This window comes from Paraburkholderia terricola, assembly GCF_900142195.1.
In the GTDB taxonomy this organism is placed as follows: Bacteria; Pseudomonadota; Gammaproteobacteria; order Burkholderiales; family Burkholderiaceae; genus Paraburkholderia; species Paraburkholderia terricola.
This window is the reverse complement of sequence record NZ_FRAB01000041.1, coordinates 1-57,553: the sequence shown is the minus strand read 5'-3', so window position 1 is coordinate 57,553 and position 57,553 is coordinate 1. Positions and strand designations below refer to the sequence as shown.

50 protein-coding genes and 1 riboswitch are annotated in these 57,553 nt (G+C 65.0%); of the genes, 27 read left to right on the top strand and 23 right to left on the bottom strand.

Annotated features, from left to right (window positions below; genetic code table 11):
• The first annotated feature begins 43 nt into the window (after positions 1-43).
• The 3 genes from BUE39_RS26650 to BUE39_RS26640 all read left to right on the top strand — a co-directional run bounded on the left by BUE39_RS26650 (position 44) and on the right by BUE39_RS26640 (position 4,819).
• On the top strand, positions 44-1,246 hold the full coding sequence (locus tag BUE39_RS26650; RefSeq protein ID WP_073431712.1) for an efflux RND transporter periplasmic adaptor subunit: 1,203 nt from the start codon (positions 44-46) through the stop codon (positions 1,244-1,246).
• Positions 1,247-1,261: 15 nt separating this feature from the next.
• Positions 1,262-4,471, top strand: coding sequence for an efflux RND transporter permease subunit (locus BUE39_RS26645; RefSeq protein ID WP_073431702.1), 3,210 nt, complete (start codon positions 1,262-1,264; stop codon positions 4,469-4,471).
• A gap of 87 nt (positions 4,472-4,558) precedes the next feature.
• Complete coding sequence (locus tag BUE39_RS26640) at positions 4,559-4,819, top strand: hypothetical protein (RefSeq protein ID WP_073431701.1); 261 nt, start codon at positions 4,559-4,561, stop codon at positions 4,817-4,819.
• A 49-nt stretch (positions 4,820-4,868) separates the two neighbouring features.
• Here the strand turns inward: BUE39_RS26640 and BUE39_RS26635 are convergent, their stop codons facing one another.
• The 6 genes from BUE39_RS26635 to BUE39_RS26610 all read right to left on the bottom strand — a co-directional run bounded on the left by BUE39_RS26635 (position 4,869) and on the right by BUE39_RS26610 (position 11,748).
• Positions 4,869-6,020 (bottom strand): Gfo/Idh/MocA family protein, encoded by a 1,152-nt coding sequence (locus BUE39_RS26635; RefSeq protein WP_073431700.1) that lies wholly within the window; start codon positions 6,018-6,020, stop codon positions 4,869-4,871.
• Between the two features lie 41 nt (positions 6,021-6,061).
• Complete coding sequence (locus BUE39_RS26630) at positions 6,062-7,114, bottom strand: sugar phosphate isomerase/epimerase family protein (protein ID WP_073431699.1); 1,053 nt, start codon at positions 7,112-7,114, stop codon at positions 6,062-6,064.
• Positions 7,115-7,148: 34 nt separating this feature from the next.
• Complete coding sequence (locus BUE39_RS26625; RefSeq protein ID WP_073431698.1) at positions 7,149-8,126, bottom strand: substrate-binding domain-containing protein; 978 nt, start codon at positions 8,124-8,126, stop codon at positions 7,149-7,151.
• Between the two features lie 78 nt (positions 8,127-8,204).
• Positions 8,205-9,218, bottom strand: a complete 1,014-nt coding sequence (locus BUE39_RS26620; protein WP_073431697.1) for an ABC transporter permease — start codon at positions 9,216-9,218, stop codon at positions 8,205-8,207.
• Positions 9,199-10,686, bottom strand: coding sequence for a sugar ABC transporter ATP-binding protein (locus tag BUE39_RS26615; RefSeq protein ID WP_073431696.1), 1,488 nt, complete (start codon positions 10,684-10,686; stop codon positions 9,199-9,201). The genes BUE39_RS26620 and BUE39_RS26615 overlap by 20 nt, the downstream gene beginning before the upstream one ends.
• A 3-nt stretch (positions 10,687-10,689) precedes the next feature.
• Positions 10,690-11,748, bottom strand: coding sequence for a LacI family DNA-binding transcriptional regulator (locus tag BUE39_RS26610; RefSeq protein WP_073431695.1), 1,059 nt, complete (start codon positions 11,746-11,748; stop codon positions 10,690-10,692).
• 288 nt (positions 11,749-12,036) lie between these two features.
• On the opposite strand from BUE39_RS26610, the gene BUE39_RS26605 reads away from it, so the two are divergent.
• The 5 genes from BUE39_RS26605 to BUE39_RS26585 all read left to right on the top strand — a co-directional run bounded on the left by BUE39_RS26605 (position 12,037) and on the right by BUE39_RS26585 (position 16,643).
• Entirely contained in the window at positions 12,037-12,690 is a 654-nt protein-coding gene (locus BUE39_RS26605) for a protein-L-isoaspartate O-methyltransferase family protein (protein ID WP_073431694.1), read from the top strand.
• Positions 12,691-12,771: 81 nt separating this feature from the next.
• Positions 12,772-13,095, top strand: a complete 324-nt coding sequence (locus BUE39_RS26600; RefSeq protein WP_073431693.1) for a rhodanese-like domain-containing protein — start codon at positions 12,772-12,774, stop codon at positions 13,093-13,095.
• A gap of 13 nt (positions 13,096-13,108) precedes the next feature.
• Positions 13,109-14,626: a TolC family outer membrane protein gene (locus BUE39_RS26595; RefSeq protein ID WP_073431692.1), complete on the top strand. Its 1,518-nt coding sequence runs from the start codon at positions 13,109-13,111 to the stop codon at positions 14,624-14,626.
• 215 nt (positions 14,627-14,841) lie between these two features.
• Complete coding sequence (locus BUE39_RS26590) at positions 14,842-15,309, top strand: DUF2844 domain-containing protein (protein ID WP_073431691.1); 468 nt, start codon at positions 14,842-14,844, stop codon at positions 15,307-15,309.
• A 26-nt stretch (positions 15,310-15,335) separates the two neighbouring features.
• Positions 15,336-16,643 carry a DUF3443 domain-containing protein gene (locus BUE39_RS26585; RefSeq protein ID WP_176035832.1) on the top strand — a complete coding sequence of 436 codons (1,308 nt, stop codon included), beginning with the start codon at positions 15,336-15,338 and terminating at the stop codon, positions 16,641-16,643.
• 43 nt (positions 16,644-16,686) lie between these two features.
• On the opposite strand, the gene aptA is transcribed toward BUE39_RS26585, so the two are convergent.
• Positions 16,687-18,018 carry an omega-aminotransferase AptA gene (gene aptA, locus BUE39_RS26580; RefSeq protein ID WP_073431690.1) on the bottom strand — a complete coding sequence of 444 codons (1,332 nt, stop codon included), beginning with the start codon at positions 18,016-18,018 and terminating at the stop codon, positions 16,687-16,689.
• Between the two features lie 431 nt (positions 18,019-18,449).
• Here aptA and urtA point away from each other — a divergent pair, with 431 nt between their 5' ends.
• From urtA to ureG, 13 genes are all read left to right on the top strand, one after another.
• Positions 18,450-19,748 (top strand): urea ABC transporter substrate-binding protein, encoded by a 1,299-nt coding sequence (gene urtA, locus BUE39_RS26570; RefSeq protein WP_073431688.1) that lies wholly within the window; start codon positions 18,450-18,452, stop codon positions 19,746-19,748.
• Positions 19,749-19,888: 140 nt separating this feature from the next.
• Entirely contained in the window at positions 19,889-21,535 is a 1,647-nt protein-coding gene (gene urtB, locus BUE39_RS26565) for an urea ABC transporter permease subunit UrtB (protein WP_073431687.1), read from the top strand.
• Positions 21,535-22,719 carry an urea ABC transporter permease subunit UrtC gene (gene urtC / locus BUE39_RS26560; RefSeq protein WP_073431686.1) on the top strand — a complete coding sequence of 395 codons (1,185 nt, stop codon included), beginning with the start codon at positions 21,535-21,537 and terminating at the stop codon, positions 22,717-22,719. The genes urtB and urtC overlap by 1 nt, the downstream gene beginning before the upstream one ends.
• On the top strand, positions 22,716-23,579 hold the full coding sequence (gene urtD, locus BUE39_RS26555) for an urea ABC transporter ATP-binding protein UrtD (protein ID WP_073431685.1): 864 nt from the start codon (positions 22,716-22,718) through the stop codon (positions 23,577-23,579). The genes urtC and urtD overlap by 4 nt, the downstream gene beginning before the upstream one ends.
• Before the next feature lie 1,089 nt (positions 23,580-24,668).
• Positions 24,669-25,361, top strand: a complete 693-nt coding sequence (gene urtE / locus BUE39_RS26550) for an urea ABC transporter ATP-binding subunit UrtE (protein WP_073431684.1) — start codon at positions 24,669-24,671, stop codon at positions 25,359-25,361.
• A gap of 105 nt (positions 25,362-25,466) precedes the next feature.
• Positions 25,467-26,384 carry an urease accessory protein UreD gene (locus BUE39_RS26545; RefSeq protein ID WP_073431683.1) on the top strand — a complete coding sequence of 306 codons (918 nt, stop codon included), beginning with the start codon at positions 25,467-25,469 and terminating at the stop codon, positions 26,382-26,384.
• A 228-nt stretch (positions 26,385-26,612) separates the two neighbouring features.
• Positions 26,613-27,416 (top strand): transporter substrate-binding domain-containing protein, encoded by an 804-nt coding sequence (locus BUE39_RS26540; RefSeq protein WP_073431682.1) that lies wholly within the window; start codon positions 26,613-26,615, stop codon positions 27,414-27,416.
• Positions 27,417-27,593: 177 nt separating this feature from the next.
• Positions 27,594-27,896, top strand: a complete 303-nt coding sequence (gene ureA, locus BUE39_RS26535; RefSeq protein WP_011487082.1) for an urease subunit gamma — start codon at positions 27,594-27,596, stop codon at positions 27,894-27,896.
• A gap of 12 nt (positions 27,897-27,908) precedes the next feature.
• Positions 27,909-28,214 (top strand): urease subunit beta, encoded by a 306-nt coding sequence (locus tag BUE39_RS26530; RefSeq protein WP_073431681.1) that lies wholly within the window; start codon positions 27,909-27,911, stop codon positions 28,212-28,214.
• A gap of 55 nt (positions 28,215-28,269) precedes the next feature.
• A complete protein-coding gene (ureC, locus tag BUE39_RS26525) occupies positions 28,270-29,976 on the top strand; it encodes an urease subunit alpha (RefSeq protein ID WP_073431680.1) in 1,707 nt (568 codons plus the stop codon).
• 2 nt (positions 29,977-29,978) lie between these two features.
• On the top strand, positions 29,979-30,611 hold the full coding sequence (gene ureE / locus BUE39_RS26520; RefSeq protein ID WP_073431679.1) for an urease accessory protein UreE: 633 nt from the start codon (positions 29,979-29,981) through the stop codon (positions 30,609-30,611).
• Complete coding sequence (locus BUE39_RS26515) at positions 30,598-31,278, top strand: urease accessory protein UreF (RefSeq protein ID WP_073431678.1); 681 nt, start codon at positions 30,598-30,600, stop codon at positions 31,276-31,278. Before ureE ends, BUE39_RS26515 begins: the two co-directional genes overlap by 14 nt.
• An 11-nt stretch (positions 31,279-31,289) precedes the next feature.
• Entirely contained in the window at positions 31,290-31,943 is a 654-nt protein-coding gene (gene ureG, locus BUE39_RS26510) for an urease accessory protein UreG (RefSeq protein ID WP_073431677.1), read from the top strand.
• A gap of 4 nt (positions 31,944-31,947) precedes the next feature.
• Here ureG and BUE39_RS26505 read toward each other — a convergent pair whose 3' ends face one another.
• The 5 genes from BUE39_RS26505 to BUE39_RS26485 form a co-directional block, all read right to left on the bottom strand.
• The gene (locus tag BUE39_RS26505) at positions 31,948-32,736 is read right to left on the bottom strand and encodes a Fic family protein (protein WP_235004973.1); all 789 of its coding nucleotides are present in this window, start codon (positions 32,734-32,736) and stop codon (positions 31,948-31,950) included.
• A gap of 87 nt (positions 32,737-32,823) precedes the next feature.
• On the bottom strand, positions 32,824-34,134 hold the full coding sequence (gene waaA / locus BUE39_RS26500) for a lipid IV(A) 3-deoxy-D-manno-octulosonic acid transferase (protein WP_073431675.1): 1,311 nt from the start codon (positions 34,132-34,134) through the stop codon (positions 32,824-32,826).
• A 67-nt stretch (positions 34,135-34,201) separates the two neighbouring features.
• Positions 34,202-35,086 (bottom strand): Kdo hydroxylase family protein, encoded by an 885-nt coding sequence (locus tag BUE39_RS26495; protein ID WP_073431674.1) that lies wholly within the window; start codon positions 35,084-35,086, stop codon positions 34,202-34,204.
• A 48-nt stretch (positions 35,087-35,134) separates the two neighbouring features.
• The gene (waaC, locus tag BUE39_RS26490; RefSeq protein ID WP_235004975.1) at positions 35,135-36,076 is read right to left on the bottom strand and encodes a lipopolysaccharide heptosyltransferase I; all 942 of its coding nucleotides are present in this window, start codon (positions 36,074-36,076) and stop codon (positions 35,135-35,137) included.
• Positions 36,077-36,445: 369 nt separating this feature from the next.
• Positions 36,446-37,840, bottom strand: coding sequence for a phosphomannomutase/phosphoglucomutase (locus BUE39_RS26485; protein WP_073431672.1), 1,395 nt, complete (start codon positions 37,838-37,840; stop codon positions 36,446-36,448).
• A 292-nt stretch (positions 37,841-38,132) separates the two neighbouring features.
• On the opposite strand from BUE39_RS26485, the gene BUE39_RS26480 reads away from it, so the two are divergent.
• The 4 genes from BUE39_RS26480 to galE all read left to right on the top strand — a co-directional run bounded on the left by BUE39_RS26480 (position 38,133) and on the right by galE (position 42,472).
• The gene (locus BUE39_RS26480) at positions 38,133-39,395 is read left to right on the top strand and encodes an oligosaccharide flippase family protein (protein WP_073431671.1); all 1,263 of its coding nucleotides are present in this window, start codon (positions 38,133-38,135) and stop codon (positions 39,393-39,395) included.
• The gene (locus BUE39_RS26475; protein WP_073431670.1) at positions 39,392-40,219 is read left to right on the top strand and encodes a glycosyltransferase; all 828 of its coding nucleotides are present in this window, start codon (positions 39,392-39,394) and stop codon (positions 40,217-40,219) included. Before BUE39_RS26480 ends, BUE39_RS26475 begins: the two co-directional genes overlap by 4 nt.
• Positions 40,220-40,288: 69 nt before the next feature.
• Positions 40,289-41,437, top strand: a complete 1,149-nt coding sequence (locus BUE39_RS26470) for a glycosyltransferase family 4 protein (protein WP_073431669.1) — start codon at positions 40,289-40,291, stop codon at positions 41,435-41,437.
• A gap of 12 nt (positions 41,438-41,449) precedes the next feature.
• Positions 41,450-42,472: a UDP-glucose 4-epimerase GalE gene (gene galE / locus BUE39_RS26465; RefSeq protein WP_073431668.1), complete on the top strand. Its 1,023-nt coding sequence runs from the start codon at positions 41,450-41,452 to the stop codon at positions 42,470-42,472.
• 34 nt (positions 42,473-42,506) lie between these two features.
• Here the strand turns inward: galE and atzF are convergent, their stop codons facing one another.
• The 8 genes from atzF to BUE39_RS26425 form a co-directional block, all read right to left on the bottom strand.
• A complete protein-coding gene (gene atzF / locus BUE39_RS26460; protein ID WP_073431667.1) occupies positions 42,507-44,318 on the bottom strand; it encodes an allophanate hydrolase in 1,812 nt (603 codons plus the stop codon).
• A gap of 25 nt (positions 44,319-44,343) precedes the next feature.
• Complete coding sequence (uca, locus tag BUE39_RS26455; RefSeq protein WP_073431666.1) at positions 44,344-47,961, bottom strand: urea carboxylase; 3,618 nt, start codon at positions 47,959-47,961, stop codon at positions 44,344-44,346.
• Positions 47,962-48,146: 185 nt separating this feature from the next.
• The gene (locus BUE39_RS26450) at positions 48,147-48,788 is read right to left on the bottom strand and encodes an urea amidolyase associated protein UAAP2 (RefSeq protein WP_073431665.1); all 642 of its coding nucleotides are present in this window, start codon (positions 48,786-48,788) and stop codon (positions 48,147-48,149) included.
• A gap of 14 nt (positions 48,789-48,802) precedes the next feature.
• Positions 48,803-49,507, bottom strand: a complete 705-nt coding sequence (locus BUE39_RS26445; protein WP_412534872.1) for an urea amidolyase associated protein UAAP1 — start codon at positions 49,505-49,507, stop codon at positions 48,803-48,805.
• 18 nt (positions 49,508-49,525) lie between these two features.
• Entirely contained in the window at positions 49,526-50,341 is an 816-nt protein-coding gene (locus BUE39_RS26440; protein WP_073431663.1) for an ABC transporter ATP-binding protein, read from the bottom strand.
• On the bottom strand, positions 50,338-51,153 hold the full coding sequence (locus BUE39_RS26435) for an ABC transporter permease (RefSeq protein ID WP_073431662.1): 816 nt from the start codon (positions 51,151-51,153) through the stop codon (positions 50,338-50,340). The genes BUE39_RS26440 and BUE39_RS26435 overlap by 4 nt, the downstream gene beginning before the upstream one ends.
• A gap of 36 nt (positions 51,154-51,189) precedes the next feature.
• Positions 51,190-52,260 carry a putative urea ABC transporter substrate-binding protein gene (locus BUE39_RS26430; protein ID WP_073431710.1) on the bottom strand — a complete coding sequence of 357 codons (1,071 nt, stop codon included), beginning with the start codon at positions 52,258-52,260 and terminating at the stop codon, positions 51,190-51,192.
• A gap of 57 nt (positions 52,261-52,317) precedes the next feature.
• A riboswitch (guanidine-I (ykkC/yxkD leader) is annotated at positions 52,318-52,417 on the bottom strand.
• Between the two features lie 172 nt (positions 52,418-52,589).
• A complete protein-coding gene (locus tag BUE39_RS26425) occupies positions 52,590-54,140 on the bottom strand; it encodes a methyl-accepting chemotaxis protein (protein WP_073431661.1) in 1,551 nt (516 codons plus the stop codon).
• A 272-nt stretch (positions 54,141-54,412) separates the two neighbouring features.
• Between BUE39_RS26425 and BUE39_RS26420 the strand changes: the two genes are divergently transcribed.
• Positions 54,413-55,513, top strand: a complete 1,101-nt coding sequence (locus BUE39_RS26420) for an MraY family glycosyltransferase (RefSeq protein WP_073431660.1) — start codon at positions 54,413-54,415, stop codon at positions 55,511-55,513.
• A 40-nt stretch (positions 55,514-55,553) separates the two neighbouring features.
• Here the strand turns inward: BUE39_RS26420 and BUE39_RS35680 are convergent, their stop codons facing one another.
• From BUE39_RS35680 to BUE39_RS26410, 3 genes are all read right to left on the bottom strand, one after another.
• Positions 55,554-55,868: a hypothetical protein gene (locus BUE39_RS35680; RefSeq protein ID WP_235004972.1), complete on the bottom strand. Its 315-nt coding sequence runs from the start codon at positions 55,866-55,868 to the stop codon at positions 55,554-55,556.
• 84 nt (positions 55,869-55,952) lie between these two features.
• Positions 55,953-56,264, bottom strand: coding sequence for a nuclease-related domain-containing protein (locus tag BUE39_RS35675; RefSeq protein WP_235004971.1), 312 nt, complete (start codon positions 56,262-56,264; stop codon positions 55,953-55,955).
• A 62-nt stretch (positions 56,265-56,326) separates the two neighbouring features.
• Entirely contained in the window at positions 56,327-56,950 is a 624-nt protein-coding gene (locus BUE39_RS26410) for a hypothetical protein (protein WP_073431659.1), read from the bottom strand.
• Between the two features lie 364 nt (positions 56,951-57,314).
• Here BUE39_RS26410 and BUE39_RS26405 point away from each other — a divergent pair.
• Positions 57,315-57,553, top strand: a 239-nt coding sequence (locus BUE39_RS26405) for a transposase (RefSeq protein WP_143169524.1), incomplete at its 3' end; no start/stop codon positions are given.

The following is a 57,553-nucleotide window of genomic DNA, read 5'->3' as shown; positions in this document are numbered from 1 at the left end:
GGCCGCCGCGCACCGCCAGTCCGTGAAGTCCGTCCCATCGCGCATGCTTAGAACCAGAAAACGCATTCTCATCGCCGCCGCCGTGGCCGTCGTGATCCTCGTGATCGCGATCGTCCAGGCCATCAGGAAGCGCGGCGCGCCCGCCGCCACCGCCACGGTCTCATCCGTCGTCGAATTCGCCCCCGACGATCTCACCACGGTGAGCCGCCGCACGCTCTCCGAAACGCTGCCGCTGACCGGCTCGCTGCGCGCCGTCACTCAGGCAGCGGTCAAATCCAAGGTGGCCGGCTCCGCGCTGGAAGTGTTGGTGCGCGAGGGCGACGCGGTCAAGACCGGCCAGATTCTCGCGAAGATCGACGCCCGCGATTACGTGGCCCGAGCCGAGCAAAGCCGCGGCCAGATGGCGGCGATGGCCGGCCAGCTCGACATCGCCAGGCAGACGCTCGACAACAATCGCGTGCTGGTCGAAAAAGGCTTCATCTCGAAGAACGCGTTCGACACCGCGCAAAGCCAGTACGAGATCGCCCGCGCGAATCTGGATGCGGCGCGGGCGGCGCTGGCGTCGTCGAATCTCTCGCTGGCCGATACCGTGGTGCGCTCGCCGCTCGACGGGCAGATCGCCACGCGCTCGGTCGAGCCCGGCGAGAAAGTCGCCGTCGACACCAAGCTGTTCGACGTGGTCGATCTGCGCACGCTCGAACTCGAGGCGCCGGTGCCGGTCGGCGAGATCGGCCGCGTGCGGATCGGCCAGCCGGTGCGGATCGCTTTCGACGGCATCGAGACGCCCGTGCAAGGCGCGATCACGCGCATCAATCCCGCCGCGCAGGCCGGCTCGCGCTCGATCATGGTGTACGTGCAGGTCGCCAATCCGTCGGGCACGCTGCGGGTCGGCATGTTCGGCACCGGCACGATCGCGGTCGGCAGCCGGCCGAATGCGCTGGTGGTGCCCGTCACCGCCGTGCGCACCGACGGCGCGCGCCGCAGCGTCTATGCGCTCATCGACGGCAAGCTGGTCGAGCAGCCGGTGCGGACCGGCGTGAGCGGCGTGAGCAACGATGGCGAAGGCGCCGCGTGGACCGAAATCGTCGGCGGGCCGTTGGCGGTCGGCCAGCAGATCGTGAAGAACAATCTCGGCTCGTTGCGCATCGGCAGCACCGTGCGCGTGGTGCAGCCCGCTAAACCTGCTCTGCCGGCGCAAACCGCGCCGCCAGCGGCCGGCGCTTCGGGCGCCAGCAGCCCGCGCTGACCGGAGCCCTCGCCCATGTGGTTCACGCGCATCAGCATCGGCAACCCGGTGCTCGCCACGATGATGATGATGGCGTTTGTCGTCATCGGTCTGTTTTCGTATCAGCGGCTGAAGGTCGACCAGTTTCCCGACATCACGTTTCCGGTCGTGGTGGTGCAGACCGCGTATCCGGGCGCGTCGCCGGAATCGGTCGAGTCGGACGTCACGCGCAAGATCGAGGAAGCGGTCAACACGATCAGCGGCATCGAGCAGATCACCTCGCGCTCGTATGACGCGCAGTCGGTGGTGATCGTGCAGTTCGATCTCGCGGTGGACGCGGTGCAGGCCGCGCAGGACGTGCGCGACAAGATCGCGCTGATCCGCCCCGATCTGCGCGACGGCGTGAAGGAGCCGCGCGTATTGCGCTACGACCCGGCGGATATGCCGATCGTCACGGTGGCCGTATCGAACGCGCCGGGCGCGTCGCTCTCCACGCGCGAGCTCACCACCGTCGCCGATCAGATCGTGAGGAAGCGGCTCGAAACCGTGCGCGGCGTCGGCTCGGTGTCGCTGGTGGGCGGCGTCAAGCGGCAAGTGCGGATCGACGTGAATCCGCAGAAGCTGCAGGCGCTCTCGATCGGCGTCGATCAGGTGATCCGCGCGGTGCAGAACGAGAATCAGGAGATTCCCGCCGGGCCGCTCACGTCGAGCCAGGTCGAGCAGACGGTGCAGGTCAAGGGCCGCTTCGAGAAGCCGGACGACTTCAAGCGGATCATCGTCGCGCGGCGCGGCGCGCAGTCGGCGATTCCAACGGCGTCGTCCGCCACGCAGCCGGTCACGCTCGATCAGGTCGCCGACGTGGTCGACGGTCAGCAGGAACCGGACAGCATGGGTCTGCTCAACGGGCAGCGCGCGTTGTTCCTGTCGGTCGTCAAGGCGCAGGGCGAGAACACGGTGGAGGTCGCGCAGGGCGTGGGCGCGGAAGTCGCGCGCCTGCAGCCGCAATTGCCGCCGGGCGTGAAGCTCAGCATCACCGACGACTCGTCGATCAACATCGAGGAAAGCGTGAACGAAGTGAAGCGCACCTTGCTCGAAGGCGCGTTGCTCACGGTGCTGATCGTGTTCCTGTTCCTCGGCTCGTGGCGCAGCACGGTGATTACCGGCCTCACGCTGCCGATCGCGCTGATCGGCACCTTCGCGGTGATGTACGCATGCGGCTTCACGATCAACGTGATCACGCTGATGGCGCTATCGCTGTGCGTGGGCCTGTTGATCGACGACGCGATCGTGGTGCGCGAAAACATCGTGCGCCACGTGCAGCTCGGCGCGGACCATCGCACGGCCGCGCTCGACGGCACCAAGGAAATCGCGCTCGCCGTGCTGGCCACCACCTTTTCGATCGTCGCGGTGTTTTTGCCGGTGGGCTTCATGGGCGGCATCATCGGCCGCTTCTTCCATCAGTTCGGCATCACGGTGGCCGCCGCCGTGCTGATCTCGATGTTCGTGTCGTTCACGCTCGATCCGATGCTCTCGTCGATCTGGCCGGACCCCGATCTGCACGACGCGGACACGGGCCGCAAAGGCTACCGCTATGGCCGCTTCATCGAGCGTTGCCTGCACCTGTTCGACTCGCGGATCGATCAACTCACGACCTTCTATCAACGCCTGCTCGGCTGGTCGCTCAGACATCGCGCGCTCACGCTGATCGTGGCCGCGGCGACGTTTTTCGGCAGCCTGTTTCTGGTGCCGTTCGTCGGCACCGAGTTCGTGCCGAATGCGGACTTCTCCGAAACGCAGATCGGCTTGAACACGCCGGTGGGCACCTCGCTCGAAGCCACCTCGGAGAAAGTCAAACAGGTGCAGGCGATTCTCGCCGCCTATCCCGAAGTGCGCTTCACCTACGCGACGGTCAACTCCGGCAACACGCAGGGCAAGAACACCGCGCTCATCACCGTGCGGCTCAAGGAGCGGCGCGAGCGCACGCGCGGCATGGTCGAATTGAACCAGGTGTTTCGCGCGCGGCTCGCCTCGGTGGCGGGCGTATCGGTCACCGAGATCGGCGTGCCGGACGGCGCGGGCAGCACGAAGGCGATCCAGTTGAGTTTGCAGGGCGAGAACATCGATGAACTGCGCCGGCTTTCCGAAGCGGCCCAGGCGCGAATGGCGAAGATCGCCGGGCTGGTCGACCTCGATTCGAGCCTGAAGGCGGACAAGCCGATCGTCGCGATCAACGTGAAGCGCGAACTGGCGTCCGACCTCGGCGTGGGCGTGGCCGACATCGGCACCGCATTGCGGCCGCTGCTCTCCGGCGACGCGATCAGCACCTGGCGCGCGCCCGACGACCAGGACTACGACGTGAGCGTGCGCCTGCCGCGCGCGCACCGCCAGGATGTGGACGATCTCGCGAAGCTGATGATCGCCACCAACCGCACCGACGCCAACGGCGCGCCGGTGCTGGTGCCGCTGCGGCAGATCGCGGACATCGTCACGACGACCGGCCCGGATGTGTTGAACCGGCGCGACCTGCAACGCGAGGTGATGCTGTCGGCGAACGTGAACGGCCGCTCGCCCGGCGACGTCGCTTCGGACATTGCGAGGACGCTCGACGCGATGCATCTGCCGGCGGGCTATCACTACCGTTTCGAAGGCTCGACCAAGAGCATGAACGAGTCGTTCGTGTATGCGGTGGAGGCGTTGGCGCTCGCGGTGATCTTCATCTATATGATTCTCGCGTCGCAGTTCGCGAGCTTCGCGCAGCCGCTCGCGATCATGGCGTCGCTGCCGCTCACGCTGATCGGGGTGTTGATCGCGCTGCTGCTGTTCGGCAGCACGCTGAACATGTTCTCGATCATCGGCTTCGTGATGTTGATGGGGCTCGTCACCAAGAACGCGATCCTGCTGGTGGACTTCGCCAATCAGGCGCGGCGCGGCACGCTGCTCGACGCATCGGGCAAGGGCCGCAAGATGGAGCGGCGCGAGGCGCTGCTCGAAGCGGCGCGCGTGCGTCTGCGGCCGATTCTGATGACCACGCTGGCGATGATCTTCGGCATGCTGCCGCTCGCCGCCGCGCTCGGCGAAGGCGGCGAGCAACGCGGGCCGCTCGGGCAGACCGTGATCGGCGGGGTGATTACGTCGTCGATCTTGACGCTGGTGGTGGTGCCGGTGGTCTATACGGTGCTGGAGGATTGGGCGGATTGGTTGCGGCGTAAATTCCGCCGCAAGCTGCAAGCCGCGGTGAAGCGATGAAGCGGTGAAGCGATGACGTGGGGCCCCCGCCCCGCCCGCGCGAAATTGTTAAAGTAGTGGTCTTTCCCCGATCAACGGTCCCCCATCATGCGCACCACTCGAGCCATCCACGCTGTCGAACGGTTGAAAACGCGCAGCGGCAATCCGCGGTTCGCCGCGATCAGCCTGTCGGGCGGCCTGTTCTATCTGGTCGACAAATCGGGCGGCGCTGACAAGAAAGTCTCCGATCCGCTCACGCTCGACGACTTCGTCAAATTCGTCGACGCTTACGGTCCACCCAAACCGCGCAAGGCCAGCAAGCTCGATATCGCGTTCGAAGAGCAGATCAAGAAAAGCAAGGGCGGTTGAACGGCGAGGCGATAGTTTCAACACTTCGCGACCGGCCGCTCCGTCTCTTTCAAGTTGCGCCGATTTCGCGCCACTGCCCATCCGCCGCACTGCTTGCCAGCACCGCGTCGATGAAACGCAAGCCGGCCACGCCATCTTCCACCGTCGTCAGCAGCAGGCTTTCAGCAGGCAGCGGGCGGCCTTCGTCCAACGCTTCGATCTGTAACGCCGCGTCCTTGTACAACTGCGCGAACGCTTCCAGATAACCTTCGGGATGCCCCGGCGGCACGCGTGTCGCGTGCGCCGCGATCGCGCTGGTCACGCGCGCTCGCGTCAGGCGCTCAGCGGAACCGCCGAGGGGCGTGAACCACAATGCGTTGGGGTGCTCCTGATCGAAGACGAGGCTCGCCTTCGTTCCATACACGCGCAGGCGCAACGCATTTTCCGCGCCGCTCGCCACCTGGCTCGCCCACAGCATGCCGCGTGCGCCGTTCGAATAGCGCAGCATCGCCTGCACGTGATCGTCGATGCGGCGTCCGGGCACGAAGGTATGCAATTCGGCGGATAACGCGGAGGGCGTCATGCCGGTGACGAACGCGGCGAGATGATACGCATGCGTGCCGATATCGCCGAGACAGCCGGCCGGCCCCGCCAACGCGGGGTCCGTGCGCCAGCCGGCCTGCTTGTTCGCCCCGCTCGTTTCTATCGGCTCGGCCAACCAGTCCTGCGCGTATTCCACTTGCACGACGCGCAGTTCGCCCAGTTCGCCGCGTTCGATCAGTTCGCGCGCGTGACGCACGAGCGGATAACCGGAATACGTATGCGTCAATGCGAACAGCTTGTTCTTCTCGCGAGCGAGCCTCGCCAACGCCTCGCCTTCGGCCAGCGAAATCGCCAGCGGCTTGTCGCACACCACGTGGATGCCCGCTTCGAGAAAAGCCGTTGCAACCGGCGCATGCAGGTGATTCGGCGTGACGATCGCGACGGCGTCGATCCCGTCGTCGCGCGCGGCTTCGGCGCGCGCCATCTCGTTCCAGTCCGCATAGCTGCGCGCGATCCCGGCCTCGGCGGCGCTTGCTTGCGCGCGCCGCGGATCGGACGACAACGCGCCGGCGACCAGTTCGAACCGGTCATCGAGCCGCGCCGCGATCCGATGCACCGCGCCGATAAACGCGCCCTGCCCGCCGCCGACCATGCCCAACCTGAGCCTTCTATATGGCATCGCTCCCGCTCCTGGTGATCGCTTGCAGTCCGGTTGAATCGCTAGCGGATGCCGAGCACGCGCTTCAATTGCGCCGCATCCACGCCGCTGCCCGCGAAGTCGTCGAAGGCATGCTCGGCCACGCGGATGATGTGCCGCCGGATGAACTCCGCGCCTTCACGCGCGCCGTCGTGGGGATGCTTCAGCGCGCACTCCCACTCGAGCACCGCCCAGCCCGGAAAATCGTATTGCGCCATCTTCGAGAAGATCGCGCCGAAATCGATCTGGCCGTCGCCGAGCGATCTGAAGCGGCCCGCGCGCTCGACCCAGCCGCTGTATCCGCCATACACGCCCTGCTTGCCGTTCGGGCGAAACTCCGCGTCCTTCACATGAAACGCCTTGATGCGCTCGTGATAGATGTCGATGAACGCCAGGTAATCCAGTTGCTGCAGAACGAAATGGCTCGGGTCGTAGAGAATGTTGGCGCGCGGGTGTTGCTTCACGGCGTCGAGAAAGCGCTCGAACGTGATGCCGTCGTGCAGGTCCTCGCCCGGATGCAGTTCATAGCAGACGTCGACGCCGGCTGCGTCGAACGCATCGAGAATCGGCGACCAGCGGCGCGCGAGTTCGTCGAACGCGGCTTCGATCAAGCCTGCCGGACGCTGCGGCCAGGGATACAGATACGGCCACGCCAGCGCGCCCGAAAACGACACGTGCGTGTTCAAGCCCAGGCGCCGCGACGCCTGCGCCGCGAGCTTCATCTGCTCGACGGCCCACTGCGTGCGCGCGGCGGGATTGCCGCGCACATGTTCCGCGGCGAAGCCGTCGAATAACGCGTCGTAAGCGGGATGCACCGCGACCAGTTGCCCTTGCAGATGCGTCGACAATTCGGTGATCGTCACGCCCGCGTTTTCAGCGGTCTCGCGCAGTTCGTCGCAATACGTCTGACTCGCCGCCGCCTGTTCGAGATCGATCAGGCGCGCGTCGCACGGCACCTGAATGCCCTTGAAGCCGAGACTGGCGGCCCATCCCGCCAGATGCGCGAGACTGTCGAAGGGCACTTCGTCGCCCATGAACTGAGCCAGAAAGATCGCCGGGCCCTGGATGGTTTTCATTGTCTGGTTCCTCACACTTCGACGCGCTCGCCGCTCAGAACGGCGAGTCGGGGAAGTAGAACTGTTGCGCGTTTTCCTTCGTGATCAGCACCGATGGAATGATGGTGGTGGCCGGCAGCTTCTCGCCCTTGAGCCGCGCTTCGGCGGTGAGCTTGATCGCGTCGTAGATGAACTTCGGCGAATACGACACATCGGCCTTGATCAGCGGCGCGCCGTCCATCACGTTCTTCACCATGCCCTTCGAGCCCGCGCCGCCGAACACGATCTTGATGTCGCTGCGCCTCGCCTGATCGATCGCCTTGATCACGCCGACGGCCATGTCGTCGTCGGCGGCCCACACCGCGTCGATGTGCTTGAAGCGCGTGAGGTAATCCTGCATCACCTTGAACGCGTCGTCGCGATTCCAGTTCGCGTACTTGGCATCGAGGATCTTGATGTTCGGATAGGCCTTCAGCACGCCGGTGAACGCGGCCCAGCGCTCGTTGTCGAGCGTCGTCGGAATGCCGCGCAGCGCGACGATGTCGCCCTTGCCGTCGAGCGCTTTCGCCAGATATTCCGCGGGGATTCTGCCGAACGCGGTGTTGTCGCCGGCGACGTAGGCGTCCTGCGCGCTCTTGTCGGTCAAGCCACGGTCCACCACCGTCACGTAGATGCCCTTCTTCTTCACCTGCGCGACCGGCTGCGTGAGCGAGGCCGATTCGAACGGGAAAATCACCAGCGCGTTGATCTTGTTCACCGTCACGAGGTCCTGCAACTGGTTCGCCTGTTCCGGCGAGCCGGCCGCGGTTTTCACGATCACTTTCAGATCGGGATGCATTTTCTCCAGATCGGCTTTCGCCTTGTTCGCCCACCAGACGATGCCGCCCGTGAAGCCATGATCGGCCGTCGGAATCGCGACGCCCAGCGTGACTTTTTCCGCGGCGCGCGCCGTGCCGATACCGGCCACGCCCGCCGTACCCAGTACTCCCAACGCCAGCATGCCGGCGCCGACCGCTCGAATGATCCGCTTCATGGTTGTGTCTCCTATATTGAGGCGTTCGTGCGCCCCGGTTCTGGAATATGCCTGTATGTCACGCTGAAGCCACCACGACTACCGCCGTCCGCGCTGCACGAACGCGACGAAGATAATCACCACGCCCTGCACCGCCGCGTTCAGATACACGCTGATGATGCTGGTCAGATTCAGAATGTTCGCGATCACCGACAGCAGGACCGCGCCGATCACCGTGCCGACCACACGTCCCTCGCCGCCCTTCAACGCCGTGCCGCCGACCACCACCGAGGCGATCGCCTCGAGTTCCCATAGCAGGCCCGTGGTCGGCGTGGCCGAACCGAGCCGCGGCACGTAGAGCACCGTGGCGACGCCGACGCAAATGCCGAGCAGCACGTAGGTAACGATCTTCACCGTATCGACGCGAATCGCCGCATAGCGCGCGACCTGTTCGTTCGAACCGATCGCCTGCACGTGCCGGCCGAACGCGGTCCGATTGAGAATCAGCGCGCCGCCCGCCGCCACCACGAGGAACACCCAGATCGGCACCGGCACGCCGAACAGGCTCGCGTAATACACCGGCCCGTACAGATCGGAGAGCGAGTTGTCGAGCGTCAACGCGCCGCCGTCGGCGAGCCAGGTGAGCACCGCGCGAAAAATACCCAGCGTTCCCAGCGTGACGATGAACGGCTCGATCCGTCCTTTCGTGATCAGCAGCCCATGCGCGCAGCCGAACAACCCGCCGAGCAGCAGCGCGAATACGATGCCGAGCGTGACGATCGCGAGCGGCGCGAAGGTATGGCCGCCGAGGCCCGCGGCGAGCGCGTTCATCAGCCAGATCATGCTGCCCGCGATCAGCGCGGCCATCGAGCCGACCGACAGATCGATGCCGCCCGAAATGATCACGAAGGTCATGCCGACCGCGATGATGCCGATGAACGACGTGCGCGTGAGCACGTTCATCATGTTGTCGAGCGTCGCGAAATCGCGGTTGAGCAGCGTGCCGACGATGCACAGCGCGATCAACCCGGCCAGCGGCCCGAGTGCGTACAGTCGATGCGCGAAGCGCAGCGCGCGCCCGGATTGCACGGCTTCAGTGGGTGCCGGTCGCATGGGCGATCAACTCCTCTTCGGTCAGATGTTCGAGCGTGAGCGTGGCTTGCAGACGCCCCGCGCGCATCACGGCGACGCGGTGGCACAAGCCGATCAGCTCGATCAGTTCGGATGAAATGACGATCACCGCGCGGCCTTGCGCGGCGAGACGATGAATCAGGAAATAGATGTCGCGTTTCGCGCCGACATCGACGCCGCGCGTCGGCTCGTCGAGCACGATCACGTTCGGGTCCGGCTGCAGGAACTTGGCGAGTGCGAGCTTCTGCTGATTGCCGCCGGAGAGCATGCGCGCGCGGCTCGACAGGTCGCCGGTGCGAATGCCGAATTCGCTCACGGCTTTCGTCAACGCCGCGCGGCCCGCCTTCAGATCGAGCAGCGGATGCGCGTAACGTTCGAGCGTCATCAACGTGACGTTGTCCTGCAAGCTCAGGTTCACGTGCAGGCCCTTGCCCTTGCGGTCCTCGCTGAGATACGTGAGGCCGTGGCGCATCGCGTCGCGCGGGCTTGACAGATCGGCGCGGCGGCCGGCGATTTCGATGCGGCCCGCCGTGCGCTTGCGCAAACCGATGATCGCTTCGAACGCCTCGGTGCGGCCCGCGCCGACGAGGCCCGCAAAGCCCAGCACTTCGCCGGCGCGCACGTCGAAGCTCAGGTCGTCCACCCACTCCGGCACCGTGAGTCCTTGCACTCGCAGCGCGATCGGCGCATCGGCTGAGACGGTGAGCTTGTCGGGGAACATGTCGGACACGTCGCGCCCCACCATCAGGTTCGCCATCTGCTGCCGCGCGAGCCCCGCCGTGGCGCCGCGCGCGACGAAGCGGCCGTCGCGCATCACGATCACTTCGTCGGTGATGCGCTCCACTTCGTCGAGCTTGTGCGAGATGTAGATGATGGTCACGCCGTCGGCCTTGAGCTTCGCCATCAGCGTGAAGAGCCGTTCGGTTTCGGAAGGCGTGAGCGTGGCGGTCGGCTCGTCCATGATGAGCAAACGCGCGCGCCGCGAGAGCGCCTTGGCGATCTCCACCATCTGCTTTTCCGCGACGATCAATTCGCGCACTTTGGTGTCGGGCGCTTTCTCCAGACCCACTTGCGCGAGATAACGCGTCGCCTCGGCACGCATCGCGGCGTCGTCGACGAACCAGCCGCGTTTCTTCTCGTGACCGAGGTACATGTTCTGCGCGATGGTCAGGTGCTCGGCGAGATTGAACTCCTGGTGAATCAGCACGATGCCTTGCGCTTGCGCCTCGCGCGAGCCGATGAACCGCTGCGCGTGGCCGTCGATCAGCAAGCTGCCCGAGGTCGCCGTTTCATAGCCGGCGAGAATTTTCATCAGCGTCGATTTGCCTGCGCCGTTCTCGCCGAGCAGACCGTAGATGCGCCCCGGCGTCAGCTCGAAACTCACGCCGTGCAGTACACGCACCGGGCCGAAGTCTTTACGGATGTCGTCGAAACGAACGGCGAGGCTCATGATTCACGCGCTCCCGCGAATCACGAGCCGATGCGGCAGCAGCACGCCCGGCACGTTCGCCAATGGATTCGCGAGCCGTTGCAGCAGCAGGCGCGCGGCGGTTTCGCCGAGTTCGCGCATGGGTTGCGCGATCGTGGTGAGCGGCGGATCGATTTGCGCGGCGAGCGAAATGTCGTCGAAGCCGACCACCGCGATGTCGTCGGGCACGCGCTTGCCGACGCTGCGCAAGCCGTGGATCACGCCGATCGCCAGCGTATCGGAGACCGCGAAGATAGCGCTCGGCGCTTGCGGCTGCTGGGCCAGGGTGGCCGCCGCCGACGCGCCCGCTTGGTAGTCGAGGCTGTTCAGGTTCATGCGCCAGCGTTCGTCCGGCGCGATGCCGGCTTCGGTCAACGCGTCGAGATAGCCTTGCTGACGCTGCCGTGCGTAGAGATAGTCCACGTCGGAATTGATGAGCCCGATGCGCCGATGGCCGCGCGCGAGCAGATGCCGCACGGCGTCGCCGGCCGCGCGGTAGTTGTCGATGCCCACGTAGGGCACGCCCACCGACGGATCGAACTCGCAGCACGCGACCCACGGCAGCGCGCTGGACGCCTCGCCGAGCGCCTGCTGGATCGTCGCCGGGTCGAGGCAGATCGCGCCGTCCGCGCGGCGGCGTTGCAACAGATCGAAGTAGCTGCGCTCGCGGCCCGGATCGGCGCCGGTGTCGCAGAGCAGCATGAAGTAGCCGTGCTGACGCGCGACGCTGTCGATGCCGCGCACGATCTCGGCGTAAAACGGATTGCCGAAGTCGGGCACCATCGTCAGCAGCAGGCGGCTTTCGGCGGTGCGCAGATTGCGCGCGAGTTCGTTGACGCGGTAGCCGCTGGCGTCGATCGCCGCCAGCACCTTATCGCGGGTCGCGGGCCGCACGTTCTCGTGGCCGTTCAGCACGCGCGAGACCGTCGCCACCGATACGCCCGCCTGCTCGGCGACGCCGGCAATCGAGACGCCTTCGGCCGCGCGCGGCGGACGCACGCTGGACGCGGAGGTGGAATCCGTCCTGGACGACGATCTGGACAAGTTGAATGCCCTCGAAAATGTAATCGATTACATTTTTGGACGATTCAAGCCGGAATCGCAAGCACCGATCGCTAGGGATTAACACGGAGGCGAGCGGACCGGGCCACGGTCCGCCTCGCGCTGCGGCCGAGCAGCGCACTGCCCGCGGGCGCCGGCCGGGCGTCGCCATTTTGGTACAATCCGGCGGTTACCCTGCCGTGGCTTACGTGCCCGCCGTACCTTGGCACCGCGAGACCCCGGTCGGAGGCAAAACCGCCAAACCCGCCAAATCAAACCGCCGAATCCATCATGAACATCGAGCAAGCGCGTTTCAACATGATCGAACAGCAGATCCGCCCCTGGGAAGTGCTCGACCAGGACGTGCTGAATCTGCTTTCGATCGTCAAGCGTGAAAATTTCGTCCCCACCGTCTACCGCGATCTGGCCTTCGTCGACTTCGAAGTGCCGCTGCCGGCCGGCCAGCACATGCTGGCGCCGCGCATCGAGGCGCGCGTGCTGCAGGAACTGGCGGTGAAGAAACACGAAAGCGTGCTCGAAATCGGCGCCGGCTCCGGCTACATGGCGGCGCTCCTCGCGCATCGCGCGCAGCACGTGCTGACGGTCGACATCGAACCGGAACTGGCCGAACTGGCCAGGAACAACCTGATCGCCAACGGCGTGCTGAACGCGGAAGTCGCCACCGGCGACGCCTCGCGCGGCTGGGCCGACGCCGCGCCGTACGACGTGATCTGCGTGTCGGGCGGCCTGCCGGTGCTGCCGCAGGACATCCTCGAGCAACTCAAGGTCGGCGGCCGGCTCGCGGCGTTCGTCGGCACCGCGCCGGTCATGAAGGCGCAGATCATCACGCGTATCGACGAGAAGCAGTACCGCATCGCCGACGTGTTCGAAACCTATGTCGAGCCGCTCGTCAACGCCGTGCAGCCGCCGCGTTTCAAGTTCTGATCGGTTCCGATCGGTTCGCCCGCTTGCGTGTTTTTCCGGACGGCCGGCTCGCCGCCGTCACCTGAACTGGATGTCCCGCTGATGCAAAACCTGACCGCTCCCGCGCTCGCCGAATGGCTCGCCGATCCGTCGCGTCCCGCGCCCGTGCTGCTCGACGTGCGCGAGCCGTGGGAAATCCAGACGGCGTCGATCGCCGGCGCCGTGTCGATTCCGATGCGCGAGATTCCCGCGCGCAGCGAGGAACTCGACGACGACGCGCAAATCGTCTGCGTCTGCCATCACGGCGCGCGCAGCGCCCAGGTCGCGATGTTCCTCGAATCGCGCGGCCATGCCAACGTCTTCAATCTGCAAGGCGGGATCGACGCGTGGTCGCGTCAGGTCGATCCGGCCGTCCCCACTTACTGATCGAGCCTTGACGATGCGCCGGCGGGTGGCGGTCCTCCTGGCCGCCGTGGCGCTCGCGTGCGCGCTGCCCGCGCTTCCCGCGCGAGCCGTGGGTCTTGCCCAGCTCTACGACGAAGCGCTCACCAACGACGCGCAACTGCAAAGCGCGCGCGCCGCGCTCGCCGCCAACAGCGAGGAACTGCCGCTCGCCCGCGCCAAACTGCTGCCGCAACTGTCCGCGTCGCTCAACGCGAGCCGTCAGAACACCGATTTCGGCGGCGGCTTTCCCGCTTCCTACGGCAACAGCCACGGCTATGTGCTGTCGCTCACGCAGCCGCTGATTCATGTGGATAGCTGGTACGGCTACGCGCAAGGCAAGCTCGCGGTGGATGCGGCGCAGGCGTCGTTCGCGCAGGCGCGCCAGGACCTGATCGTGCGTCTCGGCGAGGCTTACTTCAACGCGCTCGCCGCGCAGGACAGCGTCGCGATCGCGCGTTCGCAGAAGGCGTCGATCGCGCAGCAGCTCGAACAGGCCAAACGTTCATTCGAGGTGGGCAACACCACCATCACCGACACCAACGAAGCGCAAGCCAAATACGACCAGGCGATCTCGCAGGAGATCGCCGCGCAGAACGATCTCGCGGTGAAGCTGGCCGCGCTGCAGCAGATCGTCGGGCATCCGGTCGAGCATGTCGACGGGCTCGCCGCCGGTACGCCGCTGCCGCCGCCCGTGCCCGCGGACATCAACCAGTGGGTCGATGCCGCGACCGACGCCAACTATCAGGTCGTGTCGAAGCAGATCGCGCTGGACAGCGCGCAGCGCGAAACTTCCAAGGCCAGGTCCGGCCATCTGCCGACCGTCGATCTGGTGGCAAGCCGCTTGCGCAGCAGCCTCGGCTCGGCGGGCGCGGGCAACTTCGGCGGTTTCGGCAGCGGCGCGAATGCGCCCGCGGCCGGCACGCCGCCGCTCGCCACCGGCTTCGGCGGCCTGGGCTCGTACACGAGCAGCGCGATCGGCGTGCAGGTCACGATCCCGCTCTTTGCCGGCGGCGCGACGCAAAGCCGCGTGCGTCAGACGCTCGCGCTCGAGGACCAGGCGTCCGCCGATCTCGACACCGCGCGGCGCAACGCGGCGCTCTCGGCGCGGCAAGCGTTTCTCGGCGTGGTGAGCGGACTCGCGCAGGTGCGCGCGCTGCAAACCGCCGAGCAATCGGCGCGCACGTCGCTCGAATCGAACCTGCTCGGCTATCAGGTCGGCGTGCGGATCAATATCGACGTGCTCAACGCGCAGGATCAGCTATTTTCCGCACGCCGCGATCTGGCGAAAGCGCGCTACGACACGCTGATCAACAGCCTCAAGCTGAAGGCCGCGACGGCGAGTCTCACCGATCAGGACGTGCTGCGGTTGAGCGCGCTGCTCTCGCCGGTCGACGACGGTTCGCTGACCGCGTTGCCCCAGGCGCCGACGGTACCGCATCCGGGCGCGGCGGCCAAAGGCGCGGCGGGCAAGTCGGGACGACACACCATGCCGAACGTGACGGCGCCGCGGTAGGTCTCTTTCTTCTTCACCGCTTCCTCTCTTTCCGCGTTGCGCAGTGCACGGTTATTTGTGGCTTCACTAGCCGCAGCCCGAGCTTGCACGCTTCGCAACGTCGCGAACACTGCGTAGCCATTGCGCCGCTTCGCGCATCCCCCCACGAAATTTCACCCGAATTCCCGGCCAGCGCACAGGCACCATGCTCCGACCTTTTTTGCCGGAGCCGTGTGATGAGCGTTTTGAAGTTCGCAATACTGGCCGCAACGCTGTTGCCGCTCTCCTCGTATGCGACGTTGGGCGGCGCGCCGAGCGCCGGCGCTTCCTCCCAGTCGGCGCCGCGCGCCATGCAGTCGGTCGCCGGCGCATCGGCGGCCGGGGCCGCGCGCGCGGCGTCCTACACTCTGCATCAATCGATCGACGCCAACGGCGTGACGATCCGCGAATACGTGTTGCCTGGCAACGTCGTGTTCGCCGTCACGTGGGACGGGCCGATCCGCCCGGACATGACGGCGCTGCTCGGCAGCTACTTCCCCAACTACGTGAGCGCGGGTCACAGCCGTGCGCGCGGCACGGGGCCGCTCATCGACGGCAACGACGATTTTCGCGTCGAGTCGGCCGGCCGCCTCGGGCGCTTCTTCGGCATGGCTTACCTGCCTCGCCTGATGCCCGCGGGCATGCGTCCTGGCGATCTGCAATAGCCCTCCGTCGAATCAGGAAAAACAAAATGAACACATTGAACAAGACGCTGTGGGTCGCCACGGTCGCCGCCACCGTCATATTGGCGGCCTGCGGCGGTGGTGGCGGCGACGGCCAGGGCAACAATTCCGTCAGTTGGAATGCAACCCCCGACTGGGTCGGCAACAGCCCCGGCAATTCGGGGAATTCGAACAACGACGGTAACTCGGCGGGCATCAAAACGGAGTCGGACAATACGGTGCCGATCCGCGTCGACAACTCGATGGGCAACCTCAACATGCTGTCGGCCTCGATCACCGTGTGCGTGCCGGGTCAACCGGGTCGGGGGCAATGCGTGACCGTCGACAACATGCTGGTCGACACCGGTTCGACCGGCGTGCGCATTGCGGCCAGCGCGCTTCAGTCGCTCAACCCGAAACTGCTCACGCAAATCGGCGCGCTCGACGATACGACAGGCGCATTCCCGATCGCCGAATGCATGCCGTTCGCCTCGGGCTTCACCTGGGGCTCGGTCAAGCGCGCCGACGTCAAGATCGGCAGCAGGACGGCCAGCAACATTCCGGTCCAGGTGATGGGCGACGGCGCATTCACCACGCCGTCCGACTGCACCGCGCACGGCGGAGCCGACTACAGCACGGCCCGAAGCCTCGGCGCCAATGGCATCCTGGGCATCGGGCACGGCGTCCACGATTCCAAGGACGCGTTGACCACCGCGATACCCGGCAACTACTACTACTGCCCGTCGGCGAACTCGTGCGTCAGCACCCGCGTGAAGGCCGAAAAGCAGGTGATGAACCCGGTTGCCGCGTTCAGCGCCGATTACAACGGCACGATCATCCGCTTGCCGGCAGTGCCTGCGAGCGGCCAGGCCTCCGTCACGGGTGAACTGATATTCGGCGTGGGCACGCAGGCCAACAATGCGCTGCCCGCCGACGCCAACATCTTCACGGTGGACACATACGGCTTCCTGACCACCCATTACCAGGGCACCGCGTTCAACTACAGCGCGATCGACAGCGGCACCAACGTGTACGCCTTCGCCGACAGCGCGATCCCCACGACCTCGGATTTCTATACGCCGGCGAGCGCGCTCGACCTGTCGGCAACGATCGAGGCCTCGGCCGGCTCCGGTGCGCCGCTTGCGGTCCCTTTCCAGATCGAGAACGCACTGAACCTGGCCGCAACCGGCAACGCCGCGTTCAACAACGTGGGGGCGTCCATGTCGTCCGGCCGCTGGTTCCTGTGGGGCTTGCCGTTCTTTTATGGCCGCAGCGTCTACACGGTGATCGGCGACAGCAAGATCGGCACGCTGACCGGTCCGTTCGTCGCGTTCTGATTACCGCATGAATCAGGGAGGCGCTGCTTCGTGGGCGCGCCTCCTACTCCGTCTCCCTCAACACCTCGCCCACCGTCGCAAAGATCTCCTCGATCTGCGCCTCCTCGATAATCAACGGCGGCGAGAACGCCAGAATGTCCCCCGTATAACGCGTCAACACGCCCTTCTCGAAGCAGCGCACGAATACGTCGTAAGCACGCGCGCCGGGCGCGCCGTCACGCGGCGCCAACTCCACCCCGCCCACCAGGCCGAGATTGCGCACGTCGATCACATGCCGTTCGCCGCGCAGTGTGTGAATCGCGTTCTCGAAGACGGGCGCCATCCGCGCGGCCCGTTCGAACAACTGCTCGCGCTCGTATAGATCGATCGTCGCGCAAGCCGCGGCCGCGGCGATCGGGTGCCCGGAGTAGGTGTAGCCGTGAAAAAACTCGATGCCGCCCGGCGCGCCGTTCACGATCGAATCGTGAATCCGCGTGCTCGCGGCGACCGCGCCCATCGGCGCGGCGGCGTTGTTGGTGCCCTTGGCCATCGTCAGCAGATCGGGCGTGACGCCGAAGTACTGCGCGGCGAACGGCGCGCCGAGGCGCCCCCAGCCGGTGATCACCTCGTCGAAGATCAGCAGGATGCCGTGCCTGTCGCAAATCTCGCGCAGCCGCTGCAAATAGCCTTGCGGCGGAATCAGCACACCCGTCGAGCCCGCTACCGGTTCGACGATCACCGCCGCAATCGTCGAGGCATCGTGCAGCGTGACGAGCCGCTCGAGTTCGTCGGCGAGATGCGCGCCCCACGCCGGCTGTCCCTTCGAATACGCGGCCTCCTTGAGGTTCAGCGTATGCGGCAAATGATCGACCGCGGGCAGCAGCGCGCCGGAAAACGCCTTGCGGTTCGGCGCGATGCCGCCCACCGAAATGCCGCCGAAGCCCACGCCGTGATAGCCGCGCTCGCGTCCGATGAAGCGCGTGCGCTGCCCTTCGCCACGCGAGCGGTGATAGGCCAGCGCGATCTTCAGCGCGGTATCGACCGCCTCCGAGCCGGAGTTGACGAAGAAAATGTGCTTGAGATCGTGAGGCGTGTGCCGGGCGATTTTCGTGGCGGCTTCGAAAGCCTTGGGATGGCCCATCTGGAAGGTGGGTGCGAAATCCATTTCGGCCGCCTGCGCCTGCACCGCGGCCACGATTTCGTCGCGGCAATGACCGGCGTTGACGCACCACAGCCCGGCCGTACCGTCGAGAATGCGCCGGCCGTCGTGCGACGTGTAGTACATCCCCTTCGCGCTTGCCAGCAGACGCGGCGCGCTCTTGAACTGACTGTTGGCCGTGAAGGGCATCCAGAAAGCGGACATATCCGGTGGATTGACGCCGGCGTGCTCGGTCATTTCATGTCTCCTGCAAAGCGCCTATGTCGATCGGAGTTCATGCTTCGGCATTCACGCCGGTCCACGCAGCGCGCTCCGGTGCCACGCAAAGCCTGCATGACTGGCCTTTCAGTGTAGGCAAACCGCGGCCCATGCACAAACGCGCGGCGGCCATGCACCGCCGACGCCCGCTGGCCGATGCGCACGCCTCGTCGCGGCGCGGCACGCACCCCAACGAAGCGCACGCCCCCTGCGTGCACCACAACGGCGCCGCAGCGCGCATAACTTACCTCGCTGGCAGCCGCGCCGCAGCGTGAACCGCACGCACTTCCAGTCGAACTTGCCGCATGGCATGTGCCTTGCAGTATAGGAGCGGCAAGTCATACGGGATAGGCAACGCTGACCGAAATCGACGCCCATAAACATTCATCATCAATGGCAAGGGGATACACATGAAACGTCGCAGTCTGTTGAAGTTCGGCTCCATGTCGGGCGCGCTGGCGCTTGCTGGTCAGGTTCCGTTTGCCCAGGCGCAGTCCGGCAGCGGTCCGATCAAGGTGGGGATTCTGCATTCCCTGTCGGGCACGATGGCGATCTCGGAGACCTCGCTGAAGGACACCGCGTTGATGACCATCGCGGAGATCAACAAGAGCGGCGGCGTGATGGGACGCCAGTTGCAGCCGGTGGTGGTGGACCCGGCGTCGAACTGGCCGCTGTTCGCCGAAAAAGCGCGCCAACTGATCACCCAGGACAAGTGCGCGGTCGTGTTCGGCTGCTGGACCTCGGTGTCGCGCAAGTCGGTGCTGCCGGTGTTCGAGGAACTGAACGGCCTGCTGTTCTATCCGGTGCAGTACGAAGGCGAGGAGATGTCGCGCAACGTGTTCTACACGGGCGCCGCGCCGAATCAGCAGGCGATTCCCGCCACCGAATATCTGATGAGCGCGGAAGGCGGCGGCGCCAAGCGCTTTTTCCTGCTGGGCACCGACTATGTGTACCCCCGCACGACCAACAAGATCCTGCGCGCGTTCCTCAAGTCGAAGGGCGTGCAGGAGGCCGACATCCAGGAGGTCTACACGCCGTTCGGCCACAGCGACTATCAGACCATCGTCGCGAACATCAAGACCTTCTCGCAAGGCGGCAAGACCGCGGTGATCTCGACGGTGAACGGCGATTCGAACGTGCCGTTCTACAAGGAACTCGGCAACCAGGGGCTGAAGGCGTCGGACGTGCCGGTCGTCGCGTTCTCGGTCGGCGAGGAAGAACTGCGCGGCATCGATACCAAGCCGCTGGTCGGCAATCTCGCGGCATGGAACTACTTCATGTCGGTGCGCAATCCGGCCAACGAGAAGTTCAAGAAGCAATGGGCCGCGTGGGTCAAGGAGAACAATCTGCCGGGCGGCACCAAGCGCGTGACGAACGACCCGATGGAAGCGACCTTCGTCGGCATTCATATGTGGAAGCAGGCCGTCGAGAAGGCCAAGAGCACGGACGTGGACAAGGTACGCGTCGCGATGGTCGGCCAGCAGTTCGTCGCGCCGTCGGGCTTCACGCTGGAGATGGACGGCAATCACCATCTGCACAAGCCGGTGATGATCGGCGAAGTGCGCGCCGACGGCCAATTCAACGTGGTGTGGCGCACCAAGACCGCGATTCGCGCGCAGCCGTGGAGCCCGTTCATCGCCGGCAATTCGAGCAAGCCGGACGTGGTCAGCTCGATTCCGGCGTTCCTGAAGCGCTCGCGCGTCGCCTGACCGCACGCCGGATCGTCTCGCGGGCGCAGTCGGCCGGCGCGGCGATCTGGTGTGATCCACAGAGGGGCGCGCCCGTCGCGGCCGCGGCTCTCTCGCGCGCGATGCCGCGCCGCCCCGCTGGTTTATCTTCAAAGGCCATCATGGCGTTTTCATTTCCGACGTTTGTACGACCAGGCGCACGCCGCGCAATCGCCAGCGTGGCGCTCGCGCTCCTCGCGTTTCTCGCGGGTGCGCCGCTTGCCGCGTTCGCGCTCGTCCCGGCCGATGTCGCGCCGCTCGCCGCCGACGACTTCGATGCGAAGTCCGCCGCCATCGACAAGCTGATCGCCAACCACGACAAGGAATCGGTCACGGTGCTCAAGGCGCTCTCCGAAGACAGCGCGCTCGCCACCGATGCCGGCGCCGTGCTGCTGCAAGACGGCGACGCCGCGCGCGACGCGGTCACCGGCAAGACCGTCGCCGCCGACGACGCGCAACCGGTCACGCTGAACAACCTGCTGCGCTCGAAAGTGGCCGGCGCGCTGTCCGGCCTGCAACTCGATTCGCCGGACAGGGCGACCCGTGAAGCCGCGATCGCCGCGCTGCTGCGCAACCCCGACCCGGCGATCAAGCCGCTGGTCGACGCGGCCCGCGCGAAGGAAACCGATCCCGCGCTGAAGAAGCGCCTCGACACGCTGTGGGCGATGACCGCCCTGCACGACGCCGATCCGGCCAGACGTCTCGAAGCCGTGCAACTGGTTGCCGCCCGGCACGATCTCGACATGAACGAACTGCTGCGCCCGCTCGTCGCGAAGAAGCCGGACGGCAGCTTCAATGAAGCCGACGAGCGCATCCGCGCGGCCGCGCAAAGCGGCATCGACGAACTCGATGCGATCCAGCGCCGCAGCCAGATCGCCGGCACGCTGTTCGCCGGCTTGTCGCTCGGCAGCGTGCTGCTGCTCGCCGCGCTCGGCCTCGCGATCACGTATGGCCTGATCGGCGTCATCAACATGGCGCACGGCGAATTCCTGATGATCGGCGCGTACGCCACTTACGTCGTGCAGAACCTGTTTCAGCGCTATGCCCCCGGCGCGTTCGACTGGTATCCGCTTCTCGCGGTGCCGGCCTCGTTCGCCGCGGCGGGGCTGGTGGGCATCGTGCTCGAACGGCTGGTGCTGAAGCATCTGTACGGCCGGCCTTTGGAGACTCTGTTGACCACCTTCGGCATCAGCCTGATCCTGATTCAGGCGACGCGCATGCTGTTCGGCGCGCAGAACGTGCAAGTGGTGAACCCGGCGTGGATGAGCGGCGGCGTGACCGTGCTGCCGAATCTGATCCTGCCGTACAACCGCCTCGCGATCCTGGCGTTCTCGCTGATCGTCGTCGGCATCGCGTGGACGGTGCTCACTAAAACGCGCCTCGGCCTCTTCGTGCGCGCCGTCACGCAGAACCGGCGCATGGCCGCGTGCGTCGGCGTGAAGACCGCGCGCGTCGATTCGTATGCGTTCGCGTTCGGCGCGGGCATCGCCGGTTTGGGCGGCTGCGCGTTGTCACAGATCGGCAATGTCGGACCCGACCTCGGCCAGAGCTACATCATCGATTCGTTCATGGCCGTGGTGCTTGGCGGCGTCGGCCAACTCGCCGGCACGGTGATCGGCGGCTTCGGGCTCGGACTCGTCAGCAAGGCGATCGAACCGTTCTGGGGCGCGGTGCTCGCGAAGATCGCGGTGCTGGTGCTGATCGTGCTGTTCATCCAGAAGCGTCCGCAGGGCATGTTCGCCCTCAAGGGCCGCAGCGCGGAGGCATGATGACATCGGCTACTTCATCGCCCCACGTCGGCACGGCGGGCAGCCGTGCCGCGGCCGGACGCGGCGCCGATTCCGGCTTCGCGCTCGGCTTGCCGCCGCGTCCCGCGCTGTTGTCGCGCCGCGCGTGGCTCGCGCTGATCGCGCTCATCATCGTGTTTGGCCTCGGCGTGCCGTTCGCGACACTCGTGGTGCCGGAGACGAGCCCGCTGCATCTGTCCGCCTACGCGATGACGATCACCGGCAAGTTCATGTGCTACGCAATCGCCGCGCTCGCGCTCGATCTCGTGTGGGGCTACTGCGGCATCCTGAGTCTCGGGCACGCGTTGTTCTTCGCGTTGGGCGGCTACGCGATCGGCATGTACCTGATGCGTTCGATCGGTCACGACGGCAAATACGGCAGCGACCTGCCCGACTTCATGGTGTTTCTCGACTGGCACCAACTGCCCTGGTACTGGCAAGGCACGCAGCATCTCGGCTACGCGCTGCTGCTGGTGGTGCTGGTGCCGGCGGTGGTCGCGTGGGTGTTCGGCTTCTTCACGTTCCGCTCGCGCGTGAAGGGCGTGTACCTGTCGATCATCACGCAGGCGATGACGTTTGCCGCGATGCTGCTGTTCTACCGCAACGAAACGGGTTTCGGCGGCAATAACGGCTTCACCGATTTCAAGCGCATCGGCGGATTTCCGATCACGCATGCGGGCACGCGCACGGCGCTGTTGCTGATCACGTTCGCGGTGCTGATTCTCGCGTTCATCGGCGCGCGGGCGATCGTCACGTCGAAGCTCGGCCGCGTGGTGACCGCGGTGCGCGACGGCGAAACGCGCTTGATGTTCCTCGGCTACAGCCCGCTCGCGTACAAGCTGTTCGTGTGGACCGTGTCCGCCGTCTTGTGCGGGATCGCCGGCGCGTTGTACGTGCCGCAGGTCGGCATCATCAATCCCGGCGAGATGTCGCCGGGCAACTCGATTGAAATGGCGATCTGGGTCGCGGTGGGCGGACGCGGCACGCTGATCGGGCCGATCGTCGGCGCGTTCGCGGTGAATGGCGCGAAGAGCTTTTTCACGGCGAACTTCCCTGAATACTGGCTGTTTTTTCTTGGTCTGATTTTCGTGCTGGTTCCGCTGTTCCTGCCGAACGGCATCATGGGGCTGATCGACATCGTGACGCGCAAGAGGAACCGTTCATGAACGAAAACCCGATGGTTCCCGACCTGGCGTTACCGGAACAACCCGCTGAACATTCGTTGAGCGGCGTCGCGAGCATGGGGCACGCGGTGGTGCCGGGGCAGATCGACATCTCGCACGGCACGATTCTGTACCTTGAAGACGTGACCGTGAGTTTCGACGGTTTTCGCGCGTTGAATGCGCTGACGCTTTCCATCGACGCCGGGGAACTGCGTTGCATCATCGGCCCGAATGGCGCGGGCAAGACCACGATGATGGATGTGATCACCGGCAAGACCGAGCCCGATTCGGGCAAGGTTTTTCTGGGGCAGTCGATCGATCTCACGCGCATGAATGAACCTTCTATTGCGCGTGCCGGGATCGGGCGCAAGTTTCAGAAGCCGACGGTGTTCGAGCAGCATCCCGTGTGGGAGAACCTCGAGTTGGCGATGAAGGCTGACAAGGGGTGGTGGTCGTCGTTACGGGCGCGGTTGGATCGCGAGGCGCAGGCGCGGATTGAAGAGACGCTTTTGTTGATCGGGCTCGAGAGTGAGGCGCGGCGGCTGGCCGGCGAGTTGTCGCATGGGCAGAAGCAGCGGCTCGAGATTGGGATGTTGCTGATGCAGCAACCGGCGTTGTTGTTGCTCGATGAGCCTGCGGCGGGTATGACTGATGACGAGACTATGCAGTTGGCTGAATTGCTCAATCATTTGCGGGGGACTTGTTCGATGATGGTTGTCGAGCATGATATGGAGTTTGTCGCTGCTTTGGCCGGCGAGGCCGGGAAGGTTACTGTCATGGCCGAAGGGCGTGTTTTGGCGCATGGGAGTTTGGATGAGGTGAAGAGGGATGAGACTGTTATTGAGTCTTATCTTGGGAGGTGAGGGCTGATTTTTTTGTTCTCTGATTTTTTGTTCTCTGGGTTTTTTGTTCTCTGGTTTTTTGGCCTTTACTTGATTTGTTAGTGGTCTATTAGCGTTGCCCCTGTGCGGGGCGGCACCTACTTTTCTTTGCCGGCCGCAAAGAAAAGTAGGCAAAAGAAAGCGGCTCACACCGCTAATTTTTAAGTGGGTCCCCTGGCTTGGAGGGGATCGTGGTGCATCTGGAATCCGTGTTCTCGCACACTCCGCGTTCGTGACAAGGCAGTCATACTTCCCGCCTCGCGCTCCGCGCTCGGCGGAAGGGTCCGCCAGCAAACCACCGGCTTCGTTTGCGCGCGTGGGAGCCGTCGGCTTCGCCTCGGCGTGGCGCTAAATGTGTGCGCAGAGCCAGGCACGAGTTGAATGGAAGCACCGCTTAGCCCAGAAGCAGTGCATGGTTCGATGAAACACCACTTAGCCCCAGAAGCTGCACGTGATTTGATGAAGTACCGCTTAGCGCCAGAAGCAGCGCATGGTTCGATGAAGTACCACTTAACCCCAAGCGCGCCGCGGGGTTTGATGAAGCACCGCATAGCCCCAAAAGCGCCGCATGGTTCGATGAAGTACCACTTAACCCCAAGAGCGCCGCGGGGTTTGATGAAGCACCGCTTAGCCCCAAAAGCGCCGCATGGTTCGATGAAGTATCACTTAACCCCAAGAGCGCCGCGGGGTTTGATGAAGCACCGCTTAGCCCAAAAGCGCCGCATGGTTCGATGAAGTACCACTTAACCCCAAGAGCGCCGCGGGGTTTGATGAAGCACCGCGACGGCGCGCGCAGCGTCGCCGGAAGAATGACTGCCTTGTCACGAACGCGGAGTGTGCGAGAACACGGATTCCAGATGCACCACGATCCCCTCCAAGCCAGGGGACCCACTTAAAAATTAGCGGTGTGAGCCGCTTTCTTTTGCCTACTTTTCTTTGCGGCCGGCAAAGAAAAGTAGGTGCCGCCCCGCACAGGGGCAACGCTAATAGACCACTAACAAATCAAGAGACCACAAACAAATCAAGCAAAGGCCACCACAGCAAAACCCCACCCCAACGGACGTTCAAAAAATGCTAGAAGTACAAAACCTAAACCAGTACTACGGCGGCAGCCACATCCTAAGAGACGTGAAGCTCACAGTGCCAGCCGGCAAACTAACAGTCCTACTGGGCCGCAACGGCGTAGGCAAGACAACCTTGCTGAGATGCCTGATGGGCGTAGTCCAAACCAAAAGCGGCTCGATCACCTGGCGTGACACGCCCATCACCAAACTCCCCACCCACTCGCGAGTAGAAAAAGGCCTGGCCTACGTCCCCCAAGGCCGCGACATCTTCCCGCGGCTAACGGTCGAGGAAAACCTGCTAGTGGGCGCCGCCAGCAAAAAAGCCCCAAGAAAAATCCCCGACCGCATCTACGAACTATTCCCCGTCCTGAAGGACATGCGCACCCGTCGCGGCGGCGATCTGTCGGGCGGTCAGCAACAACAACTCGCGATCGGCCGCGCGCTCATGAGCGATCCGCAACTGCTCATTCTCGACGAACCCACCGAAGGCATTCAGCCGTCGATCATTCAGGACATCGGCCGCACACTGCGTCAACTGGTCGAGGAAATGGGCATGACGGTACTGCTCGTCGAACAGTATTACGACTTCGCGAAAGACATCGCGGACCGCTATTGGGTCATGAGCCGCGGTGAAATCATCGCGGGCGGCGAAGGCGCCAACATGGACGCGGACGGCGTGCGCACACTCATCGCCGTGTGACGGATATGAGCCAACCCGCGTGCTATTCTCGCCGCATGCCGGGGCAATGCGGCTCACTCGCATAGGCACGCTCCGCCTCACTCCGTCCACCGCAAGTCCATTCGCATGTCGCTTCACGAAAACCACATCACGCTCGCGAGCGCGCCAACCGATAAGCAAGCCGACACGCAAACCGGCACCCACGCCGGCGCCCATTCGCAATGGCGCGCGCGTCTCGAACTCGGCTTCGTCAAGCACGACCAACGCACCACGCTCAAGCATCGGCTGCACGATGGCCCGCTGCGCGTGCAACGGCCGCTCTATCCCGAAGGCCATGCGATCTGTCATGCGGTGATCGTGCATCCGCCGGGCGGCATCGCGGGCGGCGATCAACTCGACATCGACGTGGCCGTCGGCGCCGGCGCGCATGCCGTCATCACCACGCCTGGCGCGACCAAGTGGTACAAGTCCAATGGACGCGCCGCGCAGCAAACCATCGCCGTGCGCGTCGGCGAGCACGCGAGGCTCGACTGGCTGCCGCAGAACAATATCGTTTTCGATCACGCGAACGCGATGCTCGATTTCTCGCTGACACTGAGCGAAGGCGCGACCGCCCTCGGCTGGGATGCGACGCAACTCGGGCGGCAAGCGGCCGGTGAGCGGTGGTCGGCGGGACGCTTGCAGGCGGTGTCGCGCATCGTGGGCGCGAATGGCGAACTGCTGTGGCTCGAACGCGCGAGCCTCACCGCCGACGATCCGCTGCGCGATGCCGCGCAAGGGCTGGCCGGCTTTCCGGCATATGGCGCGCTGTGGGCGGTCGGCGCCGCTTGCGACGATGCGCTCGCCGAAGCGCTCACCGCGCAACTACCGTTCGACGATACGCTGCGGGCGGCGGCCTCCTGCGTCACGCAAGGCGTGCTACTCGTGCGAGCGGTGTCGCGTTCCATGGAGACGCTGCAAAACGCGTTGACGAACTGCTGGCTTCAGCTCAGGCCGGTCGTGCATGGTGTCGATGCGGTGCCGCTAAGAATCTGGTCCACCTGATTCGCTTCATGGCTCGTGCCGCTGCATCGAGCCTTTCACCGCCGTAAGCACAGCAGCGCACCAAGCCGAGGCATCCGCGAGCCCCAACCCGGTGCGCGGCCGCGCCTTACGTCCAGCAAGCGCATGCTGCACCTGCATGGCACACACCTTGCGTTGAGAACCGTCACGATGCTGCCGCGTCCTGACGGCAGCCGACCGGCTTGCCGCCACCACCACCGCTTACATCACATGAACCGATCGACTCTTCGCCCCGCGCGCCGCGCCTGGCTCGCCGCACTGCTGCTCTCGCCCGTCCTCGCGCTCAATGCGCCCGCCGCTCACGCGGACACGCTCGACAACATCGCCAAGGCCGGCGTGCTGAAAGTCGCCGTGCCGGAAGACTATCCGCCGTTCGGTTCGGTCGGCGCGGACATGAAGCCGCAAGGCTACGACATCGAGACCGCCGCCCTGCTCGCGAAGTCGATGAACGTGAAGCTCGAACTGGTGCCCGTCAACAGCGCGAACCGCATTCCGTATCTGCAAACCGGCAAGGTCGATCTGGTGATCTCGTCGCTCGGCAAGACGCCGGATCGCGAGAAGGTCATCGATTTCTCGACCGCCTACGCGCCGTACTACCAGGGCGTGTTCGGTCCCGCCGACGTCAAGGTCGCCGGCCCCGCCGATCTCACCGGCAAGACGGTCGGCGCGACGCGCGGCGCGCTCGAGGAAATCGGTCTCACGCAAATGGCGCCGAACGCCACGATCAAGCGCTTCGAGGACAACAACGCGACCATCGCCGCGTTCCTGTCAGGCCAGGTGCAACTGATCGCCGCCGGCAATATCGTCGCCGCCGCGATTCTCGCGAAGAATCCGCCGCGCCGCCCGGAGCCGAAGTTCGTCATCAAGAATTCGCCGTGCTTCGTCGGCATGAACAAGAATGAAGCGCGCCTGCAGCAGAAAGTGAACGCCGCGCTCGCGCAAGCCAAGCAGGACGGCACGCTCAACACGATGTCGAAGAAGTGGTTCGGCGCGGCGCTGCCGACCGATCTGTAAGCGCGTCGTTAGCCAAACTTGATAGCGTGGCGGGCTTATCCGGCATTGCACTTGTCGTGGCCGCATCCCGTGCGTAGCATGCGATCGCGGCCATGACACGCAGCGCCTAACCTTGCCGCGGCCGGCCCCGCCCAGGCCCGGCGCAATCCAACGCACCCATTCGACGAAGCTGACTCGATGAAGCTGACACCCCGCGAGAAGGACAAGCTGCTGATCTTCACCGCCGCGCTGCTCGCCGAACGGCGCCGCGCACGCGGCCTCAAACTGAATTACCCGGAAGCGATCGCCTTCATCACCGCCGCGCTGATGGAAGCGGCCCGCGACGGCAAGACCGTCGCCGAGGTCATGCACTACGGCACCACGCTGCTCACGCGCGACGACGTGATGGAAGGCGTGCCGGAGATGATCCCCGACATCCAGGTCGAAGCCACCTTCCCCGACGGCACCAAGCTCGTCACCGTTCATCACCCGATCCCCTAACAGGCAGGCTCCATGATTCCCGGCGAACTCCTGATCGACGACGGCGAACACGAACTCAACGCGGGCCGCGCCACCGTCACCGTGGTGGTGTCGAATACCGGCGACCGGCCGGTGCAGATCGGCTCGCACTATCACTTCTACGAAGTGAACGCGGCGCTCGCCTTCGACCGCGAAACGGCGCGCGGCTTCCGCCTCAACATCGCGGCGGGCACCGCCGTGCGCTTCGAGCCGGGCCAGGAACGCACCGTCGAACTGGTCGAACTGGCGGGCGATCGCGTCGTCTACGGCTTCAACGGCAAGGTGATGGGCAAGCTGTGATGCGCCGCTTGCGCGCGCTTGCCCCGACCGCCCCGCTCATTTCCGGATCCACACCATGACCCTACGCATTGGCCGCCGCGCATACGCGGAAATGTTCGGCCCCACCACCGGCGACCGCGTGCGCCTCGCCGATACCGAACTGCTGATCGAAGTCGAGCGCGACTTCACCACCTACGGCGAAGAAGTGAAATTCGGCGGCGGCAAGGTGATTCGCGACGGCATGGGCCAGTCGCAACGCGTGCATGCCGACGTGGTCGATACCGTCGTCACGAACGCGGTGATTCTCGATCACTGGGGCATCGTCAAGGCCGACATCGGCATCAAGAACGGCCGCATTGCCGCGATCGGCAAGGCGGGCAACCCCGACATCCAGCCGAACGTGACGATTGCGATCGGCGCGGCCACCGAGGTGATCGCCGGCGAAGGCCTGATCGTCACGGCGGGCGGCATCGACACGCACATTCACTTCATCAGCCCGCAGCAGATCGAGGAAGCGCTCGCGAGCGGCGTGACGACGATGCTCGGCGGCGGCACCGGCCCCGCGACCGGCACCAACGCGACGACCTGCACGCCGGGGCCGTGGCATCTCGAACGCATGCTGCAAGCGGCCGACGGCTATCCGATGAATCTCGGCTTTCTCGGCAAGGGCAACGTGAGCCAGCCGCAACCGGCCTTGGAGCAGATCGCGGCGGGCGCGATCGGTTTGAAGCTGCATGAAGACTGGGGCACGACGCCGGCCGCGATCGACAACTGCCTCTCTGTCGCCGACGACACCGACACGCAAGTCGCGATTCACACGGACACGCTGAACGAAGCCGGTTTTGTCGAAGCGACCGTGGCCGCGTTCAAGGGCCGCACGATTCACACGTATCACACGGAAGGCGCGGGCGGCGGCCACGCGCCGGACATCATCAAGGTGTGCGGCGAGGCGAACGTGCTGCCCTCGTCCACCAATCCGACGCGCCCGTACACCGTCAACACGCTCGAAGAGCATCTCGACATGCTGATGGTGTGCCACCACCTGGACCCCTCGATCGCGGAGGACATCGCGTTCGCCGAATCGCGGATTCGCCGCGAGACCATCGCCGCCGAGGACATCCTGCACGATCTCGGCGCGCTGTCGATGCTCTCGTCCGATTCGCAGGCGATGGGCCGCGTGGGCGAAGTGATCATCCGCACGTGGCAGACCGCGCACAAGATGAAGGTGCAACGCGGCGCGCTGGCCGAGGACAACGCGCGCAACGACAACTTCCGCGCGAAACGTTACGTCGCGAAGTACACGATCAACCCGGCGATCACGCACGGCATCGCGCATGAAGTCGGTTCGATCGAGCCGGGCAAGTGGGCCGACCTGGTGTTCTGGGAGCCGGCGTTTTTCGGCATCAAGCCGTCGCTGATCCTGAAGGGCGGCATGATCGCGATGGCGCAAATGGGCGACCCGAACGCGTCGATTCCGACGCCGCAGCCGGTCCACTATCGCGAGATGTTCGCGACGCGCGGCGGCGCGCTCGGGCGCACGTCGTTGACCTTCGTCTCGCAGATGGCGGCCGATGCGGGCGTCGGCGAACGCTATGGCCTGAACAAGCGTATCGTTGCCGTGAAGAACTGCCGCAACATCTCGAAGGCGGACATGATTCACAACGCGTGGCGCCCCAGCATCAGCGTCGATCCGGAAACGTATCAGGTGATCGCCGACGGTCAGTTGCTGACCTGCGAACCGGCCACCGTGCTGCCGATGGCGCAACGCTATTTCCTGTTCTGACCATGCGCACCATCGACAAACTGATTGCCCCGCATCTGAAACTCGCGCCCGTGCTGGTGAAGCGCGCGCCGACCTTGACGCTCGCGTTCGACGAACGCCGCAAGAGCCGGCTCGCGGCAACGCTCGATAACGGCGAGGAAGTCGCGCTGCTGTTGCCGCGCGGCACGGTGTTGCGCGACGGCGATGTGCTCGTCGCCGACGACGGCGGTCTGGTGCGGGTGATCGCGGCGCCGGAAGCGGTGCTGTATGTTCGCGCGAAAGATGCATTGACACTGACGCGCGCCGCTTATCACCTCGGCAATCGTCATACGCCGGTGGAAGTCGGCGCGGACTACCTGAAGCTCGAATACGATCCGGTGCTGGCCGATATGCTCAAGCGCATCGGCGCGACCGTCGATCAGGTGTCGATGCCGTTTCAGCCGGAGTCGGGCGCGTATGGCGGCGGCCACAAGCACGGTCACGACGAGACGTTCGCTGAAGACTATGCGTTGGCGCAGCAGGTGTTCGGTGAGCATCATGGGCATGAGCATTCGCATGAGCACGACCCTGCGCACGACCCTGCGCACGACCACGGCGATCACGTCCACGACGAATCATGCGGCCACGGGCATCACCACCATCATGCGCATCGCTGAACTCACAGCGCTGCTGCATCTCGCGTCGCCGGCGCTGCCGATCGGCGCATTCAGCTACTCGCAGGGACTCGAAGCGGCGATCGAAGCGCAACTGATCACCGACGCGGACTCGGCCCGCGACTGGATCGCGAGCGGCCTGACCGACGTGCTCGCTCACGGCGAGCTGCCGTTTCTCGCGCATCAAATGGAACGCTGGCGCGCGCACGATGCAGCCGGCCTCGCGCAAGCCAACAGCGAATTCCTCGCGAGCCGCGAATCGGCGGAATTGAGGCGCGAAACCGGGCAAATGGGCTGGTCGCTGCGGCAACTGTGCGTCTCGCTCGAATGGGGCGATGCAGCGAGGCGCGACACGCTCGCCGCGATGACGCCGCTCGCGCAGCCCACGGCTTTCGCCTTCGCCGCCTACGCGCACGACACGGCCGTCGACGCCGCACTGGCCGCTTACGCTTTTAGCTGGGTGGAAAACCAGGCCGCCGCCGCGTTGAAGGCCGTGCCTTTGGGCCAACTCGCGGGCCAACGCATCATCGTCGCGCTGCGCGAGCCGATCGACGCCGCCGTCACGCGCGCCCTGGCGACGACGCCCGCCGACATCAACACCTTCGCGCCGCAGTTAGGCATTCTCTCGGCGCGTCACGAGTCGCAGTATTCGCGGCTCTTTCGCTCATAAGACGATCCATCATGAACGCACCTCATCATCCTGCCCACTCGTCCGCCCGCACGAAGAAACTGCCGCCGCTGCGCGTGGGCGTCGGCGGCCCGGTCGGCTCGGGCAAGACCACGCTGCTCGAAATGCTCTGCAAGGCGATGCGCGAACAGTACGACCTCGTCGCGATCACCAACGACATCTATACGAAAGAGGACCAGCGTCTGCTGACGGTGGCGGGCGCCTTGCCCGCCGAGCGGATCATGGGCGTCGAAACGGGCGGCTGCCCGCATACGGCGATTCGCGAGGACGCGTCGATCAACCTCGAAGCCGTCGATCGCATGCTGACGCGTTTTCCCGATGCCGACATCGTGTTCATCGAATCGGGCGGCGACAATCTCGCGGCGACCTTCAGCCCGGAACTGTCGGATCTGACGATCTATGTGATCGACGTGGCGGGCGGCGAGAAAATTCCGCGCAAGGGCGGCCCCGGCATCACGAAATCGGATCTGCTGGTGATCAACAAGACGGACCTCGCACCGATGGTCGGCGCGAACCTCGACGTGATGGCATCGGACGCGAAGAAGATGCGCGGCGAACGGCCCTTCGTGATGTGCAATCTGAAGGCGCTCGACGGGCTCGCGGAGGTGGTGAGGTTTATCGAGGCGAAGGGGTTGTTGAAGGTTTGAGGCGTTACTCGCCCGGATGACACTCGAGCAAGAACGCCATCATCTCCGTCGCGTCTTTCGACAGATAAAAGCGCACCATCTTTTCGTTGAAGTCACCGGCGCGCTGCGCCGGCACACTGATCGCGTCGATGCCGTTCGACATCAGCACGCCGTTCATCATGAAACGTGAGGTGCGCTTGTTGCCGTCGAAGAAAAACTGCTGCAACGCGCCGAACAGGAAGAAAGCGCAGCCGCGTTCGAACGCGTTGGGCACCTGATCGGTCAGCGCACGCGCGCCCGCGGCAAAAACGCGATTCAGTTCGGGGGCGCCCGGCAAGGTGGGCAACGGCGTGTGCCGCCCCGCCTCACCCAACGCAACGTCAGGTGTATAGCGCGTTTCCTCCCCTTCTCCTCGGAATACGCCCCACTCAAGCGCCTCGTTACGTGCAACGAGACGACGCAGGTCGCAAAACGTCGGCTTGTCGAGCGCGAACCGCCCCGTCTGCACAATGGCCAGCAGATGCTTCGAACTCTCCGCGAGGTTCAGGATCTGTTCGTGATCGGAGATTTTCCGGCCACCGACCGTGACGCCGTCGAGCAGCGTTTTTACCTCGGGAAACGTGAAGGGATTGCCTTCGAGCACACTCGCGTCCCACACGAATTCCGGCAGCATTCGATGAAAACGGAAGCACACCCGTTTGATCGAATGGGCGGGAATGTCTTGTGGAATCGCGGCGCGATCCCATTGAAAGCCGAGGTCGGTGAAGAGCGTCATCGCAGGCGGAAGAAGAAACAGTTCAAGTCTTAGGGCCACGCAGCGCGTGCCCCGATGTTCGCAGAATATATTATTTATCGACGCTCGAAACCTGAGCCACGCACGGCATCTCGCCAGCGATGCCCCTCACTCCGGCAACACCGCCATCAACACATCCACCGTCCGCGCGGTCGCTCCACGATGCCGAGCGGCGAACGCCGAAGCCGCGCCGCCCATCGCCAGCCGCCGTGCCCTGTCGTTGAACAGCTCGCGCAATGCCCGCGCCAGATCGGCCGGGTCTTGCACCTGCACCGCGGCGCCCGCCGCGACCGCATCCGCGGTGGCCTGCGTGAAGTTGAACACGTGCGGCCCGATCAGCACCGGCACGCCCACCGCGCACGCCTCGATCAGGTTCTGTCCGCCGAGCGGCAACAAGCTGCCGCCGATAAACGCCAGATCGGCAGCGGCATAGTAAGCGCCAAGTTCACCCATCGAATCGCCGAGCAGCACGTTCACTTCGGCGGGCAACGCAGGCACGTCGCCCAACACGCCCGCGCCCGACGCCACCTGCGCCGCCGGCGCCCAGCCCGAGCGCCGCTCCAACCGCAGCCCCGCTTTCTCGACCAGCGCCGCCACTTCGTTGAACCGCTGCGGATGACGCGGCACCAGGATCAACAACGCATCGTCGACGCCGAGCGCCGCGAACGCCTGCAGCACCAGTTGCTCCTCGCCTTCACGCGTACTCGCCGCGACCCACACCGGCCGCGCGCCGATCGCCGCACGCCACGCATGGCCGCGCGCCGCCAGCTCGGGCGGCGTGCTCATGTCGAACTTCAGATTGCCGAGCACCGCGACGTTGCGCGCGCCGAGCGCGGTGAGCCGCTCCGCATCCGATGGACTCTGCGCCAGCACGCGCGCAAAGCCGCCGAACACGCCCTTGGCCGCCTGGCCGAATTTCGCCGCGCGCCCGAACGAGCGCGCCGACATCCGCGCATTGGTCAGCACCAGCGGCACGTCCGCGCGACGGCATTCGTCGATCAGCGTCGGCCACACTTCGGTTTCCATCACGAGCCCCAACGACGGCCGCCATGTCCGCAAGAAACGCCGCACCGCATGCGGCATGTCGTAGGGCAAATAGCTGCGCAACACGCGGTCGCCGAAAATCTGCTCGCCGGTCGCGCGACCGCTCGGCGTCATATGGGTCAACAGGATGCGCGCATCGGGGCGCGCCTTGATCAGCGCGTCGATCAGCGGTTGCGCGGCGCGCGTCTCGCCCACCGATACCGCATGCACCCAGATCAACGGCGCGCTATCTTCGGGCAGCCGCCCGCGCGCATAACCGAAGCGCTCGCCGATATGCTCGCGATAGCCGCGCTCCTTGCGCGAACGGATCAAAAGACGCAGCACCGCCAGCGGCGCGACGATCCACCAGAGCGCGTTATAAACCGCCCTCAGCATCGGGGCTCCGCGTTCCTGAGCGCGCGCCTGAACACGCCGCGCAAAACCGGCCAACGGACAGCGGCGCTCAAACCAGCGCCCTGCCCTTCAGGCGTTCGAGAATGCCGAGCGGCGCGCATTCGGGCTGCGCCATCGCCTTGACCGGCAGGAAGAAAGTCTGCTCCATCATGAACTGGCCGGACATCACCGCGTGCGAGGTTTGGTCCGAGAAACAGATCCACACGCTGCCCGGCGGGAACGGCATGGTCTCCTGCGGGCTCGACTTCTGATAGTCGAGGTCGGCCTTCATGCCGTCGTGCAGATTCAGCATCAGATGGTCGTATTCGCTGCGCGGCGATTTCGTCACGTGCAGCAGATTCAGCAGCCATGCCGAGCCCGGCATTTGCGGCTTGATGCGCGGCAGAAAGCGCTTCGCCATGTCCTCGAACGGTTCGCCCACGCGCCACACGCGCGGCGCGCCATGCGGATTGATGTTGGTGAAGACGCGCAAGATGCGCTCGCCGTAGTTGGGCCGCGACGGGAACGCATCCACGTGCAGGCGGCTATCGTCCTTGCGCCATGACGTTTGGCGCGTTTCGACGTGATGCAGCCGCAAGCTCGTCGGCGCGACGCGCAGCTTGCCGTTGTATTCGGGAAAGAGCCCATCGACCAGCGTGCGCGCATTGGCCTGATAACGCGCGATCAGCGCGCGCACCGCCGATTGCGTGACCGCGTCGCCGGCCACGCCGTGCAGCGCGCCGCCGTTCGGTTCGAGGCTGATGTTCTTGCGGTTCGGATCGGCGAGCGCGGGGTCGAGCAGCGCCTGTTCGCCGCCTTCGATCGCAAAGCGCAGGTTCGGGAAATACAGCACCTTGCCGCGTTCGACGCCGGCAAGCAGCGTCTCGCGCGGCACGGACAGATTGCGTGCGTGCCAGTCGGCGTTCGCTACTTCGATGATCTGGGTTTCGTTCATGGTCGCCCTTGAAAACGGATGGAGCGTAAGGCGAGGCGCGCCGGTTCTTTACAACAGGCCGAAGCCGGCCAGCGCGGATTTGACCTCTTGCAGCGTGGGCGGCTTGCCGGCGGTGCCGAGATTGACGACGTTCGGCGACCAGTAGCCGCCGGTGCGCCACGCGGTCGCGAAATTGTACAACTCGACTGTCGGCCGCTTCAGCGCCGCCGCGATGTGAACCAGACCTGTATCAACCCCGACCGTCGCCGCGGCGCCTTCGATCAGGCCGACCACCGCGGGCAACGACAGCTTCGGCGGCACGATGGCCGCCGCGCCGAATTCCTTCGCGAGCCGCTCGCTCGTCGCGCGCTCTGACTCGCTGCCCCAGGGCAGCACGATCGACGCCCCGCGCCGCACCAACGACTGCCCCAACTCGATCCACGCGGCATCGGGCCATTGCTTGTCGGCGCGCGAGGTGGCGTGCACGAACACCACATAAGGCACCGGCAGATTCACCTTCGCCTCCGACAACGCCAGCGCGGCGCGGCCCGTGTCGATGCCGAAGTCGATCTCGTCGGTGGCTTGCGGCGGCGGGTCGTTCAGCGCCGCGGCCACCAGTTGGCGCGTGCGTTCGACCACATGCGTGCGCGGCTCGATCGGCACGCGCTTGCCGTAGAAGAAACGCACCGGCCATTCGAAGCCGGCGCCGTCCGTGCGATTGCCGAGGCCGACCAACGGTCCGCGCGCCATGCTCGCGACCCACGCGGTCTTGATGAGCCCCTGGCAGTCGATCACGAGATCGTAGTGCTCGGCGGCGAGCGCACGGCGAAACGCGCCGATCTCGCGCCAGTTGTCGGCCGAGAGGATGCGCTTGCGCCAGCGCCGCAGCGACACGGGAATCGCCCGCCGCACGCCGCTGACGAGTTCGACCAGGCCGACGAAGCTTTCTTCGACGAGCCAGTCGATCTGGGCTTCGGGATGGCGGCGCCGGATGTCGGCGATCACCGGCATGTTGTGAACGACGTCGCCCAATGACGACACCCTCACGATCAGAATCTTTTGCGCGCTCAAGAGTGGGAAAACCGGTTATCCGGCCCGAAGATGCGTTGAGAGAGCCCCCGAACCTGCCGCTTCGCGCCAGGCCTCCCGAGGGGGTGAGAAAACGTGGGGCGGCCCGGCGTTTTCTCACGAGGTCGGCAATTTTAGCGCGTCACAGGTAAGTGGCATGAAAAAACGCGGCGCGGTAAGTGAAACCCGCGCCGCGTTGGCTGGCGGCCCGCGCGTTCAATTCGAACCGCGCCGCCGCCGTGGTTGTGCTTCTTTGCTGCTTCTTTGCTGCCTGCTTGCTGCGTGCTTGCTACCTTGAAACCGCCACAGCGTTCAGAACGGCAGCTTCGCGTCGGCCTTCTCCGCGAGGATCACGCGACGGAAGTCTTCCTGGATGCGTTTGAGCGCCGCATCGTTATCGGCTTCGAAGCGCATCACCACCACCGGCGTGGTGTTCGACGAACGCGCAAGGCCGAAGCCGTCGGGATACTCGACGCGCAAGCCGTCGATCTTCACGACGTCGTCCGCGCCGGTGAACTGCGCGTTCTGCTGCAGGCGCGCGATCAGTTCGAAGTTCTCGCCTTCCTCCAGCTTCAGTTGCAGTTCTGGCGTGGAGTTCGAGTTCGGCAGCGAGTTCAGCAACTGGCTCGGATCGGCCACGCGCGTGAGGATTTCCAGCAGACGCGCGCCCGTGTACAGGCCGTCGTCGAAACCGTACCAGCGGTCCTTGAAAAACACGTGGCCGCTCATCTCGCCGGCCAGCGGCGCGCCGGTTTCACGCAGCTTCGCCTTGACGAGCGAATGGCCGGTTTTCCACATCAGCGGTTCGCCGCCCTTGTCCTTCACCCACTTGGCGAGATTGCGCGTGCACTTCACGTCGTAAATGATCTGCGCGCCCTTGTTGCGCGACAGCACTTCTTCCGCGAACAGCATGAGCTGACGGTCGGGATAGATGATCTGGCCGTCTTTCGTGACCACGCCCAGGCGGTCGCCGTCGCCGTCGAACGCGAAGCCGATTTCGGCGTCGGTTTCCTTCAGCGCGCGAATCACGTCCTGAAGGTTTTCCGGGTGAGCCGGGTCGGGGTGATGGTTCGGGAAGTTGCCGTCGATCTCGGTGAACAGTTCAACCAGTTCGCAGCCGAGCTTCTTGAAGAGCCTGGGAGCGAGACCACCGGCCACGCCGTTGCCCGTGTCGACCACGATCTTGATCGGCCGCGTGAGTTTGATGTCGCTCGCGATGCGATCGAGGTAAGCATCCTCGATGTCGTACTCGGTGTAGGTGCCGCTGCCCGCCGAAAAGTTTTCGTCGACGATGCGCTGATGCAGCGCGAGGATCTGCTCGCCATAAATGGCCGCGCCGCGCAGCACCATCTTGAAGCCGTTGTAGTCGGGCGGATTATGGCTGCCTGTCACGACGATGCACGAATCGACGCGGCGTTCGCCGCCGTCGAGCTGCAACGGCACGCTGGCCGCGAAGTAGCCGACCGGCGTCGGCACCATGCCGACATTGACCACGTCGACGCCGGCCGCACGCAGACCGTCCGACAGCGCCTGAATCAGTTCGGGGCCCGAGAGGCGCCCGTCACGCGCGACCACCACGGCGTCGCCGCCTTGCGCGCGCACTTCGCTGCCGAATGCGCGGCCGATCGAACGCGCGGCGTCGGCGTCGAGCGTCTTGCCGATCACACCGCGAATGTCATACGCCTTGAAAATGGATTTGGAGATCATGTTGGCTCACTTGCGTGCAATGGAAAATTTTGACCGGCACATCGCCGAGTGATCGGTAAAACTAGCTGTCATACCGGGCGATGCACCCTTGCCGGAAGCGATCCGGTTCCAACTTATAATTGCGCTTTTCGGACCAGCCTGGTAGCGCCATTCTAATGCTTAGACGCCCTCCCTTTGTAAAGTTGCCGCGACGATCGGCCAGGTGGGCAGCGACGCGCATCGCCACCGCACCATGCGCGCGACTCGCGCCATCCGGGCGCCGCGGAGAAGCGAACCGGCGAGCGCTCACCGGATGCTGACGCTCAAGCGCTTCGCCAATCCCGACGTGACGCGCGCCTTCACCAATATCATCTGGCTCGGGCTCGAACGGCTCACGCAGATCGGCGTGGCGATTCTGATCAGCGGCATGGTGGCGCGTTACTTCGGACCGGACACCTTCGGCAAATGGCAGTACGCGAACACGCTGCTGCTGGTGTTCTCGCCCATCACCTGGGTATGCGGCGCCGAAATCCTGGTGCCCACCATCGTCAACCGCCCGCCCGCTCAACTCGGCACCGTACTCGGCAGCGCTTTCGCGCTGCGCTTTTACGTCTCGGCCGCAGCCTTGCTGCTCACCTGGCTCGCCATCGCGCTGCACGTCTTCGAGCCGCTCGTCGGCGCGATGCTCGCCGGTCTCGCGGTGACGATGCTGTTTCGCGAGCCCTTCGTCGGCGTCATCAATGCGTGGCTGCAAAGCATGACCTACAGCAAGCCGCAGTTGCTCACCAGCATGAGCACGGCGGTGCTGAAAGCCGCGCTCGTCTACCTGCTGGTGCGCACGGCGACGGCGCCCGCGCACTTCGGCTGGCTGTGGGCGCTCGAATCCGCGGCCATCGGCGCCGTGCTGCTGATCTACTACGCGCGCCGGCATGGCGGCAAGCTCGGCTGGCATGTCGAGCGCTCGCTTCTCAAGCATTTCGCGAGCGCGGGCACGGTGTTCTGGCTGGGCCTCATCTGCATGTATCTGTTCCTGAAACTCGACCGGCTGATGCTCGAACGCGCGATTTCGTTCGCCGACCTCGGGCGCTATTCCGCCGCGCAGCAGTTGAACGAAAACTGGATCATGCTCGCGCTGATGCTCGCGCAGACCATCGCGCCCGCCTTCATCTACCGCGTGCAGGACGCCGCGCATCTGCGCCGCAACGTGTGGCGCCTGAGCGCGCTGACCGCCGTGTTGATGGTGAGCGGCGCGCTCGTGCTCGATCTGCTGGCCGGGTTCATCATCCGCCGCGTGTTCGGGCCGGGCTTCGAAGGCGCGATCGAGATTTTTCGCTGGGCCGTGTGGCTTTCGGTGCCGGCGGGCATCGAGGCGGTCAGCAATCTTATCGTGCTCAAATATCAGGCCAAATTCGTGTTGCTCACGAAATGGCTGCTGGCGTTGGCCGTCGCGTTCGTGGTGAATCTGCTGGCGATCCCACGGCTCGGGGCTTACGGCCCGCTCGTGGGACTTGCCGCCGGTTATCTGGCCGCCGTGTCGGTTAATCTTTATTACATTCGTTTCAAATTGCGCCCATGACGAATTCATCCGCCGCGCATGTTTCGCTCGACGACGTCGCGGTGCTCATGCCCGCCTACAACGGCCAGGCCGACGTCGATCTCACGCTGGCTTCGTTCAGCGAGAGCGCGCCGATTCACGTGATGATCGTCGACGACGGCAGCACGCCGCCGATCGTCGCGCCGGCTATCCCCAACATGCACATCGAGGTGCTGCGCATGCCGCGCAACGGCGGCATCGAGCGCGCGTTGCAAACCGGCATCGACGCCCTCGCGCAGCGCGGCTTTCGCTACGCGGCACGCATCGACGCGGGCGACCGCAGCGTGCCGCAACGGCTCGCGAGGCAGCGCATGTTCATGGAACTGCATCCGCGCGTGGCGGGCCTCGGCATGTGGACGCAAGTCGTCACGCGCGAAGGCAAGCCGCTCTTCATGCTGACGCCGCCCGCCGAACCGAACGCGATCCGGCGCTTGCGCTTCTTCCGCTCATGCCTCGCGCATCCTTCGATGATGCTGCGCATCGACGCCGTGCGCGCGGTCGGCAACTATCGCGCCGACTACCATGCCGCCGAGGACCTCGATCTGTTCGTGCGTCTGATGGAGCGCTATGACTGCGCGAACCTGCCGGAACTCGGCCTTTACTACGAGTTGAACGAAGGCGGCATCAGCGCGACCCGAAGGCGCCGCCAGGTGAACTCGACACTGCGGCTGCAACTGCGTTACTTCAACGCCGCCAATTTCTACGACTGGCTCGGCCTCGCCAAGAATCTGCTGCATCTGGTGACGCCCTACCGCGCGTTGCAGCGGGTCAAGCGCGGCTTGCTCGCGCCGCGTGCGAGCCATTAGCCCGTGAACGATTCATTCTCCATTCAACGCCCGATTCGCCGTCCCATTCACCGCCGAGCCCGTTCCCGCATGAAGCCTGTCCTGAAGTCGACGCCCGCGCTGCGCATTACACTCGTGTGTAACACCGCCTGGGCAATCTATACGTATCGGCAAGGGCTGATTCGCATGCTGGTGGGGCGCGGCGTCGACGTGACGGTGCTCGCGCCGCGCGATCGCACGTTCGAGCTGCTCACGGCAATGGGCTGCCGCTGCATCGAATTGCCGGTGGCGTCGAAAGGCACCAATCCGCGCGACGACCTGCGCACGCTGGTCGCGCTCTACCGGCAATACCGGACCATCCGCCCGCACGTGGTGTTTCACTACACGATCAAGCCGAACATCTACGGCTCGATCGCGGCGAAGCTCGCGGGCGTGCAGTCGGTTGCGGTGACTACCGGCCTCGGCTACGTATTCATCCAGCACAGCCGCGCCGCGCAGGTCGCCAAGAAGCTGTATCGTTTCGCGTTCCGTTTCCCGCGCGAAATCTGGTTTTTGAATCGCGACGATCAGAGAGCGTTTGTCGAGCAGAATTTGTTGGTGCATCCTGAGCGTGCGCGGCTGTTGCATGGGGAAGGCGTCGATCTGGAGCAATTCGCCTTCACGCCCTTGCCCGAGCGCGCCGAATTCAGGTTCGTGCTGATCGGCCGGCTGTTGTGGGACAAGGGCGTCGGCGAATACGTGGAAGCCGCGCGGCGCTTGCGTGAACGTTATCCGCACGCGCGGTTCCAACTGCTCGGTCCGGTGGGCGTCGACAATCCGAGCGCGATCACGCACGCCGAAGTCGCGGCGTGGCAACAGGAAGGCATCATCGACTATCTCGGCGAGGCGCACGACGTGCGGCCTGTCATCGCCGAGGCGGATTGCGTCGTCTTGCCGTCGTACCGCGAAGGCGTGCCGCGCACGCTGATGGAAGCGTCGGCGATGGGCCGGCCCATCGTCGCGACCGACGTGCCGGGCTGCCGCGAAGTGGTGACCGACGGCGTCAACGGATTGCTGTGCGAGGTGCGCAACGCGGAAAGTCTCGCGGCGCGGCTCGCGCGGATGCTCGACATGAGCGGCGCCGAGCGCCGCGCAATGGCTGAACGCGGCCGCAAGAAAGTCGCGGAAGAATTCGACGAACGCGTGGTCGTCGAGACGTACAAGGACCTGGTGCAAAAAATGACGGGCGTTTTACTTTAACGGAGCAACAGAATGACCACGAAGGGCACGATTCTGGTAACGGGCGGCGCGGGCTTCATCGGCTCGCACACCTGTGTCGAACTGCTGAACGGCGGTTACGACGCCGTGGTAATCGACAATCTCGTGAACAGCAACCGCGAATCGCTGCGGCGCGTGGAGCAGATCACCGGCCGCGCGGTGAGCTTTTACGAAGCGGACGCGCGCGACGAAGCGGCGCTCAACCGCATTTTCGACGCGCATCCGATCACGGGCGCGATTCACTTCGCCGCGCTCAAGGCGGTGGGCGAGTCGGTGGCGAAGCCGATCGAGTACTACAGCAACAACGTCGGCAGTTTGCTGGCCTTGCTCGGCGTGATGCGCGATCGCAACGTCAAGCAGTTCGTGTTCAGTTCGTCGGCCACGGTGTACGGCGTGCCGAAAAGCTCGCCGATCGACGAGTCGTTTCCGCTGTCGGCCACCAACCCTTATGGCCAGTCGAAGCTGATCGCGGAGCAGGTGTTGCGCGATCTCGAAGTGGCCGATCCCTCCTGGCGGATCGCGACGCTGCGCTACTTCAACCCGGTCGGCGCGCACGAGAGCGGCTTGATCGGCGAGGACCCCGCCGGCATTCCGAACAACCTGATGCCCTATGTCGCGCAAGTGGCGGTCGGCAAGCTGGAGAAGTTGCGCGTGTTCGGCGGCGATTACGAAACGCCGGACGGCACGGGCGTGCGCGACTACATTCATGTGGTCGATCTCGCACGCGGGCATCTGGCCGCGCTCGACGCGCTCGTCACCCAGGATGCGAGCTTCGTGGTGAATCTCGGCACGGGCCAGGGCTATAGCGTGCTGGACGTGGTGCGCTCGTTCGAAAAAGCCTCGGGCAAGCCGGTGCCGTACGAGATCGTCGCGCGCCGCCCCGGCGACGTGGCCTCGTGTTTCGCCGATCCGGCGGCGGCCGAGAAAATCCTCGGCTGGCGCGCGCAGTTCGGCATCGAGCGGATGTGCGCGGACCATTGGCGCTGGCAGTCGTCGAATCCGAGCGGCTTCGTGTGACCTGACAGGAACGGCTTGCCGGCCCACGCGCGCGTCATGCGCGCTCACCGGCAAGCCACGCGCGCCAACCGCCGAACCCGGTAATGTCGGTCCCGGAGTCCACCCCGAAACTTTCGCACACGAAGCCGGTGACCCACTCGCCATTCGCCAGTTCAACCTTCCCCAGCGCAAGCGGAGAGGGAATGGTCGCGACGAACGAACCCAACTCCAGGCTCGGCATCTCCCAGACCTCCACCGCGATCGCCCTGCCGCCGTCCGGCACTCGCCACATACCGGGCCGACTCGTACCGCCCGGCGTGGCGGCCAGCGCGGCCAACCGGTAATTCGGCGCTGTGTGCGTCGCCGCTATCAGGCGTGCGCCGCGGCAGACCAGTTCACGATTGAGCGGCAAACCCTGCATATGCGCGCCGCACACCGCGACGCGCACCCGATCGTTGAGCGCCGCCGAGCGCTCGCTCGTATCGGTATCGGGCTTGCCGTGCCCGACGCATGCGACACCGCTCATGCGCTGCAACGTATCGGCCACGCTCAACAGATACTGATCCGTGAACGCGCGGCCGAACACGGTCACGCCCCACGGCAAGCCGTTCGCCATGAACGCGGTCGGCGTCGCGACGGCCGCATAGTCGAGCAGGTTCATGAAGTTCGTGTAGTAGCCGAGCAGCGAGTTCGGCCCGATCGGGTCGCGCTCCAGTTCCGCCAGCGTGACGGGCCGCGGATACGTCGGCGTGAGCACGAAGTCCAAGGGTTCGAGCGCGGCATCGCAGACAGCCTTCAACGCCTGCAGGCGGTATTGCGCGCGAAAGAGTTCGACAGCGCTCGCGCCCGGTGCGCGCGCCAGCACGTCGCGAATGACCGGCAGCACCGCATCCGCGTCGGCCTCCAGCAACTCGCCCGCGACGCTGTACCGCTCCGCGACCCACGGACCTTCATAGAGCAGTTTTGCCGCTTCGACGAAAGGCGCGAAGTCGATGTCGACGGCTTCACCGCCCGCCGCCTCGAGTATCGCGCGCGCCGCTGCGAACAGCGCGGGGCTTTCCGCGCAGTCCGCGAAATAGAGTGCCGACGGCACGCCGAAGCGGAACTTCGTCGGCGTGCCGAACGCGCGTGCGTCGTTCCACTGCGGATTCCTTCGGCTGTAGGCATCGCGCGGATCGGGCCGCGCGGTCAGCGCGAGCAGTTCGCTGGCCTCGTGCGCGGTGGCCGTGAAGTACGTCACGCAATCGAGCGTGCGGCAGGCCGGCACGACGCCGGCCGTCGACAGCAATCCCCTGGTCGCCTTCAGTCCGACGAGGTTGTTCAGTCCCGCGGGCACGCGGCCGGAGCCGGCAGTGTCGGTGCCGAGCGCGAAGCTCGCGAGGCCCAGCGCGACCGCCAGCGACGAGCCCGCGCTCGATCCGCCCGACGGATAGTCGGGATGCACGCTGTTGCGGCACTTGCCGTAGGGCGAGCGCGTGCCGTTCAGGCCGGTGGCGAACTGGTCGAGATTGGTCTTGCCGAGCGGCACGGCGCCCAGTGCGATCAACTGCGCGACGAGCGTCGCCGATTCCGCCGGCATATAGGCGAACGCCGGACACGCCGCCGTGGTCGGAATGCCGGCGAGATCGATGTTGTCCTTGATGGCGAACGGAATGCCGTAGAGCGGCAATGCATCGATCTGCTGGGTGTCCAGCCAGTCCAGGTAGGGCGCGAGTTCGGCGTCGTCCAGAAGGCGGATGAACAGATGAAACTCGGGATCGAGCGCCGCGGCTTTCGCCAGCAGATCGCCGATCAGTTGGCGCGGCGTGAGCGTCTTCGCGCGGTAGGCGGCGCGCAGCGTGGAGAGGCGCAAATCGAATGAAGACATGAGTGGGTTCCCCGAATGGTCCAATTCAAATACGTTCGATGACGGCGACACGCTGCCCCGCGCGCACCGGCGAGCCAGGCGCCACATGAATCTCGCCGACGGTTCCCGCACACGGCGCGCACACGGCAATCTCCATCTTCATCGACTCGATCACGAGCAGCACGTCGCCCGCCGCGACGGTGTCGCCCGACGCCGCTCTCACCTGCCACAGGCGGCCGGCGATCTCGCTCTCGACCGCCACTTCGCCGTCTTTCAGCGGCGCCGGTTCGGCGCCCTCGGCGATAGGCGCATCGAAGGACGCTTCCGTTGTCCCGGCTTCGCGCCAGCGCTCGCGTTCGGTCTGAAACGCGGCTTGCTGACGCGCGCGGAAGTCCTGGATGCCGGCGGCTTCGCGCGCAAGAAACGCTTGATAGTCCGCCAGCGACAGCACGCTCTCGTCGATTTTCAGCGGGTATCGGCCGAGCGGAAAATCCGCGCGGATGCGCAGCAGTTCGTCGGCGCTGACTTCGTAAAAACGGATCTGATCGAAGAAGCGCAGCAGGTACGGCCGCCCCGCAAAATCCGCGAAGTCGCGATAGCGATTCCACATCTGCAGCGTGCGGCCGACGAACTGATAACCGCCCGGCCCCTCCATGCCGTACACGCACAGATACGCGCCGCCGATCCCCACCGAGTTCTCCGCCGTCCACGTGCGCGCGGGGTTGTACTTGGTCGTCACGAGCCGGTGACGCGGATCGAGCGGCGTGGCGACCGGCGCGCCGAGATACACGTCGCCGAGCCCCATCACCAGATAGCTGGCGTCGAAGACGATCCGTTTGACCGCGTCGATCGAATCGAGGTCGTTGATGCGGCGGATGAACTCGAGGTTGCTCGGACACCAGGGCGCATCGTTGCGCACCGTCGTCATGTATTTGTCGATCGCGAGCCGGCACGCGGGATCGTCCCACGACAGCGGCAAATGCACGATGCGCGACGGCACGCGCAAGTCCTTCTGCAACAGCACGTCCTGCCATGCGCGCTCGACGATCGCGAGCAAGCGCGCGAGCGGCAGGCTGTCGGGCCGATAGTGAATCTGCAGCGAACGGATACCCGGCGTCAGATCGATCACGCCCGGCAACGCCAGCGCTTGCAGCGACTGCATCAGCGCATGACCGCGGAAACGCAGCACGAGATCGAGTTCGGTGGGACCGATTTCGAGCAGCAGATGCGTATCGCCCGACACGCGCGCGACCAGGCGCTCGCGATCCGCGCCGGTATCGAGGACGATCGGCGACGTGAGGGGCGCGTGCGGTGTGGCGGCGGGTTGTGCCGCTTGTGCCGCTTCCGCGTCGCATTCGAGCGTCCGCAGTTCGTGCTCGCGCCGGCGCATCGCCTCGCGCGCCTCGGCGATCTGGACCGGCACGAAGCGCAGCTTGTCACCGGCCTTCAACTGGCCGATCTGCCACAGATCGGCCTCGATGATCGTCACCGGGCACACGAAGCCGCCCAGGCTCGGACCATCGGGTCCGAGGATCACCGGCATGTCGCCGGTGAAATCGACGGCGCCGACCGCATACGGGTTGTCGTGAATGTTCGACGGATGCAAGCCCGCCTCGCCGCCGTCCTCGCGCGACCACTCCGGCTTCGGTCCGATCAGGCGTACGCCGGTGCGGCTGGAGTTGAAATGGATCTCCCATTCGGTGTCGAAAAACCGTTCGATATAACGCGGACTGAAGTATTCGGGCGCGCCGTGCGGACCATAGATCACGCGCAGCGTACGCACCGCCGCCAGCGCCGGGACGTGGGCGAGCGCAGCGCCCGCACGCTTGTCCCGCAACGGCTGAAGATGCAGCACGTCGCCGGCGCGCAGCGCTCGGCCGCCGTGGCCGCCGAACTGGCCCAGCGTGAACGTGCTGCGGCTGCCGAGATACACGGCGACATCGAAGCCGCCGCGCACGCACAGATACGCACGCGCGCCCGCGCCGCGTATCGTGCCGAGCGCGAGCGTCGAGCCGGCGGCGACGAACAGCGCGGTGTTCAAAGGCTGTTCGATATCGTCGAGCGTCAGCGGCAAACTCGCGCCCGTCACGGCGACGACCGCATCCGTGTTGAAACGCAGGATCGGTCCGCTCATCGTGATTTCGAGCGCGGCGGCATCGGTGGCGTTGCCCAGCAGCCGGTTGCCGAGCCGCAACGCGCGATCGTCCATCGGACCCGACGGCGGAATGCCGACGGCCCAGTAACCGAGCCGCCCCGGATGATCCTGCACGGTAGTCTGCCGGCCGCCGCTGACGACTTCGACCGTGCTCGCCCGATAGGCGAGCCCTTCGAGGCAGCGCGTCCACGGCTCGCCGGACGCGAAGGGCCGGTCGTCGAGAATCTGGCGCAGGTAGTCGCGGTTCGTCTCGATGCCATAGAGGCGCGTGTTCCCCAAGGCGTCCGCGAGCGCGTGGCGGGCCTGGTCGCGCGTCGCCGCCCAGGCGATCAGCTTCGCCAGCAGCGGATCGAAATAAGGCGGCACGTCGCAACCCGCATCGATCCACGTATCGATGCGCAGCGCGCGGCCCTCGGCGGGAGGAAACGCAACGTCGGTCAGCAGGCCCGGACTCGGCTTGAAGTCGCGGCCCGGATCCTCGGCATAGAGCCGCGCCTGGATCGCGTGACCGTGCGGCTTCAGACCCGCCGCGAGCTCGTGCAACGGCGCGAGCGTGCCGGCCGCCAGTTCGATCATCCAGCGCACCAGGTCCACGCCCCACACCTGTTCGGTCACGCCATGCTCGACCTGGAGGCGCGTATTCACTTCGAGAAAATAGAATTGCCGCGCGAGGCTGTCGTAGACGAATTCCACCGTGCCGGCGGAGCGGTAATGCACCGCTTTCGCGAGCTTGATCGCGGCCTCGCACAAGGCTTGCGACATGCCGTCCGGCAAACCGGGCGCAGGCGTCTCCTCGAGTACTTTCTGGTTGCGCCGCTGCACCGAGCAGTCGCGCACGCCGAGCGCGATCACGTCGCCGCGGCCGTCGCCGAATACCTGCACTTCCAGATGCCGCGCCCGCTCGATGTATTTTTCGAGGAACACGCCGGCGTCGCTGAAGTTGTTCTGACCGAGGCGCTTGACCGCGTCGAAATGCGCGCCGAGTTCGTCGGCGTTCCAGCACACCCGCATGCCGATCCCGCCCCCGCCCGCCGTGCTTTTCAGCATCACCGGATAACCGATCGCCGCGGCCGCCGCGAGCGCGGCGCGCAGATCGTCGAGCAGGCCGGTGCCCTCCAGCATCGGTATCCGCTCTTTTGCGGCGATGGCGCGGGCCGTGTGCTTGAGGCCGAACGCGCGCAACTGCTCGGGCGTCGGTCCGATGAACGCGATGCCCGCCGCTTCGCACGCTTCGCCGAAAGCCGCGTTCTCCGAGAGAAACCCGTAGCCCGGATGAATCGCCTGAACGCCCTCGCGGCGCGCGATGTCGAGGATCTTGTCGATGTCGAGATAGGTGGCCGACGCGGGACCGTCGCCGAGCGCGTGCGCGATGGGCGCCTCGCTCACATGCAGGCTCGCGCGATCCGCTTCCGCATACACGGCGACCCCGGTTACCTCGAGTTCACGCAGCGTTCTGAGAATGCGGCACGCAATGGCGCCGCGATTGGCGATCAGGATTTTCTCGAACATGAGATGACTGGATTCATCGGCGGGTCGTCCCGCCACGTGGGAGATGCATGCCGGGGTCGTCCGCGGCAGCATGCACGGCACAGGTACGCGTCAGCGCCCCGCGTGCGTGAGTTGTTCGCGCGTGAGCGTGCAGCAGCGGCCGGAACGGACCAGCAGCACGTAGTAGAGCCAAAGGCGGATGCGCTTCAGTTCCATATCAGCAACTCCGCGGGCGTGGGGTTGTAGGCGTTGCACGGATTGTTCAGTTGCGGGCAGTTGGAAATCAGCACGATGACGTCCATTTCCGCGCGCAGTTCGACGTACTTGCCCGGCGCAGAAATGCCGTCCTCGAACGTGAGACCGCCTTCCGAGGTCACCGGCACATTCATGAAGAAGTTGATGTTCGCGCCGATATCGCGCTTCGACAGGCGGCCGTCGTGCGCGCAGGCACGCAGGTAGTTGTCCCGGCAGCTATGCATGTAGCGCTTTTCCAGCGCGTAGCGCACGGTGTTGCTTTCCTGCGCGCACGCGCCGCCGAGCGTATCGTGACGGCCGCACGTGTCGGCGACGATCGTGAGCATCGGTTTGCCGAGGTTCGAATACAGCACCGTGCCCGTCGTGAGATAAAGGCTTCCCTGCCGGCGCAACGTGCGTTGCGGGTCGAAGCGTTCGCGCGGATCGGCGAGGCTATAGAACAGCGTATCGACTGCCTGATTGCCTTCGAGATCGAGAATGCGCAGCGTCTGTCCGGCGCGCAGTTCGTGCAGCCAGGGTTCGCCGGCCGCGAGCGTCTCGCGAAACACCGCCTGTTCGGGGCGCTTGTCGCTGAGCGTCAGCGTGTTCGTCATGATGTCGGCTCCCGTCAAAGAAAGAAACGTTCGGTGTTGATGAACCCGCGCACGTTTTCGTCGCAGGACGTGCGGCACAGCTCGGCGACGTCGGGCGACGCATGGCTCAACGTGAGCTTGACCGGCTTGGGCGCGTAATGCGGATCGGGATCGAGCGGGTGCTGGATCGCGGTCAGCACGACGAGCGTGTTCATCGGCGCATACAGTTCGACGTAGTCGCCCGCCTTCGAATTGCCGGGCACGAAATTCAAGGCGCCCGCATGTGTGACGTCGACGCGGCTAAAGAGATTGAGCGTCATCAGCAGATCGGAAATGCCGAGCCCCCACTTGCCCATTTCGACGAGCAGGTTGTCGGCGCCGTTGCGATGGAACGCGTTGCGCAGTTCCTGATAGCGGCCCGTGCCGTAGCGCTCGTGCACTTCCTCGGCGTTCGATACGCCGCCGATGCTGTCGTGCCAGCCGCAGGTGTCCGCGACGATCGCGGCGAGCACGCAGCCCATGTCGGAGTACAGGCAATGACCGGCGGTGAGCTTCGCCGTGTGCTGGCACTTGAGCGTATCGGGCAGGTTGAGCCGTTCGCTCTTCTCGGCGGCGTTGACCAGCATGACGCTGACGTTCGCGCCGCCGCGCAGGTCGGTGATTCGCAACGATTGGCCGCGCTTGACGATCAGCGATGCGTGGCCGCCGCCGGGGATGGTTTCTTCGAGTAACACGTTCATGTCGTTCATGATTTTTCTTCACACGGAGATCGTGGCGATCCGCGAGTCGACCCGCGCGTCGACCCGTTCCGCGCCCCGCACGACGGCCTGGGCCAGATGGAGGGACGATGCGCTGGCGCGGCTGTGGTCGAGCGGAATGTTGTAGGTGATGCGCGCGCCATAGGCGCCAGGCGCCTGCGGATCGACACGGACCTTGTCGAACACCAGCACGCGGCTGCCGAGCGTGAAACCTTCCTTCAGGTCGTGCGTGACCATGAAGATCGTCAGCTTCGTTTCGCGCCATAGCCCGAGCAGCAAGTCGTGCATGTCCTTGCGGATGCCGGGATCGAGCGCGCCGAACGGCTCGTCGAGCAGCAGCACGCGCGGCTTCATCATCAGCGCCTGGGCAATCGCGAGACGCTGCTGCATGCCGCCCGACAGGTGCTGCGGATACTTGTCCAGCGACGCGCCGAGGCCCACGCGTTCCAGCATCGCGACGGCTTCGTCGCGCGCGGCGCGCCGCTTCGCACCAAAGAGGCGGCCGGTCAGTTTCGCGCGCGGCAATTCGAGGCCGAGCATCACGTTGCGAAGCACGCTCAGATGCCCGAATACCGAATAGCGCTGGAACACCACGCCGCGATGCGCATCCGGTTCCGCCGGCAGCGGTTCGCCGTCGAGCAGAATCGCGCCGCGTGTCGCCCGTTCCTGGCCGAGCAGCAGGCGCAGGAACGTCGACTTGCCGCAGCCCGACGCGCCGACCATCGAACAGAACTCGCCTGCTTCGATCCGCAAGTCGAGCCGTTCGAGCACGACCTGATCGCCATAAGACTTCCAGACGTTGCGCACTTCGATCATCGCGCGTCTCCGCCGTACCACGGGAACGACCAGCGCGTGAGGCGGCGCAGCAGTTCGTCGGTGACCCAGGCGAGCAGCGTGATCCACGCGACGTAAGGCAGGATCACGTCCATCGCAAGGTAACGGCGTACCAGAAAGATGCGGTAGCCGAGCCCGTCCGTCGCCGCAATCGCTTCGGCTGCGATCAGAAACAGCCACGCGGAGCAGAGCGAGAGCCGCATCGCGACCAGCAGGCGCGGCAGCAATTGCGGCAGCAGGAGGCGCAGGATCAAGGTCCAGCTCGTCGCACCGAGCGTTTGCGCCTTGACCCACAGTTCGGTCGGGATCTCACGGCCGCGCGCGTGCAGATCGCGAATGATCATCGGCGTGATGCCGACCACGATCAGCACCACCTTCGACAATTCGTCGAGCCCGAACACGATGAACAGGATGGGCAGCACCGCGAGCGGCGGGGTCATCGATATCACCGTGACGAACGGCGAAAACGTCGCGCTGACGAGCGGAAAAGCCGACGTCGCGAGCGCCGCCGCGAGCGCGATCACGGCGCTCACCGCGAGGCCGATGCCGAGCCGCCGCAAGCTCGACGCGGTGTCGGCCCACAGCAGATACTCGCCGGTGCGCTTGTCCTCGGTGAACGCCACTTCCTTGATGGCGTCGCTCATCTGCGTCGCGCCCGGCAGCAGCTTGTCATCGGGATTGGCCTTGAGCCGCATCGACGAGCCGGTGAAATAGACCGCCGCCATGACGATGAACGGCAGCAACAGCAGCGTCAGGCCGCCGCTTCGGCTCGGATGTCGATTGATGAGTCGCATGGATGCCTGCCTTGCAGAAAGCGTGAGGAATCGGGCTCAGAGCTGGCCGGCCGCGGCCATCTTCACGTAGGTCGGATCGAAGCGCAGCTTGACGTTGCTCTTGCTGCCGACCACCACGCCCTTGTCGAACGCCATGCCGACCACGTCGGCGCTCTTCGCGTTCTGCCCGAGCAAACCGTGATCGAACGAGAACTTCGCGACGCGCGCCATGATCTTCGGCAGATCGGGATTGGTGACGAAGTCGACGGCGGCCTGCGGCGTGTAGAACAGCGCGGTGGTCGACAACTGGCCCTTGAAGCCCGCGAGATCGGTGCCCGACGCCTTCGCCATCGCGGTGAGCGCGGCCGTGCTGCCGGCGCTGTTGGCGTGCATCAGCGCGACCATTTCGAACCAGGCGCCCGTCAGCGCCTTGCCGAGCGCGGGGTTGTCGCGCAGGGTCTGCGTGTTGACCACCATCATGTCCATGATTTCGCCGGGAATGCGGCTCGAATCGAAGACTTCGGTGACGTTCGGCTGCGCCTTGAGATCGGCGAGCATCGGGTTCCACGTCACGGCGTTATGGACGGCGGGCGTCGCGAACGCACCCGAGATGTCGGCGTCCGACGTGTTGACCACCTTGAGGTCGCGCTCGCTCATGTGCGCGCTGTCCAACGCGCGCGCCAGCAGATAGTGCGACACGGAGAACTGCACGAGATTGACCTGCTGGCCCTTCAGATCGGCGACCTGTTTGCCCTTGCCCTTGATGAGCACGCCATCGTTGCCGTTCGAATAGTCGCTGACGATGAGCGCGGTCGAATCGACGCCGCCCGAGGCCGGAATGGTCAGCGCGTCCATGTTCGTCATCGCGCAGCCGTCGAACTTGCCGGCGGTGTACTGGTTGATGGATTCGACGTAATCGTTCAGTTGCACGACATCGACGTTGATGCCGTATTTCTTCGCCCACTTCGAGACGATGCCCTGGGTTTTGGCCTCGCCCCACGGCATCCAGCCGGCGTAAATGGTCCAGCACACCTTGAAGTCGGTGCGGCCGGCGGCAAACGAAGTCGTTGAGGTGAAGGCGGCGAGGGAGACGGCGGCAATGCCGAGAAAGCGGACGAGCTTGCGCATGAGGTTGACCTCGAAGGGACGGTTAGCGGCGGCAGGGAGCAGCGCAAACATCGCGTTCTCTCCCGGGCTTTTATCCCGCCGTGTAACCTCGCCTGAGGTCGACAGCTCTCGGACCAGCGCCTGCGTGAAGCAGGCCGGAACCCTAGCCGTCCATTTCCAGATTGTGTGCTGAACCGGATGACGCGCCGGCTCCTTGCGCCTGTTCTTATGCCAGAAGCGTGCCAGCGGGAAATCGCCGTATTTCGGCCCGGCGCGGCGGATATGTGCCCCGCTGCGGGGACGGGGCGCACCGCGGCATGCGCGACCGGCACCTCATTCGTGCATGGGCGCTAGGCCGCCACCTGAAACACCGCGACCGCGTCGCGCAACAGCCCCGCCTGTTCTTCGAGCGACTTCGCCGCCGCGGCCGCCTCCTCGACGAGCGCCGCATTGTGCTGCGTGACTTCGTCGATCTGCGAAACCGCCTTGTTGACCTGTTCGATGCCGTCGCTCTGCTCGTGCGCGGATGCCTCGATCTCGTTCATCACGCCGGTCACGCGCTGCACCGCGCCGAGCGCTTCCTGAATCGTCTTTTGCGCATCGGAGACGAGCGAGGCGCCCTCCCGCACCTTGGCGGCCGATTCGCCGATCAGTTCCTTGATCTCCTTGGCCGCCGCGCCCGAACGCTGCGCGAGACTGCGTACTTCCGACGCCACCACCGCGAAGCCGCGCCCCTGCTCGCCCGCCCGCGCCGCTTCCACCGCCGCGTTCAGCGCGAGGATGTTGGTCTGAAATGCGATGCCCTCGATCATGCCGATGATCTCGGCCACCTTGCGCGACGATTCGGTAATGCCGTCCATGGTCTCGGTGACGCGCGACACCACCGCCCCGCCGCGCGTCACCGTATCGAGCGCGCCTTGCGCGAGGCGGTTCGCCTGCTTCGCGTTGTCCGCGTTCTGCTTCACCGTGGCCGAAAGCTGTTCCATGCTCGCCGCGGTCTGCTGAAGCGCGGCCGCCTGCTGCTCGGTGCGCGACGACAGATCCGCATTGCCCGAGGCGATTTCGTTCGCGCCCAGCGTGATTGCCGTGGTGCTGCCGCGCACCTTGGCCACGGTTTCCACCAGACCGTCGCGCATCTTCGTCAGCGCGCTCAGCAACTGGCCCATCTCGTTGCGCGATTTGCTCGCGATCGCAACCGTCAGATCGCCGGCGGCGATTCGCTCGAAATGCTTGACGGTCGCGTTCACCGGCTTGATCAGCGCCGCCGACAAAGCGGCGCGCGCCGCCACGCCGATCACGATCGCGATGACGCCGACCGAGACGAACAGCAGCGTCGCCATTTCGAAGCGCTGTTCGGCGGTTGCGGCTTGCTGCCGCTGGTTGCCGGTCTGCGAGCGCTCGAGCGCGTCGATGGCCTTCGAATAGCTCGCGTAAAAGCCGTTGGCCGTCTCGCCCTGAATATTGCGGAAGGTATTGAAGTCGAAGTCGGCGAGCGCCTTGAACTCCGGTTCGATCGCCTTATCGACCAGCGTCGCGCGCGCCTGCTCGACGCTTTGCGCGAGCTTCTTCTCGTCCTCGTTGGTGAACGGGCCGGCCATGTAGTTGCGGAAATCCTTGTTCGATTCGACCAGCACCTTGTGCGCGGCCGGCAACAGATCGTCGGTCTGCTTGCCGACGCTAAAGAGCGTCTGATACGTGCCCAGCGCGAGTTGCACTTGCAGCAGCTTCTCCGAACTCGCCTTCAGATGCGACAGCGCGACGGCGCTGCGCTGCGTGTCGTCGAGACTGCTGTTGGCGAGCTTGAGCGCGCCATAGCCGACACCGATCACCGTCAGCAGGAAAACGACGAATACGCTGATCACCAGCGTCAGGCCGCCACGAATTGTGATGTTATTTAGCATTGGGTCTCCGGAACGTCTTGCCGATCGGCGGCGAAAACAGGCTGGCATGCGCGGCATGCTTCTTTCGGCGCATGACCGACACGTCGCCGCATCCCGGGTTAACGACGCGCGCGAGTGCTCGCTAAATAGGTGGAATCCATGACTGGCGGGCGTTTGCGGGCAGCCCGAACCTCACTATCTGGGATTTGCCACGGGCTCGGCGGGAATGCCGCTTTTCCGGGCGGCCCGGATTTCATTTGTATAATTCGGCGTCTTCGCTCAGGCCCACTTTCATGCTCAGTTTTGCGCTCGGCTTTCTCGTTTCACTGCTGATCACGCTGTTGATCGTGCGCTACGCGCATCTGCATGAAAAATTCTCCACCGACACCGATCTGGCCGGCGTGCAGAAATTCCATGTGCGGCCGGTGCCGCGCATCGGCGGAACCGGCATTCTGCTCGGGCTGATCGTGTCCGCCGTGCAGTTGCATGGCGCATATCCGGCAGTGTCGGGCGGCATTCTCGGGCTGATCGCGTGCGGCATGCCGGCGTTCGGCTCGGGGCTCATCGAGGATCTGACCAAGCGCGTGTCGCCGCTTGCGCGCCTCGTCTGCACGATGGCGGCCGCCGCCCTCGCCTATTTCCTGCTCGATATCGCGGTCACGCGCATCAGCGTGCCGCCGCTCGATTTTCTGCTCTCGTATGCGGTGATTTCGTTTGCGGTGACCGTGCTCGCCGTCGCGGCGCTCGCCAACGCGATCAATATCATCGACGGCTTCAACGGCCTCGCGTCGATGGTCGCGTTCATGATGTTGGCGTCGCTCGCCTACGTGGCGTTCCAGGTGCACGACCCGATCGTGCTGTCGGCATCGTTCATGATGATGGGCGCGGTGCTCGGCTTCTTCATCTGGAATTTTCCAGCGGGGCTGATTTTTCTCGGCGACGGCGGCGCGTATTTCATCGGCTTCATGCTGGCCGAACTGTCGATCATGCTGGTGATGCGCAATCGCGACGTGTCGGCGTGGTATCCGGTGCTGCTCTTCATGTATCCGATCTTCGAGACCTGCTTCTCGATCTACCGCAAGAAGTTCATTCGCGGCATGTCGCCGGGCATTCCCGATGGCGTGCATCTGCATATGCTGGTGTACAAGCGGCTGATGCGCTGGGCGGTCGGCGCGCGCACCGCTCGCGAGTTGACGCGGCGCAATTCGCTGACGTCGCCGTATCTGTGGCTGCTCTGTCTGATCGCGGTCGTGCCGGCGACGTTGTTCTGGCGGCATACGCTGCATCTGTTCTGCTTCGTGGTGGTGTTCGCGGCGACTTATGTGTGGCTCTATGTGAGCATTGTGCGATTCAAGTCGCCCCGGTGGATGGTGGTGAGAAAGGGCAGAAGGTGAGCGCAGTTCGCTCTTCCCCGTATCAGCAGTGTTATCCGGCCTAGCCTTGGCCGCGCGCGCGGCCCGCCTGGATGCGTTGCCGGTGTTCAACGAGAGCCTCGGGGCGCGTGTCTGCATGTTGCAGGATCACGTCGGCGATCTTGCGAACGGGCAGGCGCCCTGTCCCCGTGCGCGCAAACTGCTGCTGGCGCATCCGCAGGTGCCGATAAAGTTCACTACGCTCAAGCAACGCCGCGGGAAGCGTGGGGACCACCATTACCGCTTCATGCGAAAAGACACCGAGCCCTTCGACGGTCCACAGCCGCGGCGGAAGCAGATTGAGCAGAAACCGCACCTTCGCCGCATTCTGCTTCATGGGCGAGGTGCGTACGAACCGCTGCCCATCAACCGTCGTAAGCGTGACCGTATCGTCGGTCTCACCGTGTGTGACCACACCAGTTCAATGCTTTGTTTCGACCACGAAGACTCCGAACGGCGTAATCGCCAGATGATCGATTTCAGCAGTCGGAAAGGCGCTCCCCGGCGCGTGAATCAGTACGAGACCATCCAATACTGCCCAGTCATCGCCGCACAGGCGCGTGAGGTGCCAGCGCAGCTCTGCTGACACCTCCCTCTCTCCTTCCTCCCACCGCCCCTGGGCAGAGGTCGCCCGCGCTTCTCGAACTTCCTCATCAGCCAAACGTTTTTCGTTAAAGCTCAGATACGCACACAGCAACGCGCCCGTGAGCCCGACTATTGTCTGAATCAGCATGCTGGTTTCTCCTTTGTTTATGCAGGTGAACCAGCGTATCGAGCGCTACGGGAAGTCAAGCATCAGGTCACGATCGGGAGCCCAGTAGGAAACAGGCTCTCTCGTGACCGACCTTCGTTCAGGGCCTCACAGACAGAATGCGTCGTTGTTCCCAGCGCGCGGGCCGCCTTGCGCAGGTCGCCACGGTGTTCCGTGAGAGCCTCCATCGCCTTATCGCTTGTGAGCACCGGTATGTCCGGTCGCGAGTAGGCTGCCATATGCGAGCATTGGAGATTTTTACTCCCGACACCCGACGCACCCACGGTAAGAGGCGCACTCAGTAAAGCGATAAGCTGGTGCTTTCTGATCCGTCGCAAAAACTGGCGCCAATGCTCGAGTCTCTCGGCCGCCTCTTCAGATGTCAGTCGCTGCGTGGACCAGCGATTGATGAGCACCCGCAAATGTTTGGTGCTGAAGTTCCACGGTGTTTGTAAAGCATATCCGCTCGCGCGCAGCGCCTCAAAACCCGCCAATACCTCCGCCACCCGCCGGCATTGTGTTTCGGCCGGCACAGGATCCTTCGCCCGAGTGCGCCAATCATACGTCGAGGTGACCCGACCCCGGGCAAGCCTGCGGAATTCGCGCCTGAATTCATGCGGCAGCCTGCTGCAGGCAATCACGTACCGGTAGTCGTAAAGAACGTACATGTTTGTTTTCCTTGTATTGAATCCGTGACTTGGTCGATGCGGCAGTGGCACCGACCGGCGTTCAGCGGCGCGGCGAGCGCGCTGCCGTTTGAGTGCGCTGTTTATCGGGCCGCGCGCGCCACGGGCAAGGAAAGGTCCAGACGATGGCTAGCCGCCATCGAGACGCAGTTAGAGGTGAAGTTGGAACAGCCGACGCTACACGCCGCCTCGACAGGGACGGCCGTCAGAACTGCGCAAAGAAGAAAAAAGAGGAAGGACAACCGAAAAACAGGCACTAAGAAGCTGTTGCGAAATTAAGTTTTGGGTCTGTTAACTTTTCTGACTTGGTGTTAACTTCTTGTCTTGTTTTGCCTGACAGGAAGCAATGCCTAAAGAACTCATAGACGACGAATTGTGGTCACTCATCGAACCGCTTCTGCCCGCGCGAGCACCGCGCAATCGCCAGTACGCGGGCCGCAAACCGACGCCAGACCGAGCAGTGCTGACTGGCATCGTGTTCGTGCTGCGCTCGGGCATTGCGTGGAACCTGCTGCCGCAGGAAATGGGTTGCGGCTCAGGCACCGCCTGCTGGCGACGGCTCGTCGCATGGCAGAAGGCCGGTGT

Bases quoted from the DNA above. Each gene is read 5' to 3' on its own strand.
- BUE39_RS26435 (WP_073431662.1), bottom strand. From the start codon at position 51,153: ATGCGACTCATCAATCGACATCCGAGCCGAAGCGGCGGCCTGACGCTG.
- waaC (WP_235004975.1), bottom strand. From the start codon at position 36,076: ATGCCGGTGATCGCCGACATCCGGCGCCGCCATCCCGAAGCCCAGATC.
- ureA (WP_011487082.1), top strand. From the start codon at position 27,594: ATGAAGCTGACACCCCGCGAGAAGGACAAGCTGCTGATCTTCACCGCC.
- BUE39_RS26630 (WP_073431699.1), bottom strand. From the start codon at position 7,114: ATGAAAACCATCCAGGGCCCGGCGATCTTTCTGGCTCAGTTCATGGGC.
- BUE39_RS26605 (WP_073431694.1), top strand. From the start codon at position 12,037: ATGAACATCGAGCAAGCGCGTTTCAACATGATCGAACAGCAGATCCGC.
- BUE39_RS26650 (WP_073431712.1), top strand. From the start codon at position 44: ATGCTTAGAACCAGAAAACGCATTCTCATCGCCGCCGCCGTGGCCGTC.
- ureG (WP_073431677.1), top strand. From the start codon at position 31,290: ATGAACGCACCTCATCATCCTGCCCACTCGTCCGCCCGCACGAAGAAA.
- atzF (WP_073431667.1), bottom strand. From the start codon at position 44,318: ATGTCTTCATTCGATTTGCGCCTCTCCACGCTGCGCGCCGCCTACCGC.
- BUE39_RS26530 (WP_073431681.1), top strand. From the start codon at position 27,909: ATGATTCCCGGCGAACTCCTGATCGACGACGGCGAACACGAACTCAAC.
- BUE39_RS26640 (WP_073431701.1), top strand. From the start codon at position 4,559: ATGCGCACCACTCGAGCCATCCACGCTGTCGAACGGTTGAAAACGCGC.
- BUE39_RS26475 (WP_073431670.1), top strand. From the start codon at position 39,392: ATGACGAATTCATCCGCCGCGCATGTTTCGCTCGACGACGTCGCGGTG.
- BUE39_RS26485 (WP_073431672.1), bottom strand. From the start codon at position 37,840: ATGATCTCCAAATCCATTTTCAAGGCGTATGACATTCGCGGTGTGATC.
- BUE39_RS26620 (WP_073431697.1), bottom strand. From the start codon at position 9,218: ATGCGACCGGCACCCACTGAAGCCGTGCAATCCGGGCGCGCGCTGCGC.
- waaA (WP_073431675.1), bottom strand. From the start codon at position 34,134: ATGCTGAGGGCGGTTTATAACGCGCTCTGGTGGATCGTCGCGCCGCTG.
- BUE39_RS26515 (WP_073431678.1), top strand. From the start codon at position 30,598: ATGCGCATCGCTGAACTCACAGCGCTGCTGCATCTCGCGTCGCCGGCG.
- BUE39_RS26595 (WP_073431692.1), top strand. From the start codon at position 13,109: ATGCGCCGGCGGGTGGCGGTCCTCCTGGCCGCCGTGGCGCTCGCGTGC.
- BUE39_RS26615 (WP_073431696.1), bottom strand. From the start codon at position 10,686: ATGAGCCTCGCCGTTCGTTTCGACGACATCCGTAAAGACTTCGGCCCG.
- urtE (WP_073431684.1), top strand. From the start codon at position 24,669: ATGCTAGAAGTACAAAACCTAAACCAGTACTACGGCGGCAGCCACATC.
- BUE39_RS26635 (WP_073431700.1), bottom strand. From the start codon at position 6,020: ATGCCATATAGAAGGCTCAGGTTGGGCATGGTCGGCGGCGGGCAGGGC.
- ureE (WP_073431679.1), top strand. From the start codon at position 29,979: ATGCGCACCATCGACAAACTGATTGCCCCGCATCTGAAACTCGCGCCC.
- BUE39_RS26425 (WP_073431661.1), bottom strand. From the start codon at position 54,140: ATGCTAAATAACATCACAATTCGTGGCGGCCTGACGCTGGTGATCAGC.
- urtC (WP_073431686.1), top strand. From the start codon at position 21,535: ATGACATCGGCTACTTCATCGCCCCACGTCGGCACGGCGGGCAGCCGT.
- galE (WP_073431668.1), top strand. From the start codon at position 41,450: ATGACCACGAAGGGCACGATTCTGGTAACGGGCGGCGCGGGCTTCATC.
- BUE39_RS26410 (WP_073431659.1), bottom strand. From the start codon at position 56,950: ATGTACGTTCTTTACGACTACCGGTACGTGATTGCCTGCAGCAGGCTG.
- uca (WP_073431666.1), bottom strand. From the start codon at position 47,961: ATGTTCGAGAAAATCCTGATCGCCAATCGCGGCGCCATTGCGTGCCGC.
- BUE39_RS26590 (WP_073431691.1), top strand. From the start codon at position 14,842: ATGAGCGTTTTGAAGTTCGCAATACTGGCCGCAACGCTGTTGCCGCTC.
- BUE39_RS35675 (WP_235004971.1), bottom strand. From the start codon at position 56,264: ATGCTGATTCAGACAATAGTCGGGCTCACGGGCGCGTTGCTGTGTGCG.
- BUE39_RS26440 (WP_073431663.1), bottom strand. From the start codon at position 50,341: ATGATCGAAGTGCGCAACGTCTGGAAGTCTTATGGCGATCAGGTCGTG.
- BUE39_RS26625 (WP_073431698.1), bottom strand. From the start codon at position 8,126: ATGAAGCGGATCATTCGAGCGGTCGGCGCCGGCATGCTGGCGTTGGGA.
- BUE39_RS26495 (WP_073431674.1), bottom strand. From the start codon at position 35,086: ATGAACGAAACCCAGATCATCGAAGTAGCGAACGCCGACTGGCACGCA.
- BUE39_RS26585 (WP_176035832.1), top strand. From the start codon at position 15,336: ATGAACACATTGAACAAGACGCTGTGGGTCGCCACGGTCGCCGCCACC.
- BUE39_RS35680 (WP_235004972.1), bottom strand. From the start codon at position 55,868: ATGAAGCAGAATGCGGCGAAGGTGCGGTTTCTGCTCAATCTGCTTCCG.
- BUE39_RS26445 (WP_412534872.1), bottom strand. From the start codon at position 49,507: ATGAACGTGTTACTCGAAGAAACCATCCCCGGCGGCGGCCACGCATCG.
- BUE39_RS26480 (WP_073431671.1), top strand. From the start codon at position 38,133: ATGCTGACGCTCAAGCGCTTCGCCAATCCCGACGTGACGCGCGCCTTC.
- BUE39_RS26645 (WP_073431702.1), top strand. From the start codon at position 1,262: ATGTGGTTCACGCGCATCAGCATCGGCAACCCGGTGCTCGCCACGATG.
- BUE39_RS26470 (WP_073431669.1), top strand. From the start codon at position 40,289: ATGAAGCCTGTCCTGAAGTCGACGCCCGCGCTGCGCATTACACTCGTG.
- BUE39_RS26600 (WP_073431693.1), top strand. From the start codon at position 12,772: ATGCAAAACCTGACCGCTCCCGCGCTCGCCGAATGGCTCGCCGATCCG.
- BUE39_RS26430 (WP_073431710.1), bottom strand. From the start codon at position 52,260: ATGCGCAAGCTCGTCCGCTTTCTCGGCATTGCCGCCGTCTCCCTCGCC.
- urtD (WP_073431685.1), top strand. From the start codon at position 22,716: ATGAACGAAAACCCGATGGTTCCCGACCTGGCGTTACCGGAACAACCC.
- BUE39_RS26540 (WP_073431682.1), top strand. From the start codon at position 26,613: ATGAACCGATCGACTCTTCGCCCCGCGCGCCGCGCCTGGCTCGCCGCA.
- aptA (WP_073431690.1), bottom strand. From the start codon at position 18,018: ATGACCGAGCACGCCGGCGTCAATCCACCGGATATGTCCGCTTTCTGG.
- BUE39_RS26450 (WP_073431665.1), bottom strand. From the start codon at position 48,788: ATGACGAACACGCTGACGCTCAGCGACAAGCGCCCCGAACAGGCGGTG.
- ureC (WP_073431680.1), top strand. From the start codon at position 28,270: ATGACCCTACGCATTGGCCGCCGCGCATACGCGGAAATGTTCGGCCCC.
- urtB (WP_073431687.1), top strand. From the start codon at position 19,889: ATGGCGTTTTCATTTCCGACGTTTGTACGACCAGGCGCACGCCGCGCA.
- BUE39_RS26420 (WP_073431660.1), top strand. From the start codon at position 54,413: ATGCTCAGTTTTGCGCTCGGCTTTCTCGTTTCACTGCTGATCACGCTG.
- urtA (WP_073431688.1), top strand. From the start codon at position 18,450: ATGAAACGTCGCAGTCTGTTGAAGTTCGGCTCCATGTCGGGCGCGCTG.
- BUE39_RS26545 (WP_073431683.1), top strand. From the start codon at position 25,467: ATGTCGCTTCACGAAAACCACATCACGCTCGCGAGCGCGCCAACCGAT.